Source organism: Achromobacter sp. PD1, from assembly GCF_048541815.1.
GTDB lineage: Bacteria > Pseudomonadota > Gammaproteobacteria > Burkholderiales > Burkholderiaceae_B > Achromobacter > Achromobacter bronchisepticus_A.
The window spans coordinates 1353334-1408923 of the sequence record NZ_CP183349.1; the positions used below are offsets into that span (position 1 = coordinate 1353334).

Genomic DNA, 55590 nt, shown 5'->3' on the forward strand with positions numbered 1-55590 from the left:
CATCTCGCCGTGGCCGCGCGCCAACGTCTTCATGGTCTACAACAGCATGGAGAACACCTTGAATCCGCCCAAGTATGGGCTCACGCCGCGTCCCGAGCACATCGCGACGCGCAAGGGATTCAAGGCGGTCACCCCGCTGGATACCTTGAAGCTGGTGGGAGGCTGAGGCCCCTGTGAAAATGCCCAGGCGCTGCCTGGGCATTTTTTCTTCCGGGCGTCTGCTATTCTCTGCGCACTTCGCCTCATCGAGACTCCGCACGCCATGTCCGCCCGCATCCTCAGCCTGCACATCTACCCGGTCAAGTCCTGCGCAGGCATCGCCTTGAACGAATCGCCCATCGACCGCGCGGGCCTGGCCCATGACCGCCGCTGGATGCTGATCGGCGCCGACGGCCAGTTCATGACGCAACGGCAATGGCCCGCGATGGCGCTGATCCGCACGGCGCTCACGGCCGATACGCTGCGTTTGTCCGCGCCGGGCATGCCTGATCTGGACGTAGCCCTGGACGGCTCGGGACTGGAACAAGAGGCGCAGTCCGTGGCCGTGTGGAGCGATACCACTTCCGGCCGGCGCGAAAGCGCGGCGGCAGGGCAGTGGTTTTCCGATTTTCTCAAGACGCCGTGCCGCCTGTACAAGGTGGACGCGGCCGCGCAACGCAACGCCAAGCCGGACTGGGTGTCGCGCTGGCTGGATGCTCATCCCGACCTGGCCGAACCGTTCGCGGGCCAGCACTGTTTCGGCTTTGCCGACGGCTTCCCGCTGCTGGTGGCCAACCAGGCCTCGCTGGACGACCTGAACGCCCGCCTGCAGGCCAAGGGCGTGGCGCCGGTGCCGATGGACCGCTTCCGGCCCAACATCGTGGTCCAGGGCGAATGGGAGGCCTTCGAGGAAGACCACACCGCCATGATCGAGGCCGCGGGCGTGAAGATGGCTTTCGTCAAGCCTTGCACCCGTTGCTCGATTCCCGATATCGACCAGAACACCGCCCAACAGTATGAAGAGCCTGGCCGTACTCTGGCCGGCTACCGCAATCTGGAAATCGGCGTGGTGTTCGGCCAGAACGCGATCCTGGACGCGCCCGCAGGCGCGCGCCTGAAAGTCGGCGACGAGGTCGGGATCGAATTGGATTTCTGAATCCGCAGGCCCCGCCGCCGGGGCCTTAGGCCGAGGATAGCTTCAGGCCCACCAGGCCCAGCACGATGAGGGCCACGCTGGCGATGCGCATCCAGCTGGTGGATTCGCCGAACAGCACGATACCGGCCACGAAGGCGCCGATCGTGCCGATGCCCACCCATACCGCATAGGCCGTGCCCAGGGGCAGGGATTTCATGGCTACCGCCAGCAGCCAGACGCTGATGGCCATGCCTCCCGCGGTGATGGCCGAGGGCCAGAAACGGGTGAATCCGTGGGTATATTTCAGGCCTACGGCCCAGACGATTTCAAACAGGCCTGCGAGTACCAGGATGATCCAGGTCATTACGACTCCTACCTTGTGCTGCCGGCGTGCCGCCGGCGCGAGGGGCCGTCCCCAGAATCAAACGCGCCAGCCTTGCGGCCGCGCGCGGCAGCGGGCCGTCCCGCTGCGGCAAAAATTATAGAATACCGGGTTACTACGGCAAAACCGGGTGCCGGGCATCACTCTTGCAACACTTCGCGGTTCCGGGCCGCGAAACCAGGATATTTATCATGCAACGCATCATGCTGCGGGCAAAACTGCACCGCGTCACGGTCACCGAAGCCGACCTCCACTACGAGGGGTCTTGCGGCATCGACGAAGACTTGCTGGACGCTGCCGGCATGCGCGAGTTCGAACGTATCGAGCTCTACAACGTCACCAACGGCGAACGTTTCGACACCTACATCATCAAGGCGGCCCGCGGCAGCGGCGCCATCTCCCTGAACGGTGCCGCCGCGCGCCGCGCCCAGGTTGGCGATCTGATGATCATCTGCACCTACGGCCCGATGTCCGAGGCCGATTCGGCCACGCACAAGCCGCTGGTGGTGCTGGTCGACGACGCCAACCGCGTCAAGGAAATCCGCAAGTTCCCGGCCTGAGGCCGGGCCGGGCGGAGCGCTTCGCGAGCGAGGCGCTCCGCTAAAACCCTGAACCGTTTCATCATGAGCTTCCAGGTCATCATCCAACCCAGCCAGCACCAATTCCCGGTCGAACCCGGCCAGACCGTGCTCGATGCCGCGCTGGCCGCCGGCATCGTCCTGCCGTACAGCTGTCGCAACGGCGCCTGCTCCACCTGCAAGGGCCGCGTGGTGTCCGGGGAGTTCGACGCGGGACAGTATCCCGCACAGATTCTTTCACCCGAGGAACTGGCTGGCGGCTACACGCTGTTCTGCCAGGCCCGGCCTGAATCCGACATGGTGGTCGAATCCACCGAAGTCCGCCTGGCCAGCGACATCCAGATCCGCAAGCTGCCTTCGCGCGTGCAGGCGCTGGAACGCGTGGCCCCGGACGTCACCGTGATCAAGCTGCAACTGCCCGCCTCCGAGCAGTTCCGCTACTACGCCGGCCAGTACATCGAAGTCATCCTGAAGGACGGCCGCCGGCGCAGCTATTCGATGGCCGGCGCGCCCCACACCGGCAGCCCCCTCGAACTGCACATCCGGCACATGCCCGGCGGCGTGTTCACCGACCACGTGTTCGGCGCCGGCGACACGCAGATGAAAGAGCGCGAGATCCTGCGCCTGGAAGGGCCGTTCGGCTCGTTCTTCCTGCGTGAAGACAGCGACAAGCCCGTCGTGCTCCTGGCCAGCGGCACGGGCTTCGCCCCGGTCAAGGCCATCGTCGAGCACATGATCCACAACAACATCAAGCGCCCCGTGGCGCTGTATTGGGGAGGACGCCGTCCGCGCGACCTCTACATGGACGCGCTGGCGCAATCGTGGACCGGCATGCTGCCCGATTTCCGCTATGTGCCGGTCGTCTCCAATGCCTTGCAGGAAGACGGTTGGACCGGACGCACCGGCTTCGTCCACGAAGCCGTCATGCAGGACATCGCCGACCTCTCGGGCCATCAGGTCTACGCCTGCGGCACGCCGCTGATGGTGGACGCCGCAAGGCGCGAATTCAGCGCCCAGAATGGCTTGCCGCCCGAGGAGTTCTACGCCGACGCCTTCACGTCCGAAGCGGACCTGGCCCGGGCTGCAACCCAGTCTTGAGTAACAGGGCATGAGCGAATCGGGGTGGAACGAGCGGGCCAGGAAAGGTTTGTGACTTCCGCCCCTTTTTATTCCATAGGCGCGGGCAAAGCGCCGGGGTAAACTGCCGTGGCAGCAGCTTGCCATGGGGCGCGGACATAGGGTCGGCGAACCGAGCTGGCACGCAAGGAGCAATGCGGGCATGAAAGTAGCGGTATTGGGTGGCGGCATCATCGGAATCTCCAGCGCCTGGTGGCTGAACCAGGCCGGCCATGACGTCGTCGTCATAGATCGCTGCACCGGTCCCGCCCAGGAAACCAGTCTGGCCAATGGCGCCCAGATCTCGGTCTCCTACGCCGAACCCTGGGCCAATCCGCAGGCCCCGCTCAAACTGCTCAAATGGATGTTCCAGGACGACGCCCCGCTGCTGTTCCGTCCGCAGCTGGACTGGCGGCAATGGATGTGGGGGCTGGCGTTCCTGCGCGAGTGCCTGCCCAGCCGCCTCGCTCCCAATATCCGTGCCATGGTCCGCATGGCGGAATACAGCCGCGCGACGCTGCGCAGCATGCGCGCTGAACTGGGCATCCAGTACGACCACCTGGAACGCGGCATCCTCAATTTCTACCGCGATCCGCACGAATTCGAAAACTCGCAGCGCGCTGCGGGCCTCATGCGCGACTTCGGCGTAGAACGCCGCGTGGTCTCGACCGACGAGGTCATCGCCATCGAGCCCGCGCTGGCGCCGCACCGCCAGACCATCGTCGGCGGCGATTACACGCCCGAGGACGAGAGCGGCGACGTGCACCTGTTCACCGTGGCCCTGGCCGAGCGTTGCGCCCGGGCCGGCGTCGAATTCCGCTACAGCACGCGCGCCACGCGCCTGCTGACCAACGGCGGCACGGTGCAAAGCGTCGAGATCATCGAACCCGACGGCCGTTACGGCGTCTTGTCGGCCGATGCCTACGTCGTGGCGATGGGCAGTTTCAGCCCCTACCTGCTGCGGCCGCTGGGCGTGCCCTGCAATGTCTATCCGGCCAAGGGCTATTCCGCGACCTTCCCGGTGATCAAGCCGGACGCCACGCCCACGGTCAGCCTGACGGACAGCAGCCACAAGGTGGTTTTCTCGCGTCTGGGCGACCGCCTGCGCATGGCCGGAACCGCCGAGCTGTCGGGCTATTCCCGCAGCCTGAACACCGGACGCTGCGAAGCCATGACCCGCCTGGCGCGCGAACTTTTTCCCGACGCGCTCGATTTCGAGCGCGTCAGTTATTGGTCGGGCTTGCGCCCGTCCACTCCCTCGAACGTGCCCATCATCGGCCGCAGCCGTATCCCCAACCTGTACGTCAACACAGGACACGGTACGCTCGGTTGGACCATGGGCGTTGGCTCGGGCCGGGCCTTGGCCGATCTGCTCAGCGGAAGGCGGCCGGAACCGGAGTTTCCTTTTCTTGGTCTGTGAACCTATGAAGAATCTGCAATTGGCGGGCGTTGCCCGCGCGATGTTCGCCAGCCGGCGTGCATGGTTGTTCGGCGCCGCCATGGCGATGGCCGGGGCGGCGAATGCCGCCGCGGTCGAGATCCAGGTCTGGCACACGCTGACCGACGCAAACAAGGCCGAGTTCGAAAAGCTCGCCAAGCAATACAACAAGGAGCAGGACCAGGTCCGCGTGACGCTGCGCGGCTTCGCCTCGCCCAGCGCGCTGGAACAGGAAGCCGTCACGGCGGTCAAGGCCAAGAAGGGCCCGAACCTGCTGCAGCTGACCGACAACCATTCGCCTGAAGTCGTCGCCCAGCACAAGGCCGTGCTGCCGCTGTACGAACTGCTGGCCAAGTACCCGATCAAGGACCTGAACTGGTTCGTGCCGGCCACCAGCAGCTTTACGCGCGACAGCAAGGGCCGCCTGCTGGCCTTCCCCTGGATGGCCGAAGTGCCGGTGATGTTCTACAACACCGCCGCCTACAAGAAGGCGGGCCTGGATCCCAACAAGCCCGCGCGCACCTGGGCCGGCCTGCAAGGCGAATTGCTGAAGCTGCGCGACGTGGCCGACATCGACTGCCCTTACGCCTCCAGCGACCAGGTCACGGTCCACCTGGAGAACCTGGCGCCGATCAACAACCAGCAGTTCACCAGCAACAACAACGGCCTCGACGCTGTCACCAAGAAGTCGGCGGCGCCGGCCATGCAGTTCGACACGCTGTACATGCGCCACATCTCGCTCATGGTGAGCTGGAAGCGTTCGCTGCTGTTCACGGCGCATTCCGCCGACAACGCCAGCGACAAGCTGTTCGCCAAGGGTGAATGCGCCGTGCTGACCGCCAACACCGGCGCGTTCGGCCAGTTCATCAACACCAAGTCGCTGTCCTTCGGCGTGGCGCCCCTGCCTTACTACGACCAGGTCACCAAGGACGGCGGCAAGCCGTTCGTGAGCGGTTCGGCGCTGTGGGCGCTGGAAGGCCATCCCCAGGCCGAGGAAAAGGCCACGGCGCAGTTCCTGGCCTGGCTGTCCAAGCCCGTCGTCGCCGCGGAATGGCACCAGCGCACCGGCTTCCTGCCGCTGACGGAAGCCGCTTTCCGCGCTTCGGACGTGTCGTTCTATGACCGCATTCCGGGCGCTCAGGCGCTGATCGCGTCCATGCGCACCCCGCCCACGGCCAACAGCCGCGGTTTCCGCATGGCCAACTACACGCGCATCGAGCCGGTGCTGAACCAGCAGCTGGATGACGCCTTCGAAGGCAAGGTGCCGCCGGTCGCGGCGCTGAACAACGCCGCCACGCAGGCGCGCAGCATCGCAGCGCAACGCTGATTCAGGCGGGCGGCGCAAACGCCGCCACGCCCTGACGCAAACCCGGTCCCTGGACCGGGTTTTTTTTCGTCCGTCCGCCGCGCGACCAAACCATCCATGCGTACATGCCAGTCTGGCGACGCGGAGGGCGCTCATCCACCATGCCTCTCATGCGTATCGATTCCGGTGCGCCTTTTGCTCGCGGTGAGGCATGGTTCGTTTCTTCTTCCTGGCGGCAGGGCTGTCCTGCCTGGGGGCCTGCGCAGGGTCCGGCAAGAGTCCGGCCGCAACTTCATGGGAAGCCTCGCGGCAGGCGGCTCAAGGCTTCCGCTTCGACTGGCAATTGTCCGGCGATCCCTCGGTCGCACCCATGCAGGTATTCGACGACGGCAAGGAAACCTGGCTGCAGTTCGCGCCGGGCCAGCCGCTGCCGGCGATTTTCGGCGTAGGCAGCGACGGCGAGCGCGCCTTGCCCTATTTGCGGCGCGACCCCTATGTCGTGCTGGCGGGAGGGTGGAGCGGGCTGCTGTTTCGCGGCGGGCGTCTGAGCGCCCGCGCGCAGCGCCTGCAGGCGGTCGCCGACGCCCGGGCGGGGGGCAGGCCGCAGGATGAACCCGCAGCCCAGGCGCCGGCGGTCCTGGCTGAGCGCATCGGTGCGGCGCGGCCTGCCGAAACGGCAGCGTCCGCCATCGGCGCGTTGCAAGCCGCCGGGCCTTTGGCGGGCGCGGCTTCCGCCGCGGGCGTTGCGCTGGCCCCGGCTGCTGGCGTCGCGTCGGCACCGGTCTCGGCGGCGCAGCCCGTCTACCGCGCGGCGCCGCCGGACGCCACGCTGCGAGCCGTGCTGGCGCGCTGGGCGGACCTGGCGGGCTGGACCTTCCAGCCGCAGCACTGGGCCGTGGACGTGGACATCCCCTTGTCGGCGACGGCCGAATTCTCCGGCGACTTCAAGTCGGCCGTGCGCGAACTGCTGGGCGCCACAGAACTCGCCGAAAGGCCTCTGCAGCCTTGCTTCTACGGCAACCGGGTGCTGCGCGTCGTGCCATTGGCGCAGTCCTGCACGCGCATGGCCACGCCAGGAGGGGCCGCGGCATGATGCGCATATTGTTTTTGAGTGTGGCGGCGTGCGGCGTTCTGGGCGGTTGCGCGGTGTCGCAACAGGTCGCGGATCAGCGCCGCGCGGCAAACGCGCGTCAGGCTCAGGTGGCCGCCAGTCATAGGGCTTTCACCGAAGGGTTGTCGGACCGGGCCGCGCGCGTCGCGGCCCAGGATGTCGCCATGCCCTGGCTTGCCGGCAAGCCCCAGCCGTTGGCGCGGGAAGTGGCGCTGCCGCCCGCATTGCGCGAGAACGTGCGGACCACCTTGATACTGGCCGACGACGCCGATCTGCCGACCCTGGCCCAGCGCCTGAGCGCCATCACCGGCATCGCGGTGCGAGTGCGTCCGGACGCCTTGCTGCCGCTGGAACTGTTCCTGCCCCGGCTGGCCGTCAATGGCGCCTTGTCCGTGCCGGCGCCGGCCAGCCTGGAGATCCGCGCGGGCGCGCAGCCGCTGGCCGACTTGCTCGACACGCTGGCCGCGCGCTTCTCGGTGCATTGGCGCTACGAGCACAACGCGCTCGAGTTCTACCGCACCGAGACCCGCGTGTTCGATTTGCGCGCACTGTCGCTGAGCAGCAAGGTGGACGTGCGCCTGGGCCGCGAAGGCAGCCCGGAGGGCGAAGGCTTTGAAAGCACCTCCAACACTTCCCTGTCGGCGGGGCAGCACGACGCGTTGGCCATCCTGCGCGCCAACGTCATGCCGTTCCTGACGCGTTCCGGCGTGGTCGCCGAAGCGGTGGAGGGCTCCACCTCGATCGTCGTCACGGATACGCCCGAGGCGCTGGAGCGTGTCGCCCGTTACCTCGAACGTGAAAACAAGGCCTTGACCCGTCGGGTGCGGCTGGTGTTCGAGGAAATCACGGTCGTTGCCAACGACGCCGTTTCGGGGGGCATCGACTGGAACATCGTCTACGCCGCGGCGGGAGCGGCGGCGCGGCTGGCGCTGCCCGGGGCCGGATCGGGCGGGGGCAGCCTGGATGCTTCCACGGCCAGGGGGCCATTCGAAGGCTCGCAGGCCATCATCTCCGCGCTCAGCACGATGGGCGCTGTCGTGCGGCACAACAAGGTTCCCATCCTGACCTTGAACCGTCGCCCGGTTACCCATGCGGTCAGAACGACGTTCAGCTACATCGACCGGGTGCAGAGCACTGCTGTCCCAGGCACCACGGCAGGAGGCGCCAACGGTTCGCTGCCCGCGGTGTCCATCAGCCAGAAGGAAGAAACGGTAGGTTCCTTCCTGACGCTGTTGCCGGACATCCAGGAGGACGGCCAGATCCTGTTGTCGCTGGCCTATGACAACGCGGTCGCCCAACCCCTGAAGACCATCACGTTCGGCGAGCGCGGCAACCAGGTGCAGGTCCAGCAGGTCACGATCGACGGCAACGGCACGGTGCAGCAGGTCGAGCTGCGGCCCGGCCAGCCCATCATCGTCTCTGGCTTCGATCGCGGCCAGGAACAGCATGACCGCCAACGGCTTGCGCCGGGGCTGCCGCTCATCGCCGGTGGCCTGGATAGTGCCGCCTCGGAACGCACGACGACCCTGGTGCTGGTAACCGCCCAGGTCGAGGAAGGGTACTAGGCATGGAACGCGTCCCTCCCACCTTGTTGTTCGACGTTCCAGGCACCGGCCGTACGCTGGCATTCGGCTTGCGCTGGTTCGCCCTGATCGGTTCCAACATTCCCGCGCTGGCCCGTTCGCGCGGACGCCGCTTGCGGGCCAGCCATTATGTCGTGGGCGGGGCGCCGGCCATGGTGGCCGGCTATGGCCGCATGCGCTCGCCGTGGCGCGGCGGTGCGCGGGCGGGGCGGCGCAGGCAGGGACACATCCAGGCTGCCGCGCAGTTGTACGCCTTGTTGTATCCGGACGGGGGCCATAGCCTGATCAGCCTGCCCAGCGGCGGGCATTGGCTGGTGGCGGCGCAGCGCGGCACCGTGTTGTCGCAGGCGGACCGGGTATACGCCACGCTCGACGAAGCCTTGCGTGAACAGGCGCTGTTGCGCGCCCGGCGCCCCGCCTTGCCGGCGCGGGAAGCCGACGAGGCCTGGGCCTTGCTGATGCAGGCGGCGGACCCAGCCGCGCAGCTGCTCGCCTTGTCCTCGCGTTGGGCCGAGCTGCCGCTCGCGTTCCGCCTGTTCCTTGGCTGCGTGGCGCTTGCCGCCATTGCGCCGCCAATGTGGGACGGTTTGCTCGGATTGCGGCCGGACCGCACATCGCCCGATCAGCCCGCTGCGCAGGATATCCCGCCGCAACGGGATCCGTATCTGACCCTGCTGCAAAACACCGTGGCTCATGCTCCCGCCGAGGTCACCCGCTTGCTGGACGGCTTCGGCAGGCTCCCCATGCAGGTGCGCGGCTGGGCATTGAGCCGCGCACGCTGTCTGGCCGGGGATCAGTCGTGGAACTGCTCCGCGGTCTATGTCAGGGCGCATCCGCAGGCTGCCAACGATGTGTTGCATGCGCTGCGGCCCGCGGGCTGGCAAGTGACATTCCAGCCGCTGGAGGAAGCCACGCTGTCATGGCGCATGGCGTCCTCGCCGGTGGGGCTGGCGGACCTGGTCCTGCCCACGTCGCTGCAGGTCGATACCGGGTTGATCGCGGCGTTGCAACGCATGCGGGCGGCGTTTACTTCCGTGATCCTTGCAGCCGCATTGCCGCTGCGTTTGCCGGTGCAGTCCCAACCCGCTGGTCAACGCGTCGCCGGCCTACCCGATGCAGGTCAACCCGGCGCAGGTCAACCCGGCGTCGCCATCCCGCTGCAGCCTGCCATCCGCAGCCGCGCCATCACCTTGCGGGGACCTCTGCGTTCCTTCGCGCTGCTCGACGGCGCTGTCGCGGCGGCCCGATGGTCCCGCCTGTCGCTGGACATCCAGGCGCAACCCAGGCCCACCTTGGTTTCCAGCACGCTGGTGGCCGAATTACAGGGAGAACTTTATGAACAGGAATAGGGGCGCCGTCACGCGCTCGAATCCCGTGGCAGGATTCATCGGGCGTCTGCTCTTGTCGGCCGCCTTGGTGCCGGCCGCTCACGGCCAACCGTCACCGCAAGGCGCCGACGAACCGCGGCCATGGCCAGAGACGGAAACCGTGCGCGCCTTGCTGCGCGCGGATGCTGCGGCCGCATTGGCGGACTGCCGGGTCCCCGGCCTGTGCCGTCCTGGACCCGAGTCCGTGGGGCAGGCGCCGCCGCCCGCCAGGGCATCCGACGATATCCGGGTGATGGCGATTTTCGGCCTTGCGCGACGCTTGAGCGCCGACGTCGCGGTCAATGGCGCCGTGCTCCGCTACCAGACCGGCAGGGGCGAACCCGTCGCGGGAGCCGTCGACGGCCGCGCCTACCAGCTGCTGGCGATCGATGACAGCTGCGTGAGGCTGCGCCGCGGCGATACGGAACGCACTGCCTGCGTCGATGCGGGCAGGGGGCGGCCATGACTGTGCATGCCTTGCAGCCCGTCGCGGCGCATCCGGCTGTGGTGCTTCCCATGGCAGCGGCTTGGGAGCCGCCCCAGCTGCAAACGGCCGAAGACATCGCCCGCTTGCAGCCCGCATTCGCGCGTGCGCTCGGACGCGATTTCGATCTTGCGGCGCTCGCCGGCAGGCTGTGTCCCGTGTTGCTCGAGAGCGGCGAGGCCGCCGTGTTCGCCGTAAAGGACTACACGGTGGGCGACCAGATCGACGAGGTCGAGCGCATGGTGCAGGCACGCGGTTACCGGTTGGCGCAAGTGTCCCGTTATCAGTTGCCCGCGCCGCTGCTGCTGATGATCGCGCGCGGTCAATTGGCCGCGCCAGCGCTGGCCGGGCGCGACAGGGAGCGGCGGGAAGAGCGCGTCTCGGCCCTGGCCGCCCTGTTCCAGGACATCGTGCGTTGGGGCGTGGCGCAGGGAGCGAGCGACGTGCACATCAACGTGAACCGGCGACGCGCTGCCTGCGATATCCGCTACACCATCGGCGGGGAATACGTCGGCACGGAACGCTTTGCGGGCCTGTCCAATGCGACGCTGCTGGAGGTTCTGGCGGTGGCCTGGATGGATGTCAGGGGGGGAAATGGCGCGGTGTTCGACCCCGCGCTGGAGCAGCAGGGGCGCATCGGGCTGGACATCGATGGCGTACCTATCGTGCTGCGCTGGGCCTCGCTGGCCGCCGATGCGGGGCCGTCGGTGTGCTTGCGCATATTGCGGCTGGACGCAACCGCCAATGCCGATCTGCTCGCGCTGGGCTATCTGCCCGCGCAGGTCGAAACGCTGGCGCGGGCGCGCGAGCGCGAGGGCGGGGCCATCGTGCTGGCGGGCGTGGTCGGTTCCGGCAAATCCACCACCATCGCGACGCTGATGCGCGGCATCGCGCCCACGCGCAAGGCCATCACGCTGGAAGATCCGGTCGAGTACATCATTGAGAACGCCTTGCAGAACACCCTGGGAGGCGCTCTGGCCGAATCCGCCTGGCCGGCGTTCGATGCCAAGCTCAAGACCATCAAACGCTCGGCGATGAACGATCTGCTGATCGGCGAGATCCGGGACGTCGACACCGGCCGTGCGTTCATGGATCTCGCCGGTTCGGGCGTCAGCCTGTACACCACCACCCACGCCGCTGGCGCCGTGCTGATACCCGAACGCCTGGCGTCGGATTCGATCGGCGTGTCGCGCGATTTTCTGGCGACGCCAGGCATCCTCAAGTTGTTGGTCTACCAGACCTTGCTGCCGCGTTTGTGCAGCCGCTGCTCACTGCCCGTGGACAGTCTGTGGTCCAGATCCGCCGGGGGCGGCAAGCGTCTCGAATGGCAGGCATGGTTGAAGCGGATGCGGCATGAGTTCCTGCTGGAGCCTGACACGCTCAGGGTCAGGAATGCCGCAGGCTGCAGTGCTTGCAGACGTGCGCAATTGCCTGAGTTGAACGGCATCGCAGGCCGCAGCGTGGCGGCGGAAATGCTTGAGCCCGAGCGCGTCGAAGGCTTTCTTGAAAGGGTGCGCACGCGCGACAACGTGGGGCTCAAGCGTCAGGCCGAGGCTGCCGGGCCCGCCGCCTGGCGCAACGAGGCCGCGCGCGGCGCGTTGGCGCGGGACTGCGCCCTGTACAAGGTCAGCCGCGGAGAAGTCGATCCCCGCGCGCTGCTGCGCCGCTTCGACTTTCCTGCGGTCTTGCCTGCGCAGGGCCCAGGATCTGGAGGGGGCGGCCATGGCTGAACCGCTGTCGCCGCGTTCTTTCCTCAGCCTGCCCTCCGGCCGCACCCTGTCGCTGCGCCTGGACGCGCTGCGCTTTCGTGCAGGGCGAGCGGACTATTACGAATATCTGGCCGACCTGGTCGAAGGAACACAGGGCCGCAAGAACCTGCGCGATGTCTTCGAGGATGACGCACGCCGTCATGGCGAGGATACCGTGCGGGGCCGGCTGTCGAGGCATTGGGCGGGCATGTATCTGGAGGCCGGCGGCGATCTGGGCGCCGCCTGGACGGACACGCTGCCGTCCAGCGAATGCGTGCTGCTCAGCTGCGTGCAGGAAGAGGGCGGAGATCTGTCCGCCGCGTTGCGGGACGTGGCGCGGGCCGTACGGCTGGCGTCGGATGCGTGGCTGGCGCTGGTCTCGGCCGCGGCGGCCGGCTTCGCGGCGGCAGCCGTCGCATTCGCCTTGCTGTGCGCCATTCCCTTCTTCAGCGTGCCGCGCTTGCAGCAGGTGTTCCAGGCCGTGCCGGCGGAGGAGTACGGTCGCCTGACCCGCGCGCTGTTCGCGCTGTCGCAAGGCCTGAGGCAATGGTTGGCCCTGTGGCTGGTGCTGTTGTTGGGCCTGGTCTTGCTGTGCCTGTGGTCGTTGCCGCGTTACACCGGCACCGCGCGGCCGCGGCTGGATCGCTGGCTGTTGTGGCGGCTCTACCGGGATTTCCACGCCATCCGCTTTCTTGCGTTGCTGGCCGTGCTGGTCAGGCAGCACGGCGCGGCCGACACTCGCCTCAGACGAGCCCTGGCCGTGCAGGCCCGGGATACGGCTCCCTGGATGCATGCGCATCTGCTGGACATGCTGGGGCGGATAGACGGTGGTCAGACGGGGCCGGAGATCTTCGGCACTGGGCTGCTGGACGCGGATACCTGGTGGTACATGGCCGACATGATGGACTGTCTGGGCATGGAGGCTGGGCTTGCGCAAGTACGGCTGCGCGTCGAGTCGCGCCTGCTGGCGCGGGTGCGCCGGCAGGCATCGGTGTTGCGCTGGACGTTGCTGCTCTCGTCCGTGGCCGCCGTGCTGGGTATCACGCTCTGGCATTACGCCGTGATCGACGAACTGCGCCAGGCGCTGACCAATTTTTACGCCAGCCAATAGGGGCTGCATCAGGCATGCGGCGCTTGTCCGCCTGCATGCTTTTTTTCACAAGGAGAGCAAGCATGCATCATGTCCACGCAGTCCTGCTACGCGCCAACCGGCAGCGGGGCTTTTCCCTGATGGAGGTGTCCATCGTCACCGCCATCGTCCTGCTGATCGCGATCGTCGGCATTCCGGCCATTGGCGCCTATGTCGTCGAGAACAAGGTTCCCAAGGTGGGCGAGGAACTGCAGCGTTTCATCGCCAGCATGAAGACCAATGCGCAAGGCGGCGGGGTCACGCCCTATGCCGGTCTCGACACCGGCGCCATGGCCAATGCGCTGCGGGAATCCAGCGTTTTGGCCGTCGACGGGACAGGGGGCGCGGCGCGCATCGCCCATGGCCTGGGCGGCAGCGGCGTTGGCGGCAATGGGGTGGTCGAGGTCGCCGCCGCCTCGTTCGGCAGCGCGGGGCAGGGTTCGGCGTTCTCCATCAAGCTGACCAATGTCAGCCAGGCCGCATGTCCGTCGCTGGCCTCGGTGCTGCAACGGATGTCCGAGACCATCTCGATAGGCGGCGGGGGAGGCGGCCTCAGAGTCGTGAAGGATGCGTTCGCAACGCCCAGCGTGCCCTACCGCGCGGCTTTGGCTCAGGCCCAATGCAGTCCGGGCGATGTCAACACCTTCTTGTTCGTCGCAAAATGAACCGGTCCGCGAGCTTCTTGATGGCCCGATCGCATGCTGCGGCGATGTGGCCGAGGCAGCGCGGATTCTCGCTGGCGGGCCTGGTGCTGGTGTTGGCCTTGAGCGCCATGGCGGCTATCTGGGCGTCCGGCCAGGTGGTGCAGCGGATCGAAGACGCCGCGGGCCGTGCCGCTGGCGTCTGGTTGACGCAGATCCGCCTGGCGGTGACGGAGATGCTGGCACTCCACTCCGCCACCCTTGCCAAGGGAGGCGTGCCGCGCAGCGAACAGGGGAACCCGCTGTTCGCGGATCCGCTGGCGCCCACTCTGGGCGAATTACGCGGACTGGGGCTGTTGCCCACCGATTTTCCCGACCGTTCCGCCCTGGGCTTCTCCGCGCAGATCAGGATCGCCAGGTCGCAGGCATGCCCGGGCGAACGCTGCCGCGTGGACGGACTGGTCTACAGCGCCACGCCTTTGATGAAAACGGGGACACAAACACCGGACCTGACCGGCATCGCCGCCGTGATCGATGCCGCCGGCGGCTACGGCGGGGCGGTGTGGCCGGCGGCGCCGGGACTGGTGCGCGGCGCGGCATTCAGTTTCGCCAATCCCCTGGCGTCCGGGGCGCCGGCGTACGCGCCCGGCACGCTCGCCCTGTGGGCGGGAGCCGGAACGGGCGCGCCGGATCTGGAGCGCTATGTCCGGATACGGGACACGCGCGATCCGCAGCTGCAGGGGGAATTGAGCGTCGCGGCCTCGGCTCAGGTCGGCTCGTATCTGAAGGTCGGCGCGCGCGCCAGCGCGGGGCAGCCATGCAGCGTCGCGAACGGCGCCGTGGCCACCTCGGAACAGGGGGAACTGCTGACATGCCAGTCCCGAGTCTGGGCTCCGGCCAGCGGCGGCTTTGGCGGCGCATTCAGCATTAATAGCCGGTATGGTTGTTACGATACCCGCGGCACATGGAGACCGAATCCCCGCTCCGGCGCTTGCTCCTGCCCTGCTGGCTATACGCCCATGGTAGTTTCCGAGCGGGGCGATTCGTTTGAATCCGGTGGCGTTACCACCGGCTACGTCTGCGTGCGCTAAGACTGCCGCGCCGCCTCTTTTCCTGGGATGCCCGCCAACCCTCTATAATCAAAAATTCGCCTAAATTCTGCTTCGCCCACGATGAAATCCTCCGAGATTCGCCAGCAGTTTCTGCAATTCTTCAAGTCCAAGGGACACACCATTGTTCCCTCGTCGTCGCTCGTCCCCGGCAACGACCCGACCCTGCTCTTCACCAATTCGGGCATGGTCCAGTTCAAGGACGTCTTCACGGGCAAGGAATCGCGGTCCTATACGCGTGCCACCTCGTCGCAGCGCAGCGTGCGCGCCGGCGGCAAGCACAATGACCTGGAGAACGTGGGCTATACCGCCCGCCACCATACGTTCTTCGAAATGCTGGGCAATTTCAGCTTCGGCGACTACTTCAAGCGCGACGCCATCCAGTACGCCTGGGAGCTGCTGACGCAGGTCTACAAGCTGCCCGCCGAGAAGCTCTGGGTCACGGTCTACCAGGAAGACGACGAGGCCTACGACATCTGGGCCAAGGAAGTCGGCGTGCCGGCCGAGCGCATCATCCGCATCGGCGACAACAAGGGCGCGCGCTACGCCTCGGACAACTTCTGGCAGATGGCGGACACCGGTCCTTGCGGCCCGTGCTCGGAAATCTTCTATGACCACGGTCCCGAAATCTGGGGCGGCCCCCCGGGATCGCCCGAGGAAGACGGCGACCGCTACATCGAGATCTGGAACCTGGTGTTCATGCAGTTCGAGCGCGACGCCGCCGGCAACATGCCGCGCCTGCCGCGTCCCTGTGTCGATACCGGCATGGGCCTGGAGCGCATCGCCGCCGTGCTGCAAGGCGTGCATTCCAACTACGAAATCGACCTGTTCCAGCACCTGATCGCCGCCGCCGCGCGCGAGACCGGCATCAAGAACCTGGAAGACAACTCGCTCAAGGTCATCGCCGACCACATCCGCGCCTGCTCGTTCCTGATCGTCGACGGCGTGATCCCCAGCAACGAAGGCCGCGGCTACGTGCTGCGCCGCATCGTCCGCCGCGCGCTGCGCCACGGCTACAAGCTGGGCCAGACCAAGCCGTTCTTCCATCGCCTGGTGCCGGACCTGGTCGCCGAAATGGGCGAGGCCTATCCGGAACTGGCCGCCACGGCCGACCGCGTCGCCCAGGTGCTCAAGCAGGAAGAAGAACGCTTCGGCGAAACGCTGGAACACGGCATGCGCATTCTGGATTCCGCCCTGGCCAACGTGCCCAAGGGCGGCCAACTGGACGGCACGACCCTGTTCACGCTGTACGACACCTATGGGTTCCCGGTGGACCTGACGGCCGACATCTGCCGCGAACGCGAAGTGGACGTGGACATGGCCGGCTTCGAAACCGCCATGGAGCGCCAGCGCGACCAGGCGCGCGCCGCCGGCAAGTTCAAGATGGCCGAAGGCCTGAGCTACGAAGGCGCGGACACGCGCTTCGAAGGCTACGAAAAGTTGGAACTGGATGGCGTCAAGGTCACGGCCCTGTACGTCGACGGCACGCAGGTGCAGCAGGTCAAGGCGGGCCAGAGCGCGGTCGTCGTGCTGGACGCCACGCCGTTCTACGCGGAGTCGGGCGGCCAGGTTGGCGATACCGGCCTGCTGGAAGCCGACGGCGTGCGTTTCGCCGTGGCCGACACCCTGAAGATCCAGGCTGGCGTCTTCGGCCACCACGGCGAGTTGGTGTCCGGCACGCTGTCGGTGGGCGATACGCTGCTTGCGCGCGTGGACGCGGTCCGCCGCGCCCGCACCGTGCGCAACCACTCGGCCACCCACCTGATGCACAAGGCGCTGCGCCAGGTGCTGGGCGCGCACGTGCAGCAGCGCGGCTCGCTGGTGGATCCCGACAAGACCCGCTTCGACTTCGCCCAGGACGCCCCGTTGACGGCCGAGCAGATCGCGCGCGTCGAAGCCATCGTCAACGCCGAGATCCTGGCCAACCAGCCCACCGTGGCGCAGGTCATGGGCTATGACGATGCCGTCAAGGGCGGCGCCATGGCGCTGTTCGGCGAAAAATACGGCGACACCGTCCGCGTGCTCGATATCGGCTTCTCGCGCGAACTCTGCGGCGGCACGCACGTCAGCCGCACGGGCGACATCGGCCTGTTCAAGATCGTGTCCGAAGGCGGCGTGGCCGCGGGCGTGCGCCGCGTCGAAGCCATCACTGGCGACAACGCGCTGGCCTGGGTGCAAAACCAGAATGCCTTGTTGACCCAGGTTGCCGGTATGCTGCGCAGCACGCCGGCGGATCTGCCGGCGCGCATCGCGCAGGTGCAGGAGCAGGTCAAGAGCCTCGAAAAGGATCTGGAACAGTCGCGCAACAAGCTTGCAGCCAGCGCCGGCAACGACCTGGCAACCAGCGCCGCGGTCGAGGTCAAGGGCATCAAGGTCCTGGCCGCCAGCATCGGCGACGTGGATCCCAAGGCCTTGCGCGGCATGGTCGACAATCTCAAGGACCGCCTGAAGCCCGCAGTCGTGCTGCTGGCCACCGGTTCGGCCGACGGCAAGATCAGCGTGGTGGGCGGCGTCACCGCCGACCTGACCGGCCGCGTCAAGGCGGGCGATCTGGTTGGCTTCGTCGCGGCCCAGGTGGGCGGCAAGGGCGGCGGCCGTCCCGACATGGCCATGGGCGGCGGCACCGACCTGGCTGCCTTGCCCGCGGCGATCGCCAGCGTGCAGAAGTGGGTGGATGAGCGTCTGTGATGAGCGGGGCGGATACCAGTCTTGATGGCGGCGCGCAGGCGCCGTCCTTCGAGCAGGAGGTCGATGCCAGCGGCTTGACCTGCCCGCTGCCCATCCTGCGTGCCAAGAAGGCCTTGGCGCAGATGGCCAGCGGCGAAGTGCTGCGCGTCATCACCACGGATCGCAACGCGGTCCGCGACTTCCAGGCTTTCGCCCGTCAGACTGGCAATGCGCTGGTCGCGCAGCAGGAGATCGACGGCCGCGGGGTGCATTTCCTGCGGCGGCGCTGATCCGCTTGCCGGCTGTATTCGCCAAGTAAGAGGGCCCGCCGCAAGGCGGGCCCTCTTACTTGGGGCGAGCCCGAGGTTACTTGCGGATGGCGGCGGCCACTGCCCGGGTGATCGTGAAGTCAACCAGATCGCCTTCCTTCAATTGCTGCAGGCGCGCCTGCAGGGCGGGATCCTGGACCTGGATGGTGCGCATGCCGCCTTGCGGCCCCTTCAGTGTCACCAGATTGGCGCTCTTGTTGATGTGCCAGATCTCGGCGGTGATGGTGGTCTGGCTTCCGGCCGCGCCGCCAGGCATGGCTCCCTTGGCGCTGCGGGTTGCCGCAGTTTCGGTTTTCACTTCCGGAATGCCGGAGCCGGCCGGGCGTACGTCGACCGCCACCGACTCGTAGTAGTCGAGCGTCAGCGTGTCGCCAGGCTTGATCTGCTGGAAGTTGCGGACATTGGGACCCGCCTGGATGTCCACGCTATTGCCGTTTTCGCCTTGCAGCGTGATGGTCCGGGTGGCCGGATCCACTGCAGTGACCTTGCCGGAGGCGGTCGTCAGGGCAGCGCCCACGACTCGGGCCGAGGCGGCCAGCGGCATGGCCAACGTACCCGCCAGCAAGCCCGCCAAGGCCAGGCGCGCAACAGGGGTGAAGACTGATTTCTGGTTCTTCATGGTGGTGCACCCTCCGGTTAGAGGAAGTTGGGGAAAAAACGCCGAAAAAGTGGGGGCAGGCGGCCGAAGGGCCGCTCTCACGGAGATGGCTTGAAGCGGGTGCGGTGGCGGCGCCGTGGACAGGCGGCAGGGAGGATCGAAGCGCGGGGTCTTGCGTAGGTCGACATAAAACCGATCTCCTCAATCGGGTTATTTCTTCACACGCACTGAGTTCTGACGCACTAAGACAAGCACGAGAGGGGCGGGGCGGCTACACTTCGGATTGCGGCGCGGGCCCCGGCCCGTGTTTGTAGAATACCCGGATGTGGTGTTTTAGGATACAAATCGCGCCGCTACGCACAATTCAGCACTGCCATTTGCCAGCAGGCGTGTTTAAGTGCTAGAATTTCCCGTTTTTCACAACTAATTCAAGGGATTACCTATGGTGGTGATTCGCCTGGCCCGCGGTGGGTCCAAGAAGCGTCCGTTTTACAACCTGGTGGCCACCGATTCGCGTAACCGTCGCGACGGCCGTTTCATCGAGCGCGTGGGTTTCTACAACCCCGTAGCCAGCGAAGGCACGGAAGCCCTGCGCATTGCGCTGGATCGCGTGCAGCACTGGACCAGCAACGGCGCCCAACTGTCGCCCGCTGTCGAGCGTCTGGTCAAAGAGTACTCGGCCAAGGTTTCCGCCGCGGCTTAATTGCCCGCGTCGCAGACCAAGCCCTGAGCTTTACCGCGCTTTAAAAGCTGCCATTCATAGCTGCTTCATAGTTACCAAGAGCACGATACATGCCTGATGCCGCAACCTCCAACGCGGCGCCGACGGATTTGATCGAGCTGGGCCGCATCAGTGCAGCCTACGGTGTGAAAGGCTGGGTCAAGGTGCAGCCACATTCGGCCAATGCCGAAGTGCTGCTCTCAGCATCTCAATGGTGGTTGACTCGCCCTGTGCCTGAATTGGCGCGGGGCGTTGTCGCGTCTGCGCCTGTCGCATACAAGGTCGTGCAAGTCCGTTCGCAAGGGGCCACCGTGGTGGCTCAATTGGCGGGCATTGCGGATCGCGACCAGGCCGAAGCCCTGCGCGGTTGTTCCGTGCAGGCGCCGCGGGGATCTTTCCCTGCGCCCGAGGAAGACGAATACTACTGGGTCGATCTCATCGGTTGCGCGCTGTATACCAGCGCCGACGGTGAGCCTGCGCTTTTGGGCGTGGTCGACGAGGTTCTCGACAACGGCGCTCATGCCGTGCTGAGGGTCTTGCGCCAGAAGGCAGGGGCCGCTGGCCCCGAGCCCGTCCTGAACGCCAAGGGTCGGCCCGCCGAAATGCTTGTTCCGTTCGTGCGCGCGCACATACACGCCGTCGATCTGTCAGCTCGCCGCATAGACAGCGACTGGCCGGCGGATACTTGATGCGTATAGACGTCGTTACGCTCTTTCCCGAAATGTTCGGGGTGGTGCGGGACCTGGGTGTCACCGGCCGGGCGCATGCCCAGGGCCGGTGGTCCCTGCATGCCTGGAATCCCCGTGATTTCACGCATGACGTGCACCGTACCGTGGACGACCGCCCGTACGGCGGCGGCCCCGGAATGGTGATGATGGCGGGGCCTCTGGAAGCCGCCGTCAACGCCGCCCAGGACGCGCGCGCTGCGCTTGGCCTGGGCCGCGCCCCTGTCGCGCTGCTGGCTCCGGTCGGCCGGCGCTACGATCAGGCGGGCGCCGAATCCCTGGCTGCAAGCGAAGGTCTCATCCTCATTTGCGGCCGCTACGAAGGCGTGGACCAGCGTTTCATTGCGCGCTGCGTCACGCAGGAAATCTCGCTGGGCGATTTTGTGCTGTCCGGCGGAGAGATCGCGGCGCTCGCCGTGATCGACGCCGCCGTGCGGTTGTTGCCCGGCGTACTCAACGATGGCGAATCCGCGCTGCAGGATTCATTCAACGACGCCTTGTCCGGCCTGCTGGATAGTCCGCACTACACGCGCCCCGAGGTCTACGAAGGCGAGCCGGTGCCCGCGCCCTTGCTTAGCGGGCATCACGCAAACATCGCCCGCTGGCGGCGTGAGCGTTCGCTGGAGCTGACTGCTGCCCGGCGTCCGGAATTGATCGAGGCTGCTCGCGCAAAAGGGGCGTTGACCCCGGGCGACGAACGCTATCTGGCCGAATTGGCGGGCACTCCGCTGCCGGAGCCTGCCAGGCGGCGCCGGACCTCCCGTCCCAAGCCGCCCAAGACTTCCTGAGAGATCTATCAGCCGCTGCCGGCTATGCCTGCGTCTGGCGCATCTTGCCGCGGCGCGCAAATAAAAAACCCCGGAACCAGGTTCCGGGGTTTTTGTTTTTAGCGCGAGGGCTTAGTTGCCCAGCTTGGCGCGCTGTTCGCGCACCTTGTCCAGGGTCTCGCCGAATTGCGCCATGCGCGCCTTTTCCTGCTCGACCACGGCGGCAGGCGCGCGCTCGACGAAGCTGGCGTTCGACAGCTTGCCGTTGGCCTTGGCGATTTCGCCTTCCAGGCGCGCGATTTCCTTGTCCAGGCGCACGCGTTCCGCTGCCACGTCGATTTCGACGTGCAGCATCAGGCGGCTGCCGCCAACGACCTGGACCGGCGCGCCGGCGTCGGGCAGGGCGTCGAGCACCTCGACCTGGCTCAGCTTGGCCAGGGCGGCCAGGTACGGCGCGTTGCGGGTGAGGGTGGGCGCATCGCCCTGGGCGCACAGCGGCACCTTCTGGGCAGGCGACAGGTTCATTTCGCCGCGCAGCGCGCGCACGGCTTCGACCTGTGCCTTCAGTTCGGCGACGTCGGCTTCGGCAGCGGTGTCGACCGCGTCGGGGTTGGCTTGCGGATAGGGCTGGACGCTGACGCTGTCAGCGACGCCTTCCTTGCGCTTGCCAGCCACCAGCGACACCTTTTGCCAGAGCTCTTCCGTGATGAACGGAATGATCGGGTGCGCCAGGCGCAGCACGCCTTCCAGCACGCGGATCAGCGTGCGGCGCGTGCCCAGTTGCTGGGCCGGCGTGCCGGTCTGGATCTGGACCTTGGCCAGTTCCAGGTACCAGTCGCAGTACTCGTCCCACACGTAGCGGTAGAGCGAGTTGGCGATGTTGTCGAAGCGGTAGTCGGCAAAGCCGCGCGCCACGTCGGCTTCCAGCGTCTGCAGCTGGCTGACGATCCAGCGGTCCACAAAGGATGTTTCGCCGGTTTCCGGGCCGGTCAGGTCGTGGCCTTCGGTGTTCATCAGCACAAAGCGCGTGGCGTTCCACAGCTTGTTGCAGAAGTTGCGGTAGCCCTCGCAGCGCTTCAGGTCGAAGTTGATGTTGCGGCCCAGCGTGGCGTAGGCCGCCATGGTGAAACGCAACGCATCGGTGCCGAAGGCCGGGATGCCGTCCGGATACTGGCGGCGCGTGGCTTTCTCGATGGCGCCGGCCTGCTTCGGATTCATCAGGCCGTAGGTGCGCTTGACCACCAGGCCGTCCAGGTCGATGCCGTCGATCAGGTCGACCGGATCCAGCGTGTTGCCCTTGGATTTACTCATCTTCTGGCCGTCCGCGTCGCGGATCAGGCCGTGCACATAGACGTGCTTGAACGGGATGTGGCCGGTCAGGTGGGTGGTCAGCATGACCATGCGCGCCACCCAGAAGAAGATGATGTCAAAGCCCGTGACCAGCACGCTGGACGGCAGGTAGCGTTGCAGGTCCGGGGTGTTTTCCGGCCAGCCCAGCGTGGTGAAGGGGACCAGGCCGGACGAGAACCAGGTGTCCAGCACGTCGGGGTCGCGCTTGAGCTCGCCGGTCACGCCGGCCGCGCGGGCCTGCGCCGTGGCTTCGGCTTCGTCGTGCGCGACGAAGATCTGGCCGTCTTCCGAGTACCAGGCCGGGATCTGGTGGCCCCACCAGAGCTGGCGCGAAATGCACCAGTCCTGGATGTTGTTCAGCCACTGATTGTAGATGGTGGTCCAGTTGTCCGGATAGAACTGGATGCGGCCGTCGGCCACGACTTCCAGCGCGACTTCGGTGATGCTCTTGCCCGGATTCAGCGTGCCTTCGGGGGCGGGCTTGCTCATCGCCACGAACCATTGGTCGGTCAGCATCGGCTCCAGCACGACGCCGGTGCGGTCGCCCTTGGGCTGCATCATCTTGTGCGCCTCGACCTTGACCAGATAGCCTTCGGCTTCCAGTTGCGCGACCACGGCCTTGCGGGCCTCGTAGCGTTCCATGCCCTGGAACTGCGCGGGACCGTTCTCGTTGATGTGGGCGTCCAGCGTGAAGATCACGATCATGGGCAGATCGTGGCGCAGCGCGCAGGCGTAATCGTTGAAATCGTGGGCGCCGGTGATCTTGACGCAGCCCGTGCCGAATTCAGGATCGACGAAATCGTCGGCGATGATGGGAATGTTGCGGTCGCACAGGGGCAGTTCGACCAGTTTGCCGACCAGGTGCTTGTAGCGCGGATCGTCGGGATGCACGCAGAGCGCGCCGTCGGCCAGCATGGTCTCGGGGCGCGTGGTGGCAATGGTCAGGCCGCGCAGCGTGACGCTCTGGCCGTCTTTATCGGTGATGGTCTGGGGGCCATCGACGAACGGGTAGAGGATGTGCCACATGTGGCCGTCGGTTTCCTCGGAAACGACTTCCAGGTCGGACACGGCGGTCAGCAGCTTCGGATCCCAGTTGACCAGGCGCTTGCCACGGTAGATCAGTCCCTGTTTATGCAGGCGCACGAAGGTTTCCACCACGCCGCGCGACATGCGGTCGTCCATGGTGAAGTACTCGCGCGGCCAGTCGGCCGAGGCGCCCAGGCGGCGCACCTGCCCGGTAATGGCGTTGCCCGACTTTTCCTTCCATTCCCACACTTTTTCCACGAATTTCTCGCGGCCGAGGTCATGGCGGGAAACCTTATCGGCGTCCAGCTGTCTTTCAACCACGATCTGCGTGGCGATGCCGGCGTGGTCGGTGCCGGGGATGAATACGGTGTCATCGCCCAGCATCCGGTGGTAGCGGACCAGGCCGTCCATGATGGTCTGGTTGAAGGCGTGGCCCATGTGCAGGGTGCCCGTCACGTTGGGCGGCGGGAACTGGATGACGTAGGGCTGGCTTTCAGTCCCCGTTTTTACATGCTGACCCGCCTGGAAGTACCCGCGCTTGTCCCACTCGGCGTACCAGCGGGATTCCAGCGCGGAGGGTTCGAAGCTCTTGGAGAGTTCCTGGGAGTCGCTCGCGGCGTTCGCGGCGTTCGGGGGAGCAGCTTGAGTCATTGCAGGGTTCCGGCAAACAGGGGCGCCCGGGCTAGGGACGCGGACGGCAAACCGCACATTTTAAGATGTAATGCGGTCTTCTCAGCGTGTTAGAATACCGGGTTACTGTAAACCTTTTAGAAGTCCCTGAATTCATTGAGGATTCCGGGTGAGTCCGACAGGTAGGCAGTGTCGAATCCCTGCCTTGGACCAGTGGTTCGGGCCGGCCCGAAACATGCATTCGTTTCGGACCGCCCGTGCGCCAACAGCGCGATGACGCTTCAAGGGTGACACCGACAAGCGCAGATCCACGCCAGGCAATTCATCAGAAACCAAGTCAGAAATCAGTTTTCGGAGTTCTTATGTCCATTCAACGCACCCTCTCGATCATCAAGCCCGACGCCGTCGCCAAGAACGTCATCGGCCAGATCGTCGGCCGTTTCGAACAAGCCGGCCTGAAGGTCATCGCCGCCCGCCTGGCCCAGCTGTCGCGCGCCGACGCCGAGCGTTTCTACGCCGTGCACAAGGAACGCCCCTTCTTCAAGGACCTGGTCGACTTCATGATCTCCGGCCCGGTGTTCGTGCAAGTGCTGGAAGGTGAAGACGCCATCCTGAAGAACCGCGACCTGATGGGCGCCACGGACCCCAAGAAGGCGGCTCCTGGCACCATCCGCGCCGACTTCGCCGACAGCATCGACGCCAACGCCGTGCACGGTTCCGACGCTCCGGAAACGGCCGCTGTCGAAGTCGCTTTCTTCTTCCCCGAAATCAACATCCACAGCCGTTGATTTTTGCGGAACATCTGTTCTAGCTTTTGAGTTTTACCCAGGTCATGGAATCCGTCGAACGAATCAATCTGCTGGGGCTTGACGGCTCCGCCCTGTCCGAACTCGTCGGAAAGTGGGGCGGCAAGCCGTTTCGGGCTCGCCAGTTGCAGCGCTGGATGCACCAGCGCGGCGCCGATTCGTTCGACGCCATGACCGACCTGGCCCGCGATTTCCGCGGCCAGCTTGCGCAGCATTGCCGCATCGAGGCTTTGCCCGTCAACATCGAGCAGCGCTCGACCGACGGCACCCGCAAGTGGCTGTTCGACGTGGGGCAGGGCAATGCCATCGAGACCGTCTTCATTCCCGAAGACGACCGCGGCACGCTATGCATTTCCAGCCAGGCCGGATGCGTGGTGAACTGCCGCTTCTGCTCGACTGGACACCAAGGTTTCAACCGCAACCTGAAGACCAGCGAGATCATCGGCCAGCTGTGGTGGGCCAAGCGCGTGCTGGAGGCCGACATCGGCACCGCCCGCCTGGAAAGCGCCCGCGCCACCGAAGACACTCGCGTCATCAGCAACGTGGTCATGATGGGCATGGGCGAACCCCTGCTCAACTACGACCAGGTCCTGCCCGCCTTGCGCCTGATGCTGGACGACAACGCCTACGGCCTGTCGCGCCGCCGCGTCACGGTGTCCACCTCCGGCGTGGTCCCCATGATGGACCGCCTGTCGCAGGACTGTCCCGTGGCCCTGGCCGTGTCCTTGCATGCGCCGAACGACGCATTGCGCGACGAGCTGGTGCCGCTGAACAAGAAGTACCCGTTGAAGGAATTGCTGGCGGCCTGCGAACGTTATCTGGCGTTTGCCCCGCGCGACTTCATCACTTTTGAATACTGCATGCTGGACGGCATCAACGATACCGACCAGCACGCCAAGGAACTGATCCAAATTGCACGCCAGCTGCGCTGCAAGCTCAATCTGATCCCGTTCAACCCCTTTCCCGAGTCCGGCCTGAAGCGTTCGAACTCGGCGCGGGTGAAGGTGTTTGCCCAGCGTCTGATGGACGCCGGCATCATCACCACCGTCCGCAAGACCCGGGGCGACGATATCGATGCGGCCTGTGGCCAACTGGCCGGAGAAGTGCGCGACCGTACCCGTATCACCGAACGGAACGCCGCACAGCGCCAGACCATACCAATTAAACAGGTGCACGCATGACGCAGGATTTCGCTTCTGCAGTTTCAGAAACGCCCGCCGGCGCTGTGGGTGGCATCGGCTCGGCATTGCGCGCGCTGCGCCAGTCCAAGGGCTGGTCGCTCGACGAAGTGTCCAGCCGCATCAAGTTTTCCACGAAGCAGATCGAAGCCCTGGAAAACGAGCAGTGGGCCAACCTGCCCACCGGCGTTTCGCTGCGCGGCCTGGTTCGCAACTATGCGCGCCTGCTGGGCGCGGACTCGCAGGCCATCGTCGATTCGCTCGACCCCAAGGCGCGCGTCACCGGTCCGGTGAAGCTCAGCCCCGGCGCCCTGCATTCGGCGCATTCCATTCCCCAGTCCAGCGCCGACGACGACCGTTCGTCCTCGACCTCGTGGGGCTGGCTCATCGCCATCGTGCTGGTGCTGGCCGCCGGCGTGGCGTATGCCTTCTGGCAAGGCTGGCTGCCGCAGCACTGGCTGCCGTCCGACTGGCTGCCGAAGTCGGCCAAGTAACAACCCGGTTCCACCGATGCAAGAATCTTCTCTGCCTTGCCAGGATGCCCCGCCTCCCTCCGTGGGAGCGGCTGAGCGCCGCGCCACGCGTTCGGTGGCGGTGAAGTGGGGCGATCGTGTCGTGAAAATAGGCGGCGATGCCCCGGTCGTGGTTCAGTCCATGACCAACACCGACACGGCGGACGCGATCGCCACCGCGATCCAGGTCAAGGAGCTGGCCCAGGCCGGCTCCGAGCTCGTCCGGATCACCGTGAATACGCCCGAAGCCGCGCGCGAAGTCATCGCCATCCGCGAACAGCTCGACCGCATGGGCGTGAACGTGCCGCTGGTGGGCGACTTCCACTACAACGGCCACAAGCTGCTGACGCAGTTCCCGGACTGCGCGCAAGCGCTGTCCAAGTACCGCATCAACCCTGGCAATATGGGCGGGGGCAAGCGGCGCGACGACAACTTCGCGCAGATGATCGAAGTTGCCTGCCGCTACGACAAGCCGGTGCGCATCGGCGTGAACTGGGGCAGCCTGGATCACGAGCTGATGGCGCGCAAGATGGACGAGAACAACCAGCGCGCCCAACCCTGGGAAGCGCAGGCCGTGATGCGCGACGCCCTGGTGGTGTCCGCCATCAGCAACGCGCAGCGCGCCGAAGAGCTCGGCCTGCGGCGCGACGCGATCATCCTGTCCTGCAAGGTCAGCCACGTGCAGGACCTGATCGCGGTCTATCGCGACCTGTCCGCGCGTTGCGACTATCCGCTGCATCTGGGCCTGACCGAGGCCGGCATGGGCAGCAAGGGCATTGTGGCGTCCACCGCCGCGCTGGCCGTGCTGCTGCAGCAGGGCATCGGCGACACCATCCGCATTTCGCTCACGCCCGAACCCGGCGGCGACCGCAGCCGCGAGGCCGTCGTGGCGCAGGAAATCCTGCAGACCATGGGCTTGCGCGCGTTTACGCCCATGGTCGTTGCCTGCCCTGGGTGCGGCCGCACCAGCAGCACGTTCTTCCAGGAACTAGCCGACAGCATCCAGACCTTCCTGCGCCGGCAGATGCCTGTCTGGCGCGCCCAGTACCCCGGCGTCGAAAGCATGAACGTTGCGGTCATGGGCTGTGTGGTCAACGGGCCGGGCGAAAGCCGCCATGCCGATATCGGCATCAGCCTGCCCGGCACCGGCGAAGTGCCGGCGGCGCCGGTATTCGTCGACGGCGAACGCACGGTCACGCTCAAGGGCGACCATATTGCCGAAGAGTTCCAGGCCATTGTCGAAGACTACGTCGCGCGCCGCTATGGCGCGCCCGCCTCTCATTAAAGTAAGGGTGTGGCCGCTAGCGCGCTTGCCGGCGCGCGATGCGGCATGATCAAGATGACTCAAGCTTTCCAGAAAGTCGCCGCCATCCGCGGCATGAATGATCTGTTGCCAGGGGCCAGCGCCCGCTGGGAACAATTCGAGGAAATCGTGCGCGGCTGGCTGCGCGGCTACGGCTATCGCAATGTGCGTACGCCCGTGCTTGAGCATACGCGCCTGTTCGCGCGCGGCATCGGCGAAGTGACCGACATCGTCGAAAAAGAGATGTACACCTTCACCGATGCGCTCAACGGCGAATCGCTGACCATACGTCCGGAAATGACGGCCGGCATCGTGCGCGCGTCCATCGAGCACAACCTGCTCTATGACCGTCCGCAGCGTGTCTATTCCATCGGTCCCGTGTTCCGCCACGAGCGCCCGCAACGCGGGCGCTACCGCCAGTTCCACCAGATCGACGTCGAGGCCCTGGGCTTCGCCGGTCCCGACGTGGATGCCGAACTCATCGTCATGCTGGCGCGCCTGTGGAAGCTGTTGGGCCTGACCGACGTGCGACTGGAGCTGAATTCGCTGGGCCAGCCGGCCGAACGCGCGGCTCACCGCGCCGCCCTGATCGAGCACCTGGAAAAGCACCGCGACATCCTGGACGAAGACGGCCAGCGCCGCATGTACAGCAATCCGCTGCGCGTGCTGGATACCAAGAATCCCGCCATGCAGGAAATGGCCGACAGCGCGCCGCGCCTGTTCGACTTCCTGGGGGAAGAGTCTCGTGCACACTTCGACGGCGTGTGCCAGCTGCTGGCCGACGCCGGCATCGAGTACCGCCTGAATCCGCGCCTGGTGCGCGGTCTGGACTACTACAACCTCACGGTGTTCGAGTGGGTTACCGACCGCCTCGGTTCCCAGGGCACCGTGTGCGGCGGCGGCCGCTACGACGGCCTGATCGAACTGCTGGGCGGCAAGCCCGCGCCCGCAGTGGGTTTTGCGATCGGCATGGAGCGCCTGCTGGACCTCTGGGAGCAGAGCGTGCAGGTCGAACAGCCGGCCGAGTGCGACGTCTACGTCGTCCATCAGGGCGAAGAGGCGCAGCGCCTGGCTGCGCGGGTCGGTGAAGACCTGCGCGATGCCGGCCTGTCGGTCATCGTGCATGCGGGTTCCGCAAGCTTCAAGTCGCAATTCAAGCGCGCCGATGCCAGCGGCGCCCGCGTTGCGGTTATTCTTGGCGCCGACGAAGTGGCTGCGCAGACGGCCAGCGTCAAGTTCCTGCGCGCCGAGGCGCAGGGCGAAGCGGCCCAACAGCAAGTCCCGTTGGCGGGATTGGCCGACGTATTGAATAACAAGGGTTAATGCATGGCATACGATCTCGAAGAACAGGAAAAACTCGACGCCATCAAGGCGTGGTGGGCGCGCTACGGCACCCTGGTGGTTACGCTGGTGGCGGCGGTCGCGCTGGCCTGGGGCGGCTGGTGGGGCTGGAAGGCCTACCAATCGCACCGCGCCAACCAGGCCATGGGTTACTTCGAAGCGCTGGAAGACGCGGCCCGCCTGGGCGGCGCCGATTCCTCGGTGCGTATCAAGACGGCCGCGGCCACGCTGCGCGAGCAATATCCGTCCACCGGCTACGCCGCGCGCGGTGCGCTGGTGGCGGCTCAGGCGCTGCAGGCTCAGAAGGATGACGCTGGCGCCCGCGAGCAGCTGGAATGGCTGGCCGCCCAGAGCAAGAACCCGTCCATGCAATCGGTGGCGCGCCTGCGCCTGGCCGGCATGATGCTGGACCAGAAGCAATACGATGCCGCGTTGGCACAGCTGAACAATCCGCCGGCAGCCTTCGCCGCCTTGTACGCGGATCGCCGCGGCGATATCCTCGCCGCGCAAGGCAAGCGCGAGGAAGCGCGCGCCGCCTGGCAAAGCGCCATCGATGGCCTGGGCACGGCAAATCCCCTGACCCAGGTTGTGCAACTGAAACTGGATGCCCTGAGCGGAGCGTGACTGTAATGCGTAAATTTGCACCTGGTCGTATGTGGCGTGGCGCCGTTTGCCTGGCGGGCTTGTTGGCCCTGGGCGGATGCGGCATGTTCTCCCATGATGACGGCCGCTACGATCCCGCGCCCCTGACCGAATACAAGGCCGGCATGTCCGTGCGCCAAGTCTGGAGCGTCTCGGTCGGCAGCGGCTCGGGACTGGGCTTTGCGCCCACGGTGCTGGGCGACGCCGTCTACGCCGCCACGCCCGATGGTTCGGTGGGCAAGTTCGACCTGCAGAGCGGCCGCGCCATCTGGAAAGCCAAGGTCGACGGCAAGCTGTCAGCCGGCGCCGGCAGCGATGGCACCACTACCGCCGTGGCCGCGCCGAACGGCGACGTCGTCGCCTTTGACGACACCGGCAAGGTGAAGTGGAAAGTCCGTGCCACCAGCGACGTGACCATTCCGCCCGTCGTGGGCTATGGCATCGTCGTGGTCCGCAGCGGCGACTACCGCATCCAGGCCTTCGACGCCAACAGCGGCGAACGCGTCTGGAACGTGCAGCGCCCGGGCCCCTCGCTGGCCCTGCGCAGCGTGTCGCAGATGGTCCTGGCCGAAGGCCTGGTCATTACCGGCCTGCCGGGCGGCAAACTGATGGCCATCGCGTCCAACAGTGGTAACGTGCAATGGGAAGGCACCGTGGCGACGCCGCGTGGCGCCAGCGACCTGGAGCGCCTGACCGACGTGGTCGGCGCGCCTCGTATCGCGGGCAACCTGCTTTGCGGCGTAGCTTATCAGGGACGCATCGTCTGCTTCGACGTCACCGCCGGCGGCCGCCCGTTGTGGGCCAAGGACTTCTCCAGCGTCAGCGGCCTGTCCCTGGACGAACGCTTTGCCTATGCGGCGGACCAGAACAGTGTGGTCAACGCATTTGCGCTGGATAATGGCGGCAACGTCTGGAAGCAGGCGGCATTGAAGAACCGCCAGGTCACCGCGCCCGCCATGCTGGGCGGTGCGCTGGCAGTGGGCGACCTGGAAGGCTATGTGCATTTCCTGTCGCGTAGCGACGGCAGCCTGATGGCGCGCCTGTCGGTAGGCGGCGGTCCCGTGGTGTCGCCGCCGCAGACCACCCCCCAGGGAGTGCTGATCCAGACGGGCAATGGCAACCTCGTCCTGATCGGCGCCAACTAAAACCTATAGAACAAAGCCTTACACCGTGTCTTTCAAGCCTGTCGTCGCCCTGGTCGGCCGCCCCAATGTGGGGAAGTCGACCCTATTCAACCGCCTGACGCGATCGCGCGCCGCGCTGGTGGCCGATTACTCCGGCCTGACCCGCGATCGCCATTACGGCGAGGGCAGGGTAGGCGAGATCCCCTTCATCGTCATCGATACCGGTGGTTTCGAACCCGTCGCCAAGGACGGCATCCTGCTGGAGATGGCGCGCCAGACCCGGCAGGCCATCGCCGAGGCCGATGTCGTGGTGTTCCTGGTTGATGCCCGCGCGGGCATCAACGCCCATGACCACGAAATCGCCCAGCTGCTGCGCAAATCCGGCCAGCAGCGCGTGCTGCTGGCGGTGAACAAGGCGGAAGGCATGGGCGCCAGCGGCGCCATTTCCGAGTTCCATGAACTCGGGCTGGGCCAGCCTTATCCGATTTCCGCGGCGCACGGCGACGGCATCGTCGACCTGATCGAGCTGGCGCTTCGAGATCTGGCCGAGCCGCCCGCCGAAGAAGACGCGTTCGAAGAGGCTGAGCACGATCACCGCATCAAGCTGGCCATCGTCGGCCGCCCCAACGTGGGCAAGTCCACGCTCATCAACACCTTGATGGGCGAAGAGCGCGTGATCGCGTTCGACATGCCGGGCACGACCCGCGACGCCATCGAGATCGACTTCGAGCGCGACGGCCGCCGCTACACGCTGATCGACACCGCCGGTCTGCGCAAGCGCGGCAAGGTGTTCGAGGCGGTCGAGAAGTTCTCCGTCATCAAGACGCTGCAGGCCATCGAGGCCAGCAACGTCGTGCTGCTGATGCTGGATGCGCAGACCGAAATCTCCGAGCAGGATGCGCACATCGCCGGCTTCGTGTTGGAAACGGGGCGCGCCGTGGTCGTGGCCATCAACAAATGGGACGGCCTGGACAGCGAAGCCAAGGAACGCATCGAACGCGAATTCCAGCGCAAGCTGCGCTTCCTGTCGTTCGCGCGCATGCACACCATTTCGGCGCTGCGCGGGCAGGGCGTGAAGCCTTTGCTCAAGTCGATCAACGCGGCGCACGCCGCGGCGTTCGCCAAGCTGTCCACGCCCAAGCTGACGCGCGAGCTGCAGATCGCTGTCGAGCAACAACAGCCGCCCCGCAAGGGCATCTTCCGTCCCAAGATGCGCTACGCGCACCAGGGCGGACAGAACCCGCCGCTGGTCATCATCCACGGCAACGCGCTGGACGCCATTCCGGACTCCTATCGCCGTTACCTGGAAACGCGTTTCCGTAACGCGTTCGATCTGGCCGGTACGCCGCTGCGCATCGAATTCAAGTCTTCGCACAACCCCTACACGCAGGAAAGCTGATCCATGAGCCGCTTCTGGAGTCCCGTGGTCGGGACGCTCAGTCCGTATGTTCCGGGCGAGCAGCCCAAGCTTCAGAACCTGGTCAAGTTGAACACCAACGAGCATCCGTATGGGCCGTCGCCCAAGGTGCTCGACGCGATCCGCTCTGCCTGCGACGACACGCTGAAGCTCTACCCGGACCCCTCGTCCGACCGCCTGCGGCAGACCATTGCCGGCACGGTCGGCGTGCAGCCGGGCCAGGTCTTCGTGGGCAACGGTTCCGACGAAGTGCTGGCGCATGTGTTCCTGGCGCTGCTCAAGCATGAGCGCCCGCTGCGCTTTCCGGACATCACTTACAGCTTCTATCCGGTCTATTGCGGTCTGTACGGCATCCAGTACGAAACGGTGCCGCTGACGGCGGATTTCAGGATCGCCGTCGAAGACTATCTGCCCGGCGGCAAGGGGCAGGCGGGCGCCATCATCTTCCCGAATCCCAATGCGCCCACCGGCCGCGCGCTCAGCGCGGCGGAAGTCGAGCGCATCGTGGCCGGCAATCCCGACGCGGTCGTTGTGGTGGATGAGGCCTACGTGGATTTTGGCGGAGAGTCCGTCATTCCTTTGGTGGACCGCTACGACAACCTGCTGGTCGTGCAGACGCTGTCCAAGTCGCGTTCGCTGGCGGGCTTGCGCGTCGGTTTTGCCGTAGGCAGCGCCGAGCTCATCGACGGGCTGGAGCGTGTAAAGAACAGTTTCAACTCCTACCCCATCGACCGCCTTGCCTCCGCGGGTGCGGTGGCGGCCCTGGAAGACGTGGAGTACTTTGAACGTACTCGCCAGGCCGTGATCGAAACCCGCTCGCGGATGACGGCGGGCCTGCAATCCCTGGGCTTCGAAGTGCTGCCCTCGGCCGCGAACTTCGTGTTTGCGCGGCACCCCTCAAAGGATGCCGCCGGCCTGGCCGCCGCCTTGCGCGAGCGCAGCATCATCGTGCGCCACTTCCGCCATGAACGCATCGATCAGTTTTTGCGTATTACCGTGGGCACCGATGAGCAGTGCGAACTGCTGTTGAAGGCGCTTGCGGAGGTCCTGCAGGCTTGAGCGGCAGCAGCTTTCCAGTCGGAAAACTCTGGTGTCACTTTTGCTTCCTGCCCAAGTAGCACGGGCCGGGAAAACCCTGTAGAGTACAAGTTTCGGCGTACCCCACCAGTACAGAAGTACGCCACCACTCAATAACAAACAAATGGAGCCTGGCCAATGAGCAATAAAGGGCAAACTCTGCAAGATCCGTTCCTGAACACGCTGCGCAAGGACCATGTGCCCGTGTCGATCTACTTGGTGAACGGCATCAAGCTTCAAGGGCAAATCGAATCCTTCGACCAGTACGTGGTGCTGCTGCGCAATACGGTCACGCAAATGGTCTACAAGCACGCCATTTCGACCGTCGTCCCCGCGCGTGCCGTGAATTTCCAGGTGGAAGTCCCTGCTGAGTAATCTCGCTCCAGCTTTACCTTTTATTGCCCGCCGGACGGTCCTCGTCGGCGGGCATTTTCGCTTTGGCTCCAATATGGTGCATGTATGCGCGCTCTGATTATCAGCGTCGATCTGGGAGATCCGGACTTCGCGGCCCATGCCGAGGAATTCGCCATGCTGGCCAAGGGCGCTGGCGCGGAAATCGTCGGCACCTTGACGGCGCGGCGGGACAGACCCGACGCCAAGTTCTTCATCGGTTCAGGCAAGGCCGATGAGGGTGTGGCGATGGCCCAGGCCTTGCTGGCCGACATCGTCCTTTTCGACCAGCCGCTGTCCCCCGCGCAGCAACGCAACCTGGAACGCGCCTTCAACCTGCGCGTGGTGGATCGCGTTGCGCTCATTCTCGACATCTTCGCGCTGCGCGCGAAGAGCCATGAAGGCAAGCTGCAGGTCGAATTGGCCCAGCTGCAGCATCTGGCCACGCGCCTGACCCGCATGTGGAGTCACCTGGAACGGCAGCGCGGCGGTATCGGCATGCGCGGGCCGGGTGAATCCCAGCTCGAAATGGACCGCCGCATGATCGGCGCCAAGGTCAAGGTACTGCGCGAACGTCTGGACAAGGTCGAACGCCAACGCGTGACCCAGCGCCGGGCGCGCGCGCGCGGCGGTGCGCTGTCGGTATCGCTGGTCGGCTATACCAACGCCGGCAAGTCCACCTTGTTCAATGCCCTGACGCGCGCAGACAGCTACGCCGCCGACCAGTTGTTCGCGACGCTGGATACGACCACGCGCCGCATCTGGATCGAAGGGGCGGGCTCGGTGGTGGTGTCCGACACGGTCGGGTTCATCCGCGATCTGCCCCACGGCCTGATTGCGGCGTTCCGCGCCACCCTGGAAGAAACCGTGCATGCCGACTTGCTGCTGCACGTGGTCGATGCCGCCAGCCCGCAGCGCGACGAACAGATCTTCGAGGTCAACAAGGTTCTGGCCGAAATCGGCGCGGCCGCGATTCCCACCATTCTGGTCTACAACAAGATCGATCTTGCCGGATTGGAGCCGCGGGTGGAACGCGATGCACATGGTACGATTGCGCGAGTATTTGTAAGCGCCACCGAGCGCGCCGGTTTGGATGCGTTGCGCGGGGCAATTGCGGAAACCGGACAGATTGTGGGAAACAATGCCGCGAATTATCAAACTCTTCAATCTGAATGACCCCGGCTGGGGTCGTGGGAACAACAATGGCTCCGAGCCGCCGCCCAAGCGGCCCCAAGGCAACGGAGACGGCCCTCCCGACCTGGACGAGGTCTGGCGCGATTTCAACAATCGCATCGGATCGTTGTTCGGGCGCAAGGGCGGGGGCGGCAATAACCGCCCCGGAAACCGCGGCGGCATGACGCCGCCATCGCCGCGCGGTGCGCGCATCGGCCTGGGGGTGATCGCCCTGGTCGCGGCCGGCATCTGGCTGGCCAGCGGTTTCTACATCGTGCAGGAAGGCCAGGTCGCGGTTGTGACACAGTTCGGCAAGTACAAGTCGACGTCGCAAGCCGGTTTCCAATGGCGCCTGCCGTATCCCATTCAAAGCCACGAAATGGTCAACGTGTCGCAACTGCGCACGTTCGAAGTCGGTTTCCGTGGCGGCGCGCGCAACAAGGTCCTGCCTGAAGCGCTGATGCTCACGACGGACGAGAACATCGTCGATATGCAGTTCGTCGTGCAGTACCGCCTGCGTGCCGACGGCGCGCCCGATTACCTGTTCATGACGCGCGACCCGGACGAATCCGTCCGCCAGGCCTCAGAAACGGCCATGCGCGAAGTCGTGGGCAAGCAGTCCATGGACTTCGTGCTCTACGAAGGCCGCACCACGGTGGCCACGCAAGTGCAAACCTTGATGCAGCAGATCCTGGACCGCTACCAGACCGGCGTGCAGGTCAGCACCGTGGCGATCCAGAACGTGCAGCCGCCTGAACAGGTGCAGGCCGCGTTCGATGACGCCGTCAAGGCAGGTCAGGACCGCGAGCGCCAGATCAACGAAGGCCAGGCCTACGCCAACCAGGTCGTGCCGCTGGCCAGCGGCCAGGCCTCCCGCATGACGGAGCAGGCCGAGGGTTACAAGGCCAAGGTTGTCGGCGACGCCCAGGGTAATACCTCGCGCTTCACCAGCATCCTCGGCGAATACGAGAAGTCGCCGCAGGTCATGCGCCAGCGCATGTATCTGGAAAGCATGCAGGAGATCTTCACGCGCGCCAGCAAGGTCATGGTCGACACCAAGAGCAACAACAACATGCTGTACCTGCCCTTGGACAAGATCATGCATCTGGCCGCTCAGGACGCCAGCAAGTCCGGTGTCACCGGTTCCGGTTCGACCACGCTGGCTCCGCCCGCGCAGTCGCCGGCGCGCGGCAGCGCCGCGCCGGTGCCTCAGTCTTCCGGCAGCAGCAATAGCAACACGCTGCCTCGCGACCGTACGTCGCGCTAACCCGGAGGAGTCCTGATCATGCAACGTCTCATGCCTATCCTGGTCGGCCTGCTCATCGTGCTGGCCGCCCTTTCTTCCTGCGTCTTCGTCGTGCGCGAGCGCGACTATGCCCTGGTGTTCTCGCTGGGTGAAGTACGCAAGACCATCAGCGAACCCGGCCTCTACTTCAAGGCGCCGCCTCCGTTCCAGAATGTCGTGACGCTCGACAAGCGCATTCTGACCATCGAAACCAACGAAGCCGAACGCATCCAGACTTCCGAAAAGAAGAACCTGCTGATCGATTCGTACGTCAAGTGGCGCATTCTGGATCCGCGCCAGTACTACGTGTCCACCGGCGGCAACGAGCGTGTGGCGCAGGAGCGCCTGCAGGCGCTGATCCGCGACGCGCTGAACGCCTCGGTCAACGTGCGCACGGTGCGCGACGTGGTATCGACCGAACGCGACAAGATCATGGCCGAAATCCTGACCAACGTCGCCAAGCGCGCCGAGCCGTTGGGCGTCCAGATCGTCGACGTGCGCCTGCGCCGCATCGAGTTCGCGCCGGAAATTTCGGAATCGGTGTACCGCCGCATGGAAGCGGAGCGTACGCGCGTCGCCAACGAGCTGCGCTCCATCGGCGCCGCCGAAGGCGAAAAGATCCGCGCCGAAGCCGACCGCCAGCGTGAAGTCATCGTGGCCCAGGCCTACGCCAAGGCCCAGGGCATCATGGGTGAGGGCGATGCCGCGGCCGCCGCGATCTATTCGCAGGCCTACGGCAAGAACCCGCAGTTCTACACGTACTACAAGAGCCTGGAAGCCTACCGCGCTTCGTTCTCGAAGCCGGGCGACGTGCTGGTTGTCGACCCCAGCTCCAGCTTCTTCCAGTTCATGAAGGACCCCACCGGCGACGCCCTGGCGCCGGTCACCGTGCCGGCCAAGTGACGCGGCGACGGTAATGCGGAAAAAAGCCCCTTGGAAGTCCAAGGGGCTTTTTGCTTGCGGGCAGGGCGGCATCCTGGGATCCCCCCCGCAATAAGGGACGGTTGTGCTGTCCCGGCTGGCGTTGGTCGCCGAACCATGTACAATACCCCGTAAGCTAGAAAACATTCCGCAGCGGCTGAGCGGGCTTACGCCCCCTCAGCCGCTTTTTCGTTTGGGCGACGCCCACGCATCACTTGGCGTTCTTCAGGTAAACATTCATGGGTAACTGGTTGCTGCCCGAGAGCCTTGCCGACGTACTTCCGGCAGAGGCCCGGCGCATCGAGGAATTGCGCCGCGAACTTCTCGATCTGTATCGCACTTACGGTTTCGAGCTGGTCGCGCCGCCCCTGGTCGAATACATCGATTCATTGCTGTCCGGCACGGGCAGCGATCTGGATCTGCGCACTTGCAAGCTGGTCGACCAATTGTCCGGACGCACGCTGGGCGTGCGCGCGGACATGACGCCCCAGGTTACGCGCATTGACGCGCACTTATTGAACCGGGCTGGCGTTACCCGCCTGTGCTATTGCGGCAATGTGCTGCATGCCCGCCCGGCGGACCTGCTGGCCAGTCGCGAGCTGCTGCAGATCGGCGCTGAAATCTACGGCCATGCCGGTTTCGAGGCCGACCTGGAGATCATCCAGCTGGTGCTGGAAACGGTGGCAATTGCCGGCGTGCGTAACCCGAGGCTTGATCTGTGTCATCCGGGCGTGCTGCGCGCGCTCCTGGAGTCCGATCCGGCGGCAACGGCCCTGTCGCAGGACGTCATTCTGCTGATGCGCGAGAAGGACGTTCCGGGGCTGGGCGAACTGGCCGAACGGGCTCCCGGCCTGCGTGCAGAGACCCTGAAGGCCCTGCAATTGCTGCCCAAGCTGTACGGCGGGCCGGAAGTGCTGAAGGAGGCACGCCGTGAGCTGCCCCTGCTGCCGGGCGTCGTGGCCGCGTTGGACGCCCTGCAATTGGTGGTCGACGCCATGCCCAATGTGGCGTTTGGCGTGGACTTGGCCGACGTCGGGGGCTATGGCTACCATTCCGGCGTGAAGTTCGCGCTGTATGCCGAAGGCTGGCGCGATGCGCTGGTCAGCGGCGGCCGTTATGACGATGTCAGCCGTGCGTTCGGCCGGGCCCGCCCCGCCACCGGCTTCAGTCTTGATTTACGCAAGCTGGCGGCGGGTTTGCCGCCGGCGGAAAGGGCGCGTGCGGTACGTGCGCCCTGGGGGCAAGCCCCCGCCCTGACCGAGGCGGTGCGCCGCCTGCGCCGGTCGGGGGAAATTGTCGTTCAGGTATTGCCCGGTCACGAGCAGGATCAGGACGAATTCGTTTGCGATCGCGAGCTGGCGCTGCAGGATGGCGCCTGGACGGTCAGAACGCTGTGACTAACCCCCTCTCGGCAACGAGAGGGCCGCGGGGAGATTTCCGGATTTCCCGAGAAACTCGATATTGATTCGTAACATGAGCAAGAACGTAGTCGTAATCGGCACCCAGTGGGGTGACGAGGGCAAGGGCAAGATCGTCGACTGGCTGGCGGAATCCGTCCAGGGCGTGGTCCGCTTCCAGGGCGGTCACAACGCCGGCCATACGCTGTGGATCAACGGCAAGAAGACGATTCTCCGCCTGATCCCGTCGGGCATCATGCATCCCGGCGTCACCTGCTTCATCGGCAACGGCGTCGTGCTGTCCCCGGAAGCCCTGCTCAAGGAAATCGAAGAGCTTGAGGCCGCCGGTCTGGACGTGCGTTCGCGCCTGCAGATTTCCGAAATCTGCCCGCTGATCCTGCCGTACCACGTCGCCATCGACAAGGCGCGCGAAGCGCGCAAGGGCGACGGCAAGATCGGCACGACCGGTCGCGGCATCGGCCCCGCCTATGAAGACAAGGTCGCCCGCCGCGCGCTGCGCGTGCAGGACCTGTTCAATCCCGCGCTGTTCGACGAAAAGCTGGCCGAAGTGCTGGATTACCACAACTTCGTGCTGACCAAGTACCTGGGCGCCGAGGCGGTTTCCGCCAACGAAGTGCGCGACCAGGCCATGGCGCTGGCTCCGGCTATCGCCCCGATGGTCAAGGACGTGTCGAGCAACCTGTATGCCATGCAACAGGAAGGCAAGCGCCTGCTGTTCGAAGGCGCGCAGGGCGCTTTGCTGGACGTCGATCACGGCACCTATCCCTTCGTCACCAGCAGCAATTGCGTGGCTGGCGCGGCGTCGGCTGGCGCAGGCGTCGGTCCGCAGCAGTTGGACTACGTCCTGGGCATCACCAAGGCCTACACGACCCGCGTCGGTTCGGGCCCGTTCCCCACGGAGCTGGTCGACGAGATCGGCACCCGCCTGGCCACGATCGGCAAGGAATTCGGTTCCGTTACGGGCCGTCCGCGCCGCTGCGGCTGGTTCGATGGCGCCGCGCTCAAGCGCTCGGTCCGCCTGAACGGCATCACCGGCCTGTGCATCACCAAGCTGGACGTGCTGGACGGCTTGGAAACCATCCAGCTGGGCGTCGGCTACCGCGTCAATGGCGAATTCCGCGACGTGCTGCCGTACGGCGCGCATGCCGTGGCGCAGGCGCAACCGGTGCTGGAAGAACTGCCCGGCTGGAGCGAATCCACCGTCGGCATCACCGAGTACGACAAGCTGCCCCAGGCAGCGCGTCGCTACCTGGAGCGCGTGGCCGAAGTTTGCGGCGTGCCCATCGACCTGGTGTCGACCGGCCCGGACCGCAATGAAACCATTGTGCTGCGTCATCCCCTGAAGGGCTGACATCGGGTTATTATTCGCAAGGCCGCCGCCGGTCTCATACCGGCGGCGGCCTTTTCGTATTTATTAAGCAGGAGATGCTTGCCTATGAGCACGCCGACCAATGATGACAGCCATCTGTGGGTGACGTGGGACGACTACAACCGCCTGATCGAGCGCCTAACCTTGCAGGTGCATCAATCGGGTTGGAAGTTCGACAAGATTCTTTGCCTGGCGCGCGGCGGCATGCGCGTCGGTGATGTTATGTCCCGTATTTTTGACGTACCCCTGGGCATCCTGGCCACGAGCAGCTATCGCGAAGCGGCCGGCACCAAGCAGGGCGACATGGATATCGCCCAGTTCATCACGATCACGCGCGGCACCCTGTCCGGGCGAGTGTTGCTGGTGGACGACATGGTCGATACCGGCAAGACCTTCAGCAAGGTCTACGATCACCTGAAAAGCCAGTTTGCCGACATTACCGAGCTGCGCAGCGCGGTGCTGTGGTGGAAGGGCCATTCTCAGGCGACGCCGGACTACTACGTCGACAAGCTGCCGACGAACCCCTGGATCCACCAGCCGTTCGAAGATTACGACAGCCTGCGTCCGCACCAGCTCGAGGCCTGGATCCGCAAGGGCTCCAAGAGCTGAGCATGGCGTTCCGGCAGGAGAGGGCATTCTGGCCGCCCAGGGCGCCAGACTGTCCCTCCAGTAGTCAAAGTGGCCGTGACCATGCTAGAATCGCTGGTTATCGCTAAACCGAACTTGGCTTGTTACTCTTTGGGTAGTCTTTGGGTAACGGAAACAGCCAGCGGAAATCCGGGATGGGTCTGTGGTTCAGGGCTGCCAAGCAGCGCTGAAGCCGGTCCGGCGCCTGGATTGCGCTTTCAAGGTTCCCCGTTCGCGGTACCTGCCTCTGTTGGTATGATTTCAGTATCGACGAGGCCGTTTACGCGTACCTGGACCCGCGCAGCGTTGCTGGTAAGCAAGCCAGGTTTGTCATCAACTTTTGTTACCCTACAAGCAGGCCAATCACTTTATGCCTATCGTTCGACTGAAGGAAAACGAACCGTTTGAAGCCGCTCTGCGCCGCTTCAAGCGCACCATCGAAAAGACCGGTTTGCTCACCGAGCTGCGTTCGCGCGAGTTCTATGAGAAGCCCACGGCTGAGCGCAAGCGCAAGCACGCCGCCGCTGTGAAGCGCCACTACAAGCGCATCCGTAGCCAACAACTGCCCCCGCGCCTGTATTGATCTTTGATTCCCGAATCTATTGATTCCAGAATCATTCATCCAGGATTTGCTCGCCCGAGTCGACGTCGTCGACATAGTCGGGCGATACGTGCAGTTGAGAAAGGGCGGGGCCAACTTGCTTGGCCTGTGCCCTTTTCATAACGAAAAAAGTCCCTCGTTCACTGTCAGCCCCACCAAGCAGTTCTATCACTGTTTCGGTTGCGGGGCGCATGGCAGCGCCATCACCTTCCTGATGGAACACACGGGCGCCAGTTTCCCCGATGCCGTGCGTACGCTCGCGGCGTCGGCGGGAATGACGGTCCCCGAAGAAAATCGCAGTCCACGCCAGCAGCAGGAATCCGCGCGCCGCAAGGCCGAGGAATCCCGCCACACGCAGGTGCTGGATGCCGCCCAGGCGCATTACCTCAAGCAGTTGCGGGCTTCGTCCGCGGCGATCCGCTATTTGAAGCAGCGTGGCCTGACCGGTGAAATCGCAGCGCATTTCGGCCTGGGATGGTCGGGCACAGACCGCCATGGCCTGTCGCAGGTCTTTCCGAATTACGAGGACCCTGTCCTGGTGGAATCCGGGCTGGTCATCGAATCCGAGGACGGCCGCCGCTACGACCGTTTTCGGGAACGTGTCATGTTCCCGATCCGCAATGCGCGGGGTAGTCTCATCGGTTTCGGCGGACGCATCATCGGCAAGGGCGAGCCCAAGTACCTGAATTCGCCCGAGACCCCGCTGTTTTCCAAGGGACACGAGCTCTATGGGTTGTGGGAGGCCCGTCAGGCCATACGCCAGGAAGGGCAGGTCATTGTGGTCGAAGGCTACATGGACGTGGTCGGCCTGGCGCAGCAAGGTATCGCCAACGCGGTAGCGACGCTGGGCACGGCCACCACGCCGGACCACGTCAAGAAGCTGCTGCGCGCCAGCGACAAGGTCATCTTCAGCTTCGACGGAGACGGCGCAGGCCGGCGCGCCGCGTGGCGCGCACTGCAGGCCTGCCTGCCGGTGCTGCGCGACGACATTGCGATCCGCTTCCTGTTTCTGCCGTCGGAGCACGATCCCGACTCGTATGTGCGCGAACTGGGCGCGGAAGCTTTCCGGGCATGCCTGGGAGAGGCCGTAGCGCTGTCCCGCTTCCTGCTGGACGAGCTGGCCTCGCGGCACAACATGAACGAAGCCGAAGGGCGGGCCAGTTGCCTGCACGAGGCCAAGCCCTTGCTGGCCGCCATTCCCGAATGCGCGCTGCGTGTGCAGATAGAGCGGGAAATGGCAAAGCTGGTGCAGCTGACGCCGGAGGAAATGGCTCAGGTGCTGGCTCAGCAGCCCGCCAAGCCCTTTGCGCCCGCGCCCAAGCCGGGCGCCGCGGGAGGCGATGCAGGCGCTGCTGCGGCGCCTGGCCACGAGCCGGGCTATCCGGACACGGGCTACGACTTCGCCGGACACGATTTTCATGACATTCCGGCCGATGAGTCCGACTACGCGGACCAGGTTCATCTGCCGTCCCAAAGTTCCGACTTTGGTGGGGCAGGAGCTCAGCGCGGCGGCGGCAAGCAGGAGTGGAAGGGTAAGAGCGACTGGAAGGGCAAGAGCGACTGGAAGGGCGGCAAGGGCGGTTGGAAAGGCAAGCGCGACAACGATGTGGGCGGGTTCGAAGGCCGCCGCACCATGCCGTCGCTGGCCAAGCGCCTGCTGGGATTGTTGCTGGCGCACCCTGAACTGGTCGACTCCATGGGTGACCAGCAGCTTGAAGTCATCGACCACGGCCCCCATCTAGGTCTTGTAAGAGACCTGATCATGCTGGCGCAATCCAGCGGTGCCCGCCACGTCGGCGCTTTGCTGGAAGCCGCGGAGCCGGATTCGGATCTGGCCACGGTGCTGAAGGGCCTGCGGGCCGACATCCTGTCCCAGGAAGACCTGCCTGATCCGCAAACGGAATGGGACGATGCCTTGAGGCGCATCGAGTTTGACTCGGCCAAGCTGGAAATGGCCAAGCTCGCTGCGGCGGGTCTGGCCACGGAAGATGCGCGCAAGCGCTATCAGGAGCTATCCAGCCGCATGGTAGTACTGAAAGGTGCTGGCGTGCGCTAAATGCGCTAAAATTAAAGGTTGTCCGTTCGCAAAGCGTGTTTTTGGGAGCGGGGCGGATAGAACTGGGCGGGTGTGTGCATTGCGCGAACCTGCCTGATCTGTCTTTGATGTACGCGGATTGTGGTGCTGGCAGTTGATTGCGGCCTGATTCTTGCTGAATTTGGCGGTAATCCTCGTGCCACGGTGCGCAGGCAACAAGAAATGCATTCGGCGGGCGGAATCTATTCCGGCAGCCGGAATCTAATGGATGTATAGGGTTTGACGCGGTACCGGCGATCCGGACGCGGCGGATGCTCCAGATAATGGAACGTTGGATGCGCAACGGCAGAAATAAAAGCGGATACGCGCGTCAAATTTGTTACATAGTTAATTAATATAGCTAAGCGGTGAATCAAGCAGTCCGGCGGCGGTTATCTCCGCATGGCGTTAGTGGTTTGGGTGCTGTGTCTACTCAGCTGCTTGGGGCAAAGGCCCGATAAGCAAGCAAAGCCTATTTATAGGCAGGCAGCCCCCCCGACGCCCGGGAGCCTCCGCAGGATGAGGTCATGCACGCAAGGCGCAAGTACGGTATCGCACCGGAACGGCGCCAAGCGGGCTCGCAAGAGTTGGCGCTGCGAACAACGCAGCCGCGTGATCTCCGCTGATTCACCTGATTTACCCGTATAAGCGCCGTGTTGGGCTGCCGTCCAAAGCGGCTTCATGCGGTGCAACATGCCCGAACGGGTTGCGACGACCACGGAAGCGACTATGACCAAATCCACCGGCAAATCCTCCTCTGCAATTGATGCGGCCGAAACCAAGGCCACCACGGCCAAGCGCGTCGTAAGCATGGCAGCGGAAAAGGCGCCCGCCAAGACGGCGGTGAAGGTCGCCAAGCCCGCAGCCAAGACGGCCGCCAAAAAGGCGACCAAGGCTGCCGCGGCTGACAAGCCCGAGAAGGTGACCAAGGCTCGCGCCAAGAAGGCCGAAGACAAGCTCGCCGACCTGGTGGGCAGCGCGCGCCCCGCGCCCAGCGGCCGCCGCCCGGGACGTCCCGCCAAGAACGCGAACAACGACTCCGACGGCTTTGACGACACCATGGACGGCGACGGCGAAGTTCTGCCCGATCTGAAGCCGCCCAAGCGCGGCGGCAAGCGCGGCAAGGCCGATCCCAAGGACCTGATCGCCCGCGGTCCCGTCACGCCCGAAGAATACGAAGCGCGCCGCAACCGCCTGAAGCAGCTGATCAAGCTGGGCAAGGACCGCGGCTACCTGACCTACGGCGAAATCAACGATCATCTGCCCGACGACCTGGTCGATGCGGAAGCGATCGACGGCATCATCAGCACGTTCAGCGACATGGGCATCGCGGTCTACGACCAGGCGCCCGATGCCGAAACGCTGTTGATGAGCGAAAACGCGCCGGTCGCGTCCAACGACGACGACGTCGAAGACGAAGCCGAAGCCGCGCTGACGACCGTGGATTCGGATTTCGGCCGCACCACGGACCCGGTGCGCATGTACATGCGTGAAATGGGCTCGGTGGAACTGCTGACGCGCGAAGGCGAAATCGAAATCGCCAAGCGCATCGAAGACGGCCTGAAGCACATGGTCATGGCCATCTCGGCCTGCCCGACCACGATCAACGAGATCCTGGCCCACATCCTGCGCGTGCGCGAAGGTCAAGCCCAGATCGACGAAGTGGTCGACGGCCTGGTCGATCCGGAAGACGGCGAAGAATACGCCGGCGCCGGCGTTTCCGCCGAGGAAGACGAAGGCGATGACGGCCCCGCCGGCGGCATGTCCAGCAAGCAGCTGGAAGACCTGCGCGTGAAGGCCCTGGCCAAGTTCGACGAAGTCGGCAAGCAGTTCGAAAAGATGCGCCACTCGTACGAGAAGGACGGCTACAAGTCGGACGTCTACGTGCGCGCCCAGGAATCCATCCAGAACGAACTGATGGGCATCCGCTTCACGGCCAAGATGGTCGAGAAGCTGGCGGACACCCTGCGTCAGCAGGTCGAGGAAGTGCGCCAGCTCGAACGCGCCGTCCTGCACACGTGTGTGGACCGTGCCGGCATGCCGCGCACGCACTTCATCAAGGTGTTCCCGGGCAACGAAACCAACATGCAGTGGGTTGTCGACGAAGTGGCCGCTGGCCATCCGTACGCCGAAACGCTGGAGCGTCAGATTCCCGCCGTGCAGGAACTGCAGCAGAAGCTCATCGACCTGCAAACGCGCGTCGTGCTGCCGCTGAAGGACCTGAAGGACGTCAACAAGCGCATGGCCACCGGCGAAGCCAAGGCTCGCAAGGCCAAGCGCGAAATGACCGAGGCCAACCTGCGCCTGGTGATCTCGATCGCCAAGAAGTACACGAACCGCGGCCTGCAGTTCCTGGACCTGATCCAGGAAGGCAACATCGGCCTGATGAAGGCCGTGGACAAGTTCGAGTACCGTCGCGGCTACAAGTTCTCGACCTACGCGACCTGGTGGATCCGTCAGGCCATCACGCGTTCCATCGCCGACCAGGCGCGCACCATCCGTATTCCGGTTCACATGATCGAAACGATCAACAAGATGAACCGGATCAGCCGCCAGATCCTGCAGGAAACCGGCGCCGAGCCGGATCCCGCGACCCTGGCGCAGAAGATGGACATGCCCGAGGACAAGATCCGCAAGATCCTGAAGATCGCCAAGGAACCGATCTCCATGGAAACGCCTATCGGTGACGACGACGACTCGCACCTGGGCGATTTCATCGAAGACACGTCCACGCTGGCGCCTTCCGACGCGGCTTTGCACGGTTCCATGCGCGATGTGGTCAAGGAAGTGCTAGACTCTCTCACCCCGCGTGAAGCCAAGGTCCTGCGCATGCGTTTCGGCATCGAAATGAGCACCGACCAGACCCTGGAAGAAGTGGGCAAGCAGTTCGACGTCACGCGCGAGCGCATCCGCCAAATAGAGGCGAAAGCGCTGCGCAAGCTGCGTCACCCCAGCCGGGCCGATAAGCTGAAGAGCTTCCTGGAAGGGCAGTAATCGTTTTCTGGGCCTCTAGCTCATGCCTGGTTAGAGCAGCGGACTCATAATCCGTTGGTGCCGAGTTCGACTCTCGGGGGGCCTACCAAGTAATGGCGCGGGTTTGCGTGTAGTTCACGCAACCCGCGCTTTTCTTTTGTCTGGGGATTCTTTGCCAATCTCCCCGAGCACCATTTTCATCGCGTCGGTCGCCAGGTGCGCATAGCGCTTGGTGCTAGTCGCCGACTGGTGGCCCAGCACCGCTCCCACGGTGTACAGATCCACCGTTGCGTTGATCATCGCGCTGGCGCGCACGGTGGCGCGGAGCCAGCCCTCGATGGTCTTGCTGGATGTACAGCAAGCCGTTCCTGGCATTTTTTCGGATGCTAAGTACGAAGAGTGCTACCGGAAGGGGTTCAATTCATTCGCTCGGTTCTCGCTGCTAAGTCGCAATAATGCTCGCACCTGCTTTTGCGTAGGTGCTACTGCATAGACCTTGCGCCAACAAAAGATCGCTCGAGGCGGGCTGTGGGGCGGTCGTGACGCGCTATACATCAACTTCTTTGAGTACTACGCCGAAGCCCCGCATCATCGCAAATGGTTGGGCGGACTTCTGCGGTTCCCTTATCGCGTTGGCGCAGGAAGACAGCGCGCATGCCGTCAGGACGAATTTGTTGGGCAGTGGGCGATTAGGACCAAACCATCGCGGGTTCCGGTCCCTCTCTATGGCCACCAGTTTGTTCACCAGATCGCGTGGGCTGCACCCAGATCCGTATGCTTGGAACTGAGCCACGGCCTGCCGTTACTCCGGAACTTTCGTATTGGCCTTTGCTCTGATCTCTCTTTGCGCACGACTGCAATGGAGAACTCCGATGAAATCCAAAGCCCTGCCCGGTACTGCCCTGGACCCGCTGGCTTTCGAGGCGGAAGCCCTGGCGTGGAGCGGCGTTCGCCCAATGGCGCCTGACATCTCAATGATGTCTCCCAGTGAGCTGATGAGGCATGCCTTGGTGAAGCTGGAAAGTTCGTCCGTTCACCAGACTCCGGAGAAAGTTGCCGCAATCCAATACCTGACCAGTGCATTGAGCATGGTCAGCGTTGTCACATGCAGCTAAGTGGGATCAAGGAACTGCGTCTGCCGCAGGCAAGGGAACAAGGCAGGCAGTGCATCAGTCGATGACTTCCGCGCAAGCATCCGTCGGCGCGGCAGCGACGTCGCCGACGACCGGCACGATCTTGATGGCGGCAGATGCAATGCGGCAAGGGGCGGCGACGACACCGCAGCCGGAAGCGAACATGCATAGCATTGAGACCAGAATCCACTTCATCGGACGTGCTCGGAAAAAATTGATCAAGGCGCGGCCTGGGTACGGGCTGGCGGTGTCGCACGGCGTCGATGTTGGTCATGTCCAGACGCAGATTTGCTTCTGAAGAAAATGTGCACGATGCCTGGCGCAGGCGGCATTCTGCTCTGTGTCTCCCCGCCGATTATTGGGGAAATGCTGGCCAAGTGTAATGACACTTGCTCGTATTGGAACAGGAGGTAACGCAGAGCCCGCTTGCAGGGCGCCAGGGCCGGAAATCCCAGGTAGGATGGTGGCGTTCCTTTCGGGCGTGCCTGGAAGGGGCGTCCAACAACAATAAGGAGCGCTACATGTTTGATACTCTCCCCAAGGCAGGCCGGGCCGGCGTGATCGCCGCGATGCTCGGCGTGGCCAGCCTGGTGTTCACCGGCTGCACCACGACCACTGCCCAATCCTCGGCCACGGCCGCGGAAAAGCGGCAGGAACTCGATACCGCGGCCGACGCGACCCTGACCAAGCTTTATCAGTCCTCGTCCCAGGCCAAGCAATTGGTGGAACGGGCGCGCGGCGTGCTGGTGTTTCCGGGCGTGCTGAGCGCGAGCTTTATTGTGGGAGCCCAGCATGGAACCGGCGTGCTGCGCGTAGGCGGGTCGGATACCGGCTACTACAGCATCACGGGCGGCTCCATCGGCTTGCAGGCCGGCGCGCAGTCCAAGGCGATGGTGGTGCTATTCATGACGGAGGGCGCCCTGGCCAAGTTCCGGGCCAGCAGCGGCTGGACGGTGGGGGCGGATGCCACTGTCGCGGTGGCTAACGTGGGCGTCAACGGCAGCATCGATACCTACACCGCGCAGCAACCCATCGTCGGTTTCGTCTTGAACAATGGCGGCCTCATGGCCGGAGTGTCGGTGGACGGCAGCAAGATTTCACCGCTGCTGTTGTAAGAGGCGCGCGCGCCTCATAAGCCCATGGCTTGCTCCCAAGGTAATTGGGGCGGCAGGGCTTCCACCATCGCATCTACAAAAGCGCGGATGCGCGGCGACAGGTGCCGGTTCGGCAGATAGACCAGCTGGACCGGTGCGCCGGGCGCCATCCAATCGGTCAGCACCAGTTTCAGGCGTCCGTCCAGCACGGCGGACTCCGCGATGAAGCTGGCCATGCGGGCAATGCCGGCGCCTGCCACCACGGCGTCCAGGATGGCTTCCGGATGGTTCACGTTCAGATTGCCGCCGGGCGTGATCGTGTAGCGCTCATCACCTTTCTGGAAATCCCATTCGTGATATCGGCCGGTCTGCCATTGGACGTAGGCCAGGCAATTGTGCCGTTCCAGCTCGTCGGGCGTGGCCGGTGCGCCATGCGTGGCCAGATAGGCGGGGCTGGCGCAGGTGACGTAGCGCAGCCGGGACAAGGTCTTGGCGATCACGCGCGAATCGGCCGTAACGCCGATGCGTATGGTGGCGTCCAATCCTTCTTCGGCCAGATTGGGCATGCGGTCGCTGAAATCGGCGTTGATCGATAGCTCCGGATAGCGCGCGGTCAGCGACAGCAGCGCGGGCATGATGACCTTTCTGCCCAAGCCGACCGGCGCATGCACGCGCAGCTTGCCGCGCGGGCTCACGCTGGCTCCCGTCACTTCGGCCTCGGCGGCTTCCACTTCCAGCAGGATGTGGCGGCAGCGCTGCAGCAGCAACTCGCCATCGTCGGTCAGCGACAGGTTTCGCGTGGTGCGGTTGAGCAGCTTCACGCCCAACTTGGCTTCAAGCAGCGAAACGCTCTTGCTTACCGCCGCGGTTGAAATGTCGAGCCGGTGCGCCGCGGCCGTAAAGCTGCCGCTGTCCGCGACGCGTACGAAATTCAGAACATGCTTGAGATGGTCTATCAGGATGTACATGGCTGTCGGGCTGATGGGTGCACGCCATCTTAGCCATTCTCGCGCGCAAAGTTAAAAGTGATTTGCCCTAGGGTCCGTTTATCTGCCGCGTTCCTGTCCCTACACTGAGCCGCAATGTTGGCAGGTTGAAAAAGACGACACGACAGGAGGCAAGGGTGGAGATCCAGAGCAGTGCGCAGGCGGTGGGCGGACCCGAGCAGATTTATCTGGAGGGCCTGGGGGCTGGCCGGTTTCAGATCCAACGCTGCGCCGATTGCAGCCAGGCGGTGTTCTATCCCCGCTGCGTATGTCCCCATTGCGGCGGTGCGGCATTGGATTGGTTCAGTCCCACGGGGGAGGGCGTGGTGTACGCCAGCACCACCGTGTATCGCAACACGGAGCAGGGCGGCGACTACAACGTCTGCCTCGTTGATCTGCAGGAAGGCGTGCGGATGATGAGCCGTGTCGCGGAGATCGCGCCAGGGCATGTGCGGATCGGCATGCGCGTCAGCGCCAGAATCGTCGGGGACGGCGAGGCGGCGAAAGTGGTCTTCGTGCCTACGGGAGCAGATGCATGACGCTGCGCGATTTGAGAGGCAAGACCGCCGTGGTCGGCGTCGGGCAGGCCGGACTGGGCCAGGCCCGCGGTTATACCGAGCAGGAAGTGCTGGCGCAGGCCGCCATGGCTGCGATTGCGGACGCCGGCCTGAGCCTCAAGGACATAGACGGCATCACGACCTGCAGTTCCCTGTCGCCCATGTGGGCGATGTCTGTGGTCGAGTATCTCGGCATACGGCCGACCTTCCTGGACAGCACCATGATAGGCGGCTCCAGCTACGTGGCGCATCTGCTGCCCGCCATGCACGCGCTGGCGTCCGGGCAGTGCAACGCGGTCCTCGTCTGCTACGGCAGCACCCAGCGCACCGCCAAGTTCAACCGCGCCGATCTGACCCGCGCGCGGAAATCCCTCGACCCTCAGCCTTACGAAACACCCTATGACCCGCCCCTGCCGGTGGCGGCCTATGCGTTGGCCGCGAGCCGCCACATGCACCAGTACGGCACCACGCGCAAGCAGCTGTCGGAGGTCGCGGTCGCTGCGCGGAAATGGGCGCAGTTGAACCCCGAAGCCACCATGCGCGAGCCGCTATCGCTGGCGGACGTGGAGGCGGCTCGCCCGGTCTGCGCGCCCTTTACGGTGCGCGACTGCTGCATGGTCAGCGATGGCGCCGGCGCCTTCGTGCTGACCCGCTCGGACCGGGCCCGCGATTGCGCCAGGAAGCCGGTGTACGTGATGGGCAACGCGACCGCGGTGTGGAACCGGCAGGTTTCGTCCATGCATGACCTGACGGTGACGGCGGCGTTTGAATCGGGCAAGCGCTGCTACGAGATGGCCGGCGTGTCCGCGAAGGATATGGACCTGGCCATGCTGTACGACGCCTTCACCATCAACACCATCCTGTTCCTGGAAGACCTGGGCTTCTGCCAGAAGGGCGAGGGCGGCGCGTTCGTGGACGACGGTGGGATCGCGCCCGGCGGGCGGCTGGCGGTCAATACCAACGGCGGCGGCCTGTCCTGCGTGCATCCGGGCATGTACGGCGTGTTTCTCATGGTGGAGGCCGTCAGGCAGTTGCGCGGCGAGTGCGGCGAGCGCCAGTTGAAGGATCCGAACCTGGCCCTGGTGCATGGCAATGGCGGCACCTTGTCCAGTCAGTCCACCGCGATCCTGAGCGCGTTGCCTGCGCTCTGACCGTCCGATAAGTCTGCGGTGGAGGCGCCGTGAGCGCGTCTGCCGTCATGGGGTGAGCAATGTTGAACAAGATCGTGCCTTCCCTGGAGGAGGCCGTGGCCGGCGTGGCGGATGGCGCCACGCTATTGATTGGCGGATTCGGCGCATCCGGCGTGCCGACGGAACTGCTGCAGGCGCTGCTGGAGACCGGCGCGCGCGAACTGACCATCGTCAACAACAACGCGGGTAATGGCGAGCAGGGTTTGAGCCAGTTGATCCGCGCGGGCCGGGTGCGCAGGGTGATCTGCTCCTTCGCCCGTTCCTCGAATCCCGAGAAGCCCAATGCCGCCGCGTTCGGCGAATGGTATGCGGCGGGCAGGATCGAACTGGAGGTGGTGCCGCAAGGCACCTTGGCCGAACGCCTGCGCGCCGCCGGCGCGGGCATGGGACCTTTCTTCACGCCCACCGCCTATGGAACGCGGCTGGCGCAAGGCAAGGAAACGCGCTCCATCAATGGCCGGGGCTATGTGCTGGAAGAGCCGCTGCCTGGCGATGTGGCTTTCGTGAAGGCCCAGTACGGCGACTGCGCGGGCAATCTGACCTACCGCTACGCCAGCCGTAATTTCGGACCTGTGATGTGCATGGCCGCAAGGCTCACCGTGGCCCAGGTCGACCAGGTGGTGCCGCTGGGAGCGCTGGCGCCGGAGCAGGTCATGACGCCTGGAATCTTCGTTCAACGCATCGTCGAGTGTCCCAATGAGCATCAATAGGCTGTCCCGCGCGCGCATGGCGCAGATCGTCGCCGACGATATTCCACCCGCCTCGTACGTCAACCTGGGCATAGGCATGCCGACGTCGGTGGCGGATCACTTGAAGCCCGAGCGCGGCGTAGTGCTGCACAGCGAAAACGGCATCCTGGGCATGAAAGGCCTGCCGCCAGGCGCCGAGATCGACAGGGATCTGCTCAATGCCAGCAAGGAGCCCGTCGCGCTGGATATCGGGGCGTCGATCACCGATCACGTAGTGTCCTTTTCGATGATGCGCGGCGGCCATATCGATCTCACCGTGCTGGGCGCCTTCCAGGTATCGGCCGACGGCGACCTGGCCAACTGGGACACGGGGCGCGAAGACTCGATTCCGGCGGTCGGCGGGGCCATGGACCTGGTGGCGGGCGCCAAGCGCATCTTCGTGATGATGCAGCACATGGACCGCGACGGCCGGCCGAAGATCGTGCCCGTATGCACCTACCCCCTTACCGGCAAGGCCGTGGTCGATCGCATCTACAGCGATCTGGCAATTCTGGACATCACGCCAGGTGGCCTACGGGTGCGGGCGATGGTGCGGGGCCTGGATTTCGCGGAGTTGCAGGCACGGACCGCGGTGGACTTGACGCTAGACGAGGCGTGGATCGAACTGGCGCCCTGAGCCTCAGGCTGGCGCCGTCATGGGAGGAAGTAATGAGCTGGACGCAGGAGTTGGACGAGCTGGCACGCCGCAAGGAGTTTTCCCTGAGCATGGGGGGCGTGGACAAGGTGAAGCGTCAGCATGACGCGGGCAAGCTGGACATCCGCCAACGGATCGAACGGCTGGTCGACGGCGGCTCGTTCGTCGAGGTCGGCGGATTGGCCGGCAGCGGCGAGTATGACGCGCAGGGCCGCCTGGTCCATGTGATGCCCTCGAACGTGATCATGGGGCGCGCGGCGCTGGACCGCAAAAACGTCGTGGTCGTTGGCGACGACTTCACCGTGCGCGGCGGCGCGAACGACGGCGCCGTGGGCGACAAGATGATATTCGCCGAGCAGATGGCGTTCGACCTGCGCATTCCGCTGGTGCGCCTGATCGACGGCACGGGCGGCGGCGGGTCGGTCAAGAACATCGAGAAGATGGGGCATGCGCTGCTGCCGAAAATGAAGATCTGGGCCTATGTGGCGCGCAACCTGGCTCAGGTCCCGGTGGTGTCGCTGGCTCTTGGGTCGGTGGCGGGCCAAGGGGCTGCGCGCGTGGCGGGCAGCCACTATTCCGTCATGGTGAAGGACACGTCGCAGCTGTTCATCGCGGGTCCCCCGGTGGTGGCCAAGATCGGCCAGCATCTGGGCAAGAACGAACTCGGCGGAAGCGCCATCCACACCCGTAATGGCGTGGTCGACGACGAGGTGGGTTCCGAGGACGAGGCTTTCGCGGCCGCGCGGCGCTTCCTGTCGTACATGCCCGCCTCCGTGCACGATCTTGCGCCCAGGGGCGAGGTTCCGGCCGCGGCGGCGGAGCAGGAATGGCTGCGCACGGCCATTCCGAAGGACACGCGCAAGGTTTACAAGATCCGGCCCATACTGGAAACCTTGTTCGATCCCGGCAGCGTGTTCGAAATCGGCCGGCATTGGGGCAAGGCCATCGTGGGCGGGCTGGCTCGGGTGGATGGCTGGCCGGTGCTGTTCGCCGCCAGTAATCCTTATCACTATGGAGGCGGCTGGGACCGGCATACCGCCGAGAAATTCACTCGCCTGCTCGACCTGGCCGAGACCTTTCACCTGCCGGTGGTGAACCTGGTGGACATCGCGGGTTTCCAGATCGGCCTGGAAGCCGAGAAGGACGGCGTGATGCGCGCCGGCGTGAGAGCGCTGACGGCGGTCTCGCAGTCGACGGTGCCTTGGTTCTCGCTGATCATGCGGCGCGCTTTCGGCGTGGCCGCGGGCGGCCATCAGAATTCCAGCCGCTTCAACTTCCGCTATGCGTGGCCATCGGCGCAATGGGGTTCGCTGCCGATCGAGGGCGGCCTGGAGGTGGCGTACCGGTCCGAGATCGAGGCGGCCGCCGACCCAGAAGCCAAGCGCGCGGAGATCGAGGAAAGAGTGCGGGCCCTGACGTCCCCGTTCCGCAGCGCGGAAGCCTTCGTCATCGAGGACATCATCGATCCGGCCTGCACGCGCGCGCGCTTGGTCGAGTTCGCCAATCTGGCCGCGCCGCTGCGCCAGCCCGGCATGGTGGCCACCGGATACCGGCCCTGAGGGGATACAGATGAAGAAGATCCTGATTGCCAACCGGGGCACCGCCGCCGCGCGCATTCTGCGCGCCGTGAAGGCGCTGGGCCTGCAATCCGTGGCGGTGTACTCCGAGGCCGATGCTGACCTGCCATACGTGCGCCAAGCCGATGAAAGCTACTGCATCGGGCCTGCGCCTGCGCGGGCCAGTTATCTCAACCAGGACCTGCTGCTCGAGGTCATGGCGGGTTGTGGCGCCGACGCGCTGCATCCCGGCTACGGATTCCTGTCCGAGAACGCGCAGTTCGCGCGCCGGGTGGAAGCGGCGGGGCATTGCTTCATCGGACCTTCGTCCAGGTGGATCGATGTACTGGGCAACAAGGCGAGCGCGCGCGAGTTGATGCAACGGCACGGCTTGCAGGCAGGCGGCAGCACCGGCATCCTGCCTCGCGATGACCTGGTCGCGGTACGCCAGGCCGCCGGCGCGCTCGGGTATCCGGTGCTGATCAAGCCTGCGGGCGGCGGCGGGGGCATAGGCATGATCCCCGTCCACGATCCTCAGTCGCTGTCCGACAGCTGGGAACGGGCCAGCGGCATGGCGGAAAAGGCGTTCGCCAATCCCGCCCTGTACATGGAGCGATTCGTGCCATCGCCGCGGCATATCGAATTCCAGTTCCTGGCGGACAGGTTTGGCAATGTCCTGTCCCTGTTCGAACGGGACTGCTCCACCCAGCGCAGATACCAGAAGGTGATCGAGGAGGCGCCGGCGCCGGCCATCGACCGCCAGGCGGTCGCCGGCATGGCCGAGCGGCTGGCGGCCATCCTGGGAGAAATCGGCTACGACGTCATAGGCACGGTGGAGATGCTGTACACGCCGGACAGTGGCTTTTCGTTCCTCGAGGTCAACACGCGCCTGCAGGTCGAGCACGCCATCTCGGAAGCGGTCACCGGCGTGGACATCGTGCAGGCGCAGATCCGCCTGGCTGCGGGCGAAAAGCTGTCGTCGGTGATCGGCAGGCAACCGGCCGTGGCGGGGCATGCGATCGAGGCGCGCGTGTATGCCGAGGATCCCGTGCGTTTCCTGCCTTCGCCCGGCGTCCTGAAAACGTTCGAGTTACCGCCCTCCCGCCCAGGCCTACGGATAGAAACAGGCTACGCGCAGGGCAACCGGGTTTCCAGTCACTACGACCCCATGGTGGCGAAGGTCATCGCGCATGCAGGCGATCGCGCTGCCGCGATCCGGGAGTTGAGCGGTGCACTGGGCAGCATGCGGGTAGAGGGCATCAAGACCAACATTCCGATGATGCTTCAGGTGCTCGCGTCGGAGCGGTTCCAGGCCGGCACGATGACCGTCGACGGCTTGCAGGCAGTGATTTCAACAGAGTCGGTAAAGGAGCTGGCATGAAAAATATCGTTTCCAACGTCGCGGGCCGTGTGGTCGCGTGTTGCGTGGAAGAGGGCGCACGGATTCAGACGGGCGACGAGGCCTTCAAGGTCGAGTCCATGAAGATGGAGATTCCCGTGGAAAGCGAGGCAGCAGGCCGTATCGCCAAGATTCTGGTGGC

The 55590-nt window shown here is 65.0% G+C and carries 53 protein-coding genes, 1 tRNA gene and 1 pseudogene (2 of these 55 cut by a window edge); 49 read left to right on the forward strand and 6 right to left on the reverse strand.

The window, feature by feature from the left end:
- Together thpD and ACM1PE_RS06225 are read left to right on the forward strand one after the other, a co-directional pair.
- On the forward strand, positions 1-166 hold the 3' end of the coding sequence (thpD, locus tag ACM1PE_RS06220; protein WP_059378925.1) for an ectoine hydroxylase. The gene continues 761 nt to the left of window position 1, outside the view; 166 of the gene's 927 nt are visible here — the last part of the coding sequence; the start codon falls outside the window, past its left edge; it ends in the stop codon at positions 164-166.
- 96 nt (positions 167-262) lie between these two features.
- The gene (locus tag ACM1PE_RS06225; RefSeq protein ID WP_059378926.1) at positions 263-1135 is read left to right on the forward strand and encodes an MOSC N-terminal beta barrel domain-containing protein; all 873 of its coding nucleotides are present in this window, start codon (positions 263-265) and stop codon (positions 1133-1135) included.
- 25 nt (positions 1136-1160) lie between these two features.
- Here ACM1PE_RS06225 and sugE read toward each other — a convergent pair whose 3' ends face one another.
- The gene (sugE, locus tag ACM1PE_RS06230) at positions 1161-1478 is read right to left on the reverse strand and encodes a quaternary ammonium compound efflux SMR transporter SugE (protein WP_013392803.1); all 318 of its coding nucleotides are present in this window, start codon (positions 1476-1478) and stop codon (positions 1161-1163) included.
- Positions 1479-1687: 209 nt separating this feature from the next.
- Here sugE and panD point away from each other — a divergent pair, with 209 nt between their 5' ends.
- The 14 genes from panD (at position 1688) to ACM1PE_RS06300 (ending at position 18063) form a co-directional block, all read left to right on the forward strand.
- Complete coding sequence (gene panD, locus ACM1PE_RS06235; RefSeq protein ID WP_013392804.1) at positions 1688-2056, forward strand: aspartate 1-decarboxylase; 369 nt, start codon at positions 1688-1690, stop codon at positions 2054-2056.
- A 63-nt stretch (positions 2057-2119) separates the two neighbouring features.
- A complete protein-coding gene (locus ACM1PE_RS06240; RefSeq protein WP_059378928.1) occupies positions 2120-3172 on the forward strand; it encodes a CDP-6-deoxy-delta-3,4-glucoseen reductase in 1053 nt (350 codons plus the stop codon).
- A gap of 181 nt (positions 3173-3353) precedes the next feature.
- Complete coding sequence (locus tag ACM1PE_RS06245; protein WP_059378930.1) at positions 3354-4610, forward strand: D-amino acid dehydrogenase; 1257 nt, start codon at positions 3354-3356, stop codon at positions 4608-4610.
- A 4-nt stretch (positions 4611-4614) separates the two neighbouring features.
- Positions 4615-5955 carry an extracellular solute-binding protein gene (locus ACM1PE_RS06250; protein ID WP_059378931.1) on the forward strand — a complete coding sequence of 447 codons (1341 nt, stop codon included), beginning with the start codon at positions 4615-4617 and terminating at the stop codon, positions 5953-5955.
- Positions 5956-6145: 190 nt separating this feature from the next.
- Complete coding sequence (locus tag ACM1PE_RS06255) at positions 6146-7027, forward strand: TcpQ domain-containing protein (protein WP_059378932.1); 882 nt, start codon at positions 6146-6148, stop codon at positions 7025-7027.
- Positions 7024-8610: a hypothetical protein gene (locus tag ACM1PE_RS06260; RefSeq protein WP_059378933.1), complete on the forward strand. Its 1587-nt coding sequence runs from the start codon at positions 7024-7026 to the stop codon at positions 8608-8610. Before ACM1PE_RS06255 ends, ACM1PE_RS06260 begins: the two co-directional genes overlap by 4 nt.
- A gap of 2 nt (positions 8611-8612) precedes the next feature.
- Positions 8613-9977, forward strand: coding sequence for a hypothetical protein (locus tag ACM1PE_RS06265; RefSeq protein ID WP_419342690.1), 1365 nt, complete (start codon positions 8613-8615; stop codon positions 9975-9977).
- The gene (locus ACM1PE_RS06270) at positions 9964-10461 is read left to right on the forward strand and encodes a hypothetical protein (protein ID WP_059378935.1); all 498 of its coding nucleotides are present in this window, start codon (positions 9964-9966) and stop codon (positions 10459-10461) included. Before ACM1PE_RS06265 ends, ACM1PE_RS06270 begins: the two co-directional genes overlap by 14 nt.
- Complete coding sequence (locus ACM1PE_RS06275) at positions 10458-12209, forward strand: ATPase, T2SS/T4P/T4SS family (protein WP_419342691.1); 1752 nt, start codon at positions 10458-10460, stop codon at positions 12207-12209. The genes ACM1PE_RS06270 and ACM1PE_RS06275 overlap by 4 nt, the downstream gene beginning before the upstream one ends.
- Positions 12202-13338: a hypothetical protein gene (locus ACM1PE_RS06280; RefSeq protein ID WP_419342693.1), complete on the forward strand. Its 1137-nt coding sequence runs from the start codon at positions 12202-12204 to the stop codon at positions 13336-13338. Before ACM1PE_RS06275 ends, ACM1PE_RS06280 begins: the two co-directional genes overlap by 8 nt.
- A gap of 62 nt (positions 13339-13400) precedes the next feature.
- Positions 13401-14021 (forward strand): type 4 pilus major pilin, encoded by a 621-nt coding sequence (locus tag ACM1PE_RS06285; protein WP_059378940.1) that lies wholly within the window; start codon positions 13401-13403, stop codon positions 14019-14021.
- Between the two features lie 20 nt (positions 14022-14041).
- Positions 14042-15088: a prepilin gene (locus ACM1PE_RS06290; RefSeq protein ID WP_419342694.1), complete on the forward strand. Its 1047-nt coding sequence runs from the start codon at positions 14042-14044 to the stop codon at positions 15086-15088.
- 81 nt (positions 15089-15169) lie between these two features.
- Positions 15170-17794, forward strand: a complete 2625-nt coding sequence (alaS, locus tag ACM1PE_RS06295) for an alanine--tRNA ligase (protein ID WP_419342695.1) — start codon at positions 15170-15172, stop codon at positions 17792-17794.
- On the forward strand, positions 17794-18063 hold the full coding sequence (locus ACM1PE_RS06300; protein WP_059378944.1) for a sulfurtransferase TusA family protein: 270 nt from the start codon (positions 17794-17796) through the stop codon (positions 18061-18063). The genes alaS and ACM1PE_RS06300 overlap by 1 nt, the downstream gene beginning before the upstream one ends.
- 76 nt (positions 18064-18139) lie before the next feature.
- On the opposite strand, the gene ACM1PE_RS06305 is transcribed toward ACM1PE_RS06300, so the two are convergent.
- Complete coding sequence (locus ACM1PE_RS06305; protein ID WP_059378945.1) at positions 18140-18721, reverse strand: hypothetical protein; 582 nt, start codon at positions 18719-18721, stop codon at positions 18140-18142.
- A gap of 421 nt (positions 18722-19142) precedes the next feature.
- Here ACM1PE_RS06305 and rpsP point away from each other — a divergent pair, with 421 nt between their 5' ends.
- The 3 genes from rpsP (at position 19143) to trmD (ending at position 20934) form a co-directional block, all read left to right on the forward strand.
- On the forward strand, positions 19143-19403 hold the full coding sequence (gene rpsP / locus ACM1PE_RS06310; protein ID WP_054458672.1) for a 30S ribosomal protein S16: 261 nt from the start codon (positions 19143-19145) through the stop codon (positions 19401-19403).
- Between the two features lie 89 nt (positions 19404-19492).
- Positions 19493-20110 carry a ribosome maturation factor RimM gene (rimM, locus tag ACM1PE_RS06315; RefSeq protein ID WP_280016186.1) on the forward strand — a complete coding sequence of 206 codons (618 nt, stop codon included), beginning with the start codon at positions 19493-19495 and terminating at the stop codon, positions 20108-20110.
- The gene (trmD, locus tag ACM1PE_RS06320) at positions 20110-20934 is read left to right on the forward strand and encodes a tRNA (guanosine(37)-N1)-methyltransferase TrmD (RefSeq protein ID WP_059378949.1); all 825 of its coding nucleotides are present in this window, start codon (positions 20110-20112) and stop codon (positions 20932-20934) included. The genes rimM and trmD overlap by 1 nt, the downstream gene beginning before the upstream one ends.
- Positions 20935-21045: 111 nt before the next feature.
- Here the strand turns inward: trmD and ACM1PE_RS06325 are convergent, their stop codons facing one another.
- Entirely contained in the window at positions 21046-23940 is a 2895-nt protein-coding gene (locus ACM1PE_RS06325; RefSeq protein ID WP_059378950.1) for a valine--tRNA ligase, read from the reverse strand.
- A 341-nt stretch (positions 23941-24281) separates the two neighbouring features.
- Here ACM1PE_RS06325 and ndk point away from each other — a divergent pair, with 341 nt between their 5' ends.
- The 20 genes from ndk (at position 24282) to ACM1PE_RS06425 (ending at position 46259) form a co-directional block, all read left to right on the forward strand.
- The gene (ndk, locus tag ACM1PE_RS06330; RefSeq protein WP_006393972.1) at positions 24282-24707 is read left to right on the forward strand and encodes a nucleoside-diphosphate kinase; all 426 of its coding nucleotides are present in this window, start codon (positions 24282-24284) and stop codon (positions 24705-24707) included.
- A gap of 44 nt (positions 24708-24751) precedes the next feature.
- Positions 24752-25906, forward strand: coding sequence for a 23S rRNA (adenine(2503)-C(2))-methyltransferase RlmN (rlmN, locus tag ACM1PE_RS06335; protein ID WP_088139580.1), 1155 nt, complete (start codon positions 24752-24754; stop codon positions 25904-25906).
- A complete protein-coding gene (locus ACM1PE_RS06340) occupies positions 25903-26397 on the forward strand; it encodes a helix-turn-helix domain-containing protein (RefSeq protein ID WP_059378951.1) in 495 nt (164 codons plus the stop codon). Before rlmN ends, ACM1PE_RS06340 begins: the two co-directional genes overlap by 4 nt.
- A 16-nt stretch (positions 26398-26413) precedes the next feature.
- Positions 26414-27700, forward strand: a complete 1287-nt coding sequence (gene ispG, locus ACM1PE_RS06345) for a flavodoxin-dependent (E)-4-hydroxy-3-methylbut-2-enyl-diphosphate synthase (RefSeq protein WP_059378952.1) — start codon at positions 26414-26416, stop codon at positions 27698-27700.
- Between the two features lie 54 nt (positions 27701-27754).
- Positions 27755-29041 (forward strand): histidine--tRNA ligase, encoded by a 1287-nt coding sequence (gene hisS, locus ACM1PE_RS06350; RefSeq protein ID WP_419342696.1) that lies wholly within the window; start codon positions 27755-27757, stop codon positions 29039-29041.
- Positions 29042-29044: 3 nt separating this feature from the next.
- A complete protein-coding gene (locus ACM1PE_RS06355) occupies positions 29045-29683 on the forward strand; it encodes a YfgM family protein (protein WP_059378955.1) in 639 nt (212 codons plus the stop codon).
- 5 nt (positions 29684-29688) lie between these two features.
- Positions 29689-30846, forward strand: a complete 1158-nt coding sequence (bamB, locus tag ACM1PE_RS06360; protein ID WP_059378957.1) for an outer membrane protein assembly factor BamB — start codon at positions 29689-29691, stop codon at positions 30844-30846.
- 25 nt (positions 30847-30871) lie between these two features.
- Positions 30872-32224, forward strand: coding sequence for a ribosome biogenesis GTPase Der (gene der / locus ACM1PE_RS06365; RefSeq protein ID WP_059378959.1), 1353 nt, complete (start codon positions 30872-30874; stop codon positions 32222-32224).
- Positions 32225-32227: 3 nt separating this feature from the next.
- The gene (hisC, locus tag ACM1PE_RS06370; RefSeq protein ID WP_059378960.1) at positions 32228-33301 is read left to right on the forward strand and encodes a histidinol-phosphate transaminase; all 1074 of its coding nucleotides are present in this window, start codon (positions 32228-32230) and stop codon (positions 33299-33301) included.
- Positions 33302-33457: 156 nt separating this feature from the next.
- Positions 33458-33694, forward strand: coding sequence for an RNA chaperone Hfq (hfq, locus tag ACM1PE_RS06375; RefSeq protein ID WP_006218585.1), 237 nt, complete (start codon positions 33458-33460; stop codon positions 33692-33694).
- Positions 33695-33778: 84 nt separating this feature from the next.
- The gene (gene hflX, locus ACM1PE_RS06380) at positions 33779-34885 is read left to right on the forward strand and encodes a GTPase HflX (RefSeq protein WP_059378961.1); all 1107 of its coding nucleotides are present in this window, start codon (positions 33779-33781) and stop codon (positions 34883-34885) included.
- Positions 34851-36149: an FtsH protease activity modulator HflK gene (gene hflK / locus ACM1PE_RS06385; RefSeq protein ID WP_059378964.1), complete on the forward strand. Its 1299-nt coding sequence runs from the start codon at positions 34851-34853 to the stop codon at positions 36147-36149. The genes hflX and hflK overlap by 35 nt, the downstream gene beginning before the upstream one ends.
- An 18-nt stretch (positions 36150-36167) precedes the next feature.
- Positions 36168-37070, forward strand: coding sequence for a protease modulator HflC (gene hflC / locus ACM1PE_RS06390; RefSeq protein ID WP_059378965.1), 903 nt, complete (start codon positions 36168-36170; stop codon positions 37068-37070).
- Between the two features lie 257 nt (positions 37071-37327).
- On the forward strand, positions 37328-38485 hold the full coding sequence (locus ACM1PE_RS06395) for an ATP phosphoribosyltransferase regulatory subunit (RefSeq protein ID WP_118933164.1): 1158 nt from the start codon (positions 37328-37330) through the stop codon (positions 38483-38485).
- Positions 38486-38561: 76 nt separating this feature from the next.
- On the forward strand, positions 38562-39857 hold the full coding sequence (locus tag ACM1PE_RS06400; RefSeq protein ID WP_042792859.1) for an adenylosuccinate synthase: 1296 nt from the start codon (positions 38562-38564) through the stop codon (positions 39855-39857).
- An 84-nt stretch (positions 39858-39941) separates the two neighbouring features.
- Positions 39942-40484 (forward strand): phosphoribosyltransferase, encoded by a 543-nt coding sequence (locus tag ACM1PE_RS06405; RefSeq protein WP_042792860.1) that lies wholly within the window; start codon positions 39942-39944, stop codon positions 40482-40484.
- Positions 40485-40872: 388 nt separating this feature from the next.
- Positions 40873-41085 (forward strand): 30S ribosomal protein S21, encoded by a 213-nt coding sequence (gene rpsU / locus ACM1PE_RS06410; RefSeq protein WP_006218592.1) that lies wholly within the window; start codon positions 40873-40875, stop codon positions 41083-41085.
- A 19-nt stretch (positions 41086-41104) separates the two neighbouring features.
- A complete protein-coding gene (gene dnaG / locus ACM1PE_RS06415) occupies positions 41105-43159 on the forward strand; it encodes a DNA primase (RefSeq protein ID WP_419342703.1) in 2055 nt (684 codons plus the stop codon).
- Positions 43160-43906: 747 nt separating this feature from the next.
- The gene (gene rpoD, locus ACM1PE_RS06420; RefSeq protein WP_059378969.1) at positions 43907-46171 is read left to right on the forward strand and encodes an RNA polymerase sigma factor RpoD; all 2265 of its coding nucleotides are present in this window, start codon (positions 43907-43909) and stop codon (positions 46169-46171) included.
- Positions 46172-46180: 9 nt separating this feature from the next.
- Positions 46181-46259: transfer RNA gene (locus ACM1PE_RS06425), tRNA-Ile, on the forward strand.
- A gap of 26 nt (positions 46260-46285) precedes the next feature.
- On the opposite strand, the gene ACM1PE_RS06430 is transcribed toward ACM1PE_RS06425, so the two are convergent.
- Positions 46286-46525, reverse strand: a complete 240-nt coding sequence (locus ACM1PE_RS06430) for a tyrosine-type recombinase/integrase (RefSeq protein WP_059378971.1) — start codon at positions 46523-46525, stop codon at positions 46286-46288.
- Here ACM1PE_RS06430 and ACM1PE_RS06435 point away from each other — a divergent pair.
- Together ACM1PE_RS06435 and ACM1PE_RS06440 are read left to right on the forward strand one after the other, a co-directional pair.
- Positions 46479-46592, forward strand: a pseudogene (locus ACM1PE_RS06435) (DUF7424 family protein); the annotation flags it as partial. The gene ACM1PE_RS06430 and the pseudogene ACM1PE_RS06435 sit on opposite strands and share 47 nt — an antisense overlap.
- Positions 46593-47022: 430 nt before the next feature.
- Positions 47023-47265 (forward strand): hypothetical protein, encoded by a 243-nt coding sequence (locus ACM1PE_RS06440; RefSeq protein WP_251877022.1) that lies wholly within the window; start codon positions 47023-47025, stop codon positions 47263-47265.
- Positions 47266-47319: 54 nt separating this feature from the next.
- Here the strand turns inward: ACM1PE_RS06440 and ACM1PE_RS06445 are convergent, their stop codons facing one another.
- Complete coding sequence (locus tag ACM1PE_RS06445; RefSeq protein ID WP_054458630.1) at positions 47320-47478, reverse strand: DUF6726 family protein; 159 nt, start codon at positions 47476-47478, stop codon at positions 47320-47322.
- A 326-nt stretch (positions 47479-47804) separates the two neighbouring features.
- Here ACM1PE_RS06445 and ACM1PE_RS06450 point away from each other — a divergent pair, with 326 nt between their 5' ends.
- On the forward strand, positions 47805-48398 hold the full coding sequence (locus ACM1PE_RS06450; RefSeq protein WP_419342704.1) for a YSC84-related protein: 594 nt from the start codon (positions 47805-47807) through the stop codon (positions 48396-48398).
- A gap of 14 nt (positions 48399-48412) precedes the next feature.
- On the opposite strand, the gene ACM1PE_RS06455 is transcribed toward ACM1PE_RS06450, so the two are convergent.
- The gene (locus ACM1PE_RS06455; protein WP_059378974.1) at positions 48413-49345 is read right to left on the reverse strand and encodes a LysR family transcriptional regulator; all 933 of its coding nucleotides are present in this window, start codon (positions 49343-49345) and stop codon (positions 48413-48415) included.
- 155 nt (positions 49346-49500) lie between these two features.
- Between ACM1PE_RS06455 and ACM1PE_RS06460 the strand changes: the two genes are divergently transcribed.
- The 7 genes in view from ACM1PE_RS06460 to ACM1PE_RS06490 are tightly spaced (at most 59 nt apart) and all read left to right on the forward strand, a layout consistent with a single transcriptional unit that may run on beyond the window.
- The gene (locus ACM1PE_RS06460; protein ID WP_419342707.1) at positions 49501-49902 is read left to right on the forward strand and encodes a Zn-ribbon domain-containing OB-fold protein; all 402 of its coding nucleotides are present in this window, start codon (positions 49501-49503) and stop codon (positions 49900-49902) included.
- Positions 49899-51071, forward strand: a complete 1173-nt coding sequence (locus tag ACM1PE_RS06465; RefSeq protein ID WP_059378977.1) for a thiolase — start codon at positions 49899-49901, stop codon at positions 51069-51071. Before ACM1PE_RS06460 ends, ACM1PE_RS06465 begins: the two co-directional genes overlap by 4 nt.
- A 59-nt stretch (positions 51072-51130) precedes the next feature.
- Entirely contained in the window at positions 51131-51820 is a 690-nt protein-coding gene (locus ACM1PE_RS06470) for a 3-oxoacid CoA-transferase subunit A (RefSeq protein WP_059378978.1), read from the forward strand.
- Positions 51807-52475 carry a 3-oxoacid CoA-transferase subunit B gene (locus tag ACM1PE_RS06475; RefSeq protein WP_419342710.1) on the forward strand — a complete coding sequence of 223 codons (669 nt, stop codon included), beginning with the start codon at positions 51807-51809 and terminating at the stop codon, positions 52473-52475. The genes ACM1PE_RS06470 and ACM1PE_RS06475 overlap by 14 nt, the downstream gene beginning before the upstream one ends.
- 32 nt (positions 52476-52507) lie before the next feature.
- On the forward strand, positions 52508-54052 hold the full coding sequence (locus tag ACM1PE_RS06480; protein ID WP_059378980.1) for an acyl-CoA carboxylase subunit beta: 1545 nt from the start codon (positions 52508-52510) through the stop codon (positions 54050-54052).
- 10 nt (positions 54053-54062) lie between these two features.
- Complete coding sequence (locus ACM1PE_RS06485) at positions 54063-55430, forward strand: acetyl-CoA carboxylase biotin carboxylase subunit (RefSeq protein ID WP_419342711.1); 1368 nt, start codon at positions 54063-54065, stop codon at positions 55428-55430.
- Positions 55427-55590: the 5' portion of an acetyl-CoA carboxylase biotin carboxyl carrier protein subunit gene (locus ACM1PE_RS06490; protein WP_419342713.1), read on the forward strand. The gene runs 49 nt beyond the window's last position; the window shows 164 of its 213 coding nt (coding positions 1-164); it begins with the start codon at positions 55427-55429; the stop codon falls past the right edge of the window. The genes ACM1PE_RS06485 and ACM1PE_RS06490 overlap by 4 nt, the downstream gene beginning before the upstream one ends.

Bases quoted from the DNA above. Each gene is read 5' to 3' on its own strand.
- ACM1PE_RS06225 (WP_059378926.1), top strand. From the start codon at position 263: ATGTCCGCCCGCATCCTCAGCCTGCACATCTACCCGGTCAAGTCCTGC.
- sugE (WP_013392803.1), bottom strand. From the start codon at position 1,478: ATGACCTGGATCATCCTGGTACTCGCAGGCCTGTTTGAAATCGTCTGG.
- panD (WP_013392804.1), top strand. From the start codon at position 1,688: ATGCAACGCATCATGCTGCGGGCAAAACTGCACCGCGTCACGGTCACC.
- ACM1PE_RS06240 (WP_059378928.1), top strand. From the start codon at position 2,120: ATGAGCTTCCAGGTCATCATCCAACCCAGCCAGCACCAATTCCCGGTC.
- ACM1PE_RS06245 (WP_059378930.1), top strand. From the start codon at position 3,354: ATGAAAGTAGCGGTATTGGGTGGCGGCATCATCGGAATCTCCAGCGCC.
- ACM1PE_RS06250 (WP_059378931.1), top strand. From the start codon at position 4,615: ATGAAGAATCTGCAATTGGCGGGCGTTGCCCGCGCGATGTTCGCCAGC.
- ACM1PE_RS06255 (WP_059378932.1), top strand. From the start codon at position 6,146: ATGGTTCGTTTCTTCTTCCTGGCGGCAGGGCTGTCCTGCCTGGGGGCC.
- ACM1PE_RS06260 (WP_059378933.1), top strand. From the start codon at position 7,024: ATGATGCGCATATTGTTTTTGAGTGTGGCGGCGTGCGGCGTTCTGGGC.
- ACM1PE_RS06265 (WP_419342690.1), top strand. From the start codon at position 8,613: ATGGAACGCGTCCCTCCCACCTTGTTGTTCGACGTTCCAGGCACCGGC.
- ACM1PE_RS06270 (WP_059378935.1), top strand. From the start codon at position 9,964: ATGAACAGGAATAGGGGCGCCGTCACGCGCTCGAATCCCGTGGCAGGA.
- ACM1PE_RS06275 (WP_419342691.1), top strand. From the start codon at position 10,458: ATGACTGTGCATGCCTTGCAGCCCGTCGCGGCGCATCCGGCTGTGGTG.
- ACM1PE_RS06280 (WP_419342693.1), top strand. From the start codon at position 12,202: ATGGCTGAACCGCTGTCGCCGCGTTCTTTCCTCAGCCTGCCCTCCGGC.
- ACM1PE_RS06285 (WP_059378940.1), top strand. From the start codon at position 13,401: ATGCATCATGTCCACGCAGTCCTGCTACGCGCCAACCGGCAGCGGGGC.
- ACM1PE_RS06290 (WP_419342694.1), top strand. From the start codon at position 14,042: ATGGCCCGATCGCATGCTGCGGCGATGTGGCCGAGGCAGCGCGGATTC.
- alaS (WP_419342695.1), top strand. From the start codon at position 15,170: ATGAAATCCTCCGAGATTCGCCAGCAGTTTCTGCAATTCTTCAAGTCC.
- ACM1PE_RS06300 (WP_059378944.1), top strand. From the start codon at position 17,794: ATGAGCGGGGCGGATACCAGTCTTGATGGCGGCGCGCAGGCGCCGTCC.
- ACM1PE_RS06305 (WP_059378945.1), bottom strand. From the start codon at position 18,721: ATGAAGAACCAGAAATCAGTCTTCACCCCTGTTGCGCGCCTGGCCTTG.
- rpsP (WP_054458672.1), top strand. From the start codon at position 19,143: ATGGTGGTGATTCGCCTGGCCCGCGGTGGGTCCAAGAAGCGTCCGTTT.
- rimM (WP_280016186.1), top strand. From the start codon at position 19,493: ATGCCTGATGCCGCAACCTCCAACGCGGCGCCGACGGATTTGATCGAG.
- trmD (WP_059378949.1), top strand. From the start codon at position 20,110: ATGCGTATAGACGTCGTTACGCTCTTTCCCGAAATGTTCGGGGTGGTG.
- ACM1PE_RS06325 (WP_059378950.1), bottom strand. From the start codon at position 23,940: ATGACTCAAGCTGCTCCCCCGAACGCCGCGAACGCCGCGAGCGACTCC.
- ndk (WP_006393972.1), top strand. From the start codon at position 24,282: ATGTCCATTCAACGCACCCTCTCGATCATCAAGCCCGACGCCGTCGCC.
- rlmN (WP_088139580.1), top strand. From the start codon at position 24,752: ATGGAATCCGTCGAACGAATCAATCTGCTGGGGCTTGACGGCTCCGCC.
- ACM1PE_RS06340 (WP_059378951.1), top strand. From the start codon at position 25,903: ATGACGCAGGATTTCGCTTCTGCAGTTTCAGAAACGCCCGCCGGCGCT.
- ispG (WP_059378952.1), top strand. From the start codon at position 26,414: ATGCAAGAATCTTCTCTGCCTTGCCAGGATGCCCCGCCTCCCTCCGTG.
- hisS (WP_419342696.1), top strand. From the start codon at position 27,755: ATGACTCAAGCTTTCCAGAAAGTCGCCGCCATCCGCGGCATGAATGAT.
- ACM1PE_RS06355 (WP_059378955.1), top strand. From the start codon at position 29,045: ATGGCATACGATCTCGAAGAACAGGAAAAACTCGACGCCATCAAGGCG.
- bamB (WP_059378957.1), top strand. From the start codon at position 29,689: ATGCGTAAATTTGCACCTGGTCGTATGTGGCGTGGCGCCGTTTGCCTG.
- hisC (WP_059378960.1), top strand. From the start codon at position 32,228: ATGAGCCGCTTCTGGAGTCCCGTGGTCGGGACGCTCAGTCCGTATGTT.
- hfq (WP_006218585.1), top strand. From the start codon at position 33,458: ATGAGCAATAAAGGGCAAACTCTGCAAGATCCGTTCCTGAACACGCTG.
- hflX (WP_059378961.1), top strand. From the start codon at position 33,779: ATGCGCGCTCTGATTATCAGCGTCGATCTGGGAGATCCGGACTTCGCG.
- hflK (WP_059378964.1), top strand. From the start codon at position 34,851: ATGCCGCGAATTATCAAACTCTTCAATCTGAATGACCCCGGCTGGGGT.
- hflC (WP_059378965.1), top strand. From the start codon at position 36,168: ATGCAACGTCTCATGCCTATCCTGGTCGGCCTGCTCATCGTGCTGGCC.
- ACM1PE_RS06395 (WP_118933164.1), top strand. From the start codon at position 37,328: ATGGGTAACTGGTTGCTGCCCGAGAGCCTTGCCGACGTACTTCCGGCA.
- ACM1PE_RS06400 (WP_042792859.1), top strand. From the start codon at position 38,562: ATGAGCAAGAACGTAGTCGTAATCGGCACCCAGTGGGGTGACGAGGGC.
- ACM1PE_RS06405 (WP_042792860.1), top strand. From the start codon at position 39,942: ATGAGCACGCCGACCAATGATGACAGCCATCTGTGGGTGACGTGGGAC.
- rpsU (WP_006218592.1), top strand. From the start codon at position 40,873: ATGCCTATCGTTCGACTGAAGGAAAACGAACCGTTTGAAGCCGCTCTG.
- rpoD (WP_059378969.1), top strand. From the start codon at position 43,907: ATGACCAAATCCACCGGCAAATCCTCCTCTGCAATTGATGCGGCCGAA.
- ACM1PE_RS06430 (WP_059378971.1), bottom strand. From the start codon at position 46,525: ATGCCAGGAACGGCTTGCTGTACATCCAGCAAGACCATCGAGGGCTGG.
- ACM1PE_RS06440 (WP_251877022.1), top strand. From the start codon at position 47,023: ATGAAATCCAAAGCCCTGCCCGGTACTGCCCTGGACCCGCTGGCTTTC.
- ACM1PE_RS06445 (WP_054458630.1), bottom strand. From the start codon at position 47,478: ATGAAGTGGATTCTGGTCTCAATGCTATGCATGTTCGCTTCCGGCTGC.
- ACM1PE_RS06450 (WP_419342704.1), top strand. From the start codon at position 47,805: ATGTTTGATACTCTCCCCAAGGCAGGCCGGGCCGGCGTGATCGCCGCG.
- ACM1PE_RS06455 (WP_059378974.1), bottom strand. From the start codon at position 49,345: ATGTACATCCTGATAGACCATCTCAAGCATGTTCTGAATTTCGTACGC.
- ACM1PE_RS06465 (WP_059378977.1), top strand. From the start codon at position 49,899: ATGACGCTGCGCGATTTGAGAGGCAAGACCGCCGTGGTCGGCGTCGGG.
- ACM1PE_RS06470 (WP_059378978.1), top strand. From the start codon at position 51,131: ATGTTGAACAAGATCGTGCCTTCCCTGGAGGAGGCCGTGGCCGGCGTG.
- ACM1PE_RS06475 (WP_419342710.1), top strand. From the start codon at position 51,807: ATGAGCATCAATAGGCTGTCCCGCGCGCGCATGGCGCAGATCGTCGCC.
- ACM1PE_RS06480 (WP_059378980.1), top strand. From the start codon at position 52,508: ATGAGCTGGACGCAGGAGTTGGACGAGCTGGCACGCCGCAAGGAGTTT.
- ACM1PE_RS06485 (WP_419342711.1), top strand. From the start codon at position 54,063: ATGAAGAAGATCCTGATTGCCAACCGGGGCACCGCCGCCGCGCGCATT.